General features: G+C 52.8%; 56 protein-coding genes (2 of these 56 cut by a window edge). 3 read left to right on the forward strand and 53 right to left on the reverse strand.

Features of this window, described 5'->3' with window-relative positions:
• The 25 genes from F6V25_RS03485 to prsT all read right to left on the reverse strand — a co-directional run.
• Positions 1–417 carry the start of a DUF4910 domain-containing protein gene (locus F6V25_RS03485; RefSeq protein ID WP_246166972.1) on the reverse strand. It extends 861 nt beyond the left edge of the window, so only the first 417 of its 1278 coding nucleotides appear in the window; it begins with the start codon at positions 415–417; the stop codon falls past the left edge of the window.
• Between the two features lie 50 nt (positions 418–467).
• Entirely contained in the window at positions 468–1451 is a 984-nt protein-coding gene (locus F6V25_RS03490) for a polysaccharide deacetylase family protein (RefSeq protein ID WP_151127256.1), read from the reverse strand.
• Positions 1452–1540: 89 nt separating this feature from the next.
• A complete protein-coding gene (locus tag F6V25_RS03495) occupies positions 1541–2365 on the reverse strand; it encodes an SDR family oxidoreductase (RefSeq protein ID WP_151127257.1) in 825 nt (274 codons plus the stop codon).
• Complete coding sequence (locus tag F6V25_RS03500; RefSeq protein ID WP_191966059.1) at positions 2349–3158, reverse strand: Gfo/Idh/MocA family oxidoreductase; 810 nt, start codon at positions 3156–3158, stop codon at positions 2349–2351. The genes F6V25_RS03495 and F6V25_RS03500 overlap by 17 nt, the downstream gene beginning before the upstream one ends.
• Before the next feature lie 110 nt (positions 3159–3268).
• Entirely contained in the window at positions 3269–4003 is a 735-nt protein-coding gene (locus tag F6V25_RS03505) for an SDR family NAD(P)-dependent oxidoreductase (protein WP_151127259.1), read from the reverse strand.
• Complete coding sequence (locus F6V25_RS03510; protein ID WP_151127260.1) at positions 4000–4704, reverse strand: acylneuraminate cytidylyltransferase family protein; 705 nt, start codon at positions 4702–4704, stop codon at positions 4000–4002. The genes F6V25_RS03505 and F6V25_RS03510 overlap by 4 nt, the downstream gene beginning before the upstream one ends.
• Before the next feature lie 36 nt (positions 4705–4740).
• Positions 4741–5805, reverse strand: a complete 1065-nt coding sequence (locus F6V25_RS03515) for a nucleotidyltransferase family protein (protein ID WP_151127261.1) — start codon at positions 5803–5805, stop codon at positions 4741–4743.
• Positions 5806–5816: 11 nt separating this feature from the next.
• Positions 5817–7004 (reverse strand): UDP-N-acetylglucosamine 2-epimerase, encoded by a 1188-nt coding sequence (gene neuC / locus F6V25_RS03520; RefSeq protein ID WP_151127262.1) that lies wholly within the window; start codon positions 7002–7004, stop codon positions 5817–5819.
• The gene (gene neuB / locus F6V25_RS03525; protein ID WP_246166946.1) at positions 6986–8005 is read right to left on the reverse strand and encodes an N-acetylneuraminate synthase; all 1020 of its coding nucleotides are present in this window, start codon (positions 8003–8005) and stop codon (positions 6986–6988) included. The genes neuC and neuB overlap by 19 nt, the downstream gene beginning before the upstream one ends.
• Positions 8002–8631: an acetyltransferase gene (locus F6V25_RS03530; protein WP_151127263.1), complete on the reverse strand. Its 630-nt coding sequence runs from the start codon at positions 8629–8631 to the stop codon at positions 8002–8004. The genes neuB and F6V25_RS03530 overlap by 4 nt, the downstream gene beginning before the upstream one ends.
• Positions 8624–9793, reverse strand: coding sequence for a LegC family aminotransferase (locus F6V25_RS03535; protein ID WP_246166947.1), 1170 nt, complete (start codon positions 9791–9793; stop codon positions 8624–8626). The genes F6V25_RS03530 and F6V25_RS03535 overlap by 8 nt, the downstream gene beginning before the upstream one ends.
• Positions 9794–9812: 19 nt before the next feature.
• Positions 9813–10823, reverse strand: coding sequence for an NAD-dependent 4,6-dehydratase LegB (locus F6V25_RS03540; RefSeq protein ID WP_151127264.1), 1011 nt, complete (start codon positions 10821–10823; stop codon positions 9813–9815).
• 52 nt (positions 10824–10875) lie between these two features.
• Positions 10876–12210, reverse strand: coding sequence for a polysaccharide pyruvyl transferase family protein (locus tag F6V25_RS03545; RefSeq protein ID WP_151127265.1), 1335 nt, complete (start codon positions 12208–12210; stop codon positions 10876–10878).
• A 32-nt stretch (positions 12211–12242) separates the two neighbouring features.
• A complete protein-coding gene (locus tag F6V25_RS03550; RefSeq protein ID WP_246166948.1) occupies positions 12243–13319 on the reverse strand; it encodes a glycosyltransferase in 1077 nt (358 codons plus the stop codon).
• Between the two features lie 52 nt (positions 13320–13371).
• Positions 13372–14514, reverse strand: coding sequence for a glycosyltransferase family 2 protein (locus F6V25_RS03555; protein ID WP_151127267.1), 1143 nt, complete (start codon positions 14512–14514; stop codon positions 13372–13374).
• Between the two features lie 14 nt (positions 14515–14528).
• Positions 14529–15185, reverse strand: coding sequence for an exosortase C-terminal domain/associated protein EpsI (locus F6V25_RS03560; RefSeq protein ID WP_151127268.1), 657 nt, complete (start codon positions 15183–15185; stop codon positions 14529–14531).
• The gene (gene xrt / locus F6V25_RS03565) at positions 15173–16030 is read right to left on the reverse strand and encodes an exosortase (RefSeq protein WP_151127269.1); all 858 of its coding nucleotides are present in this window, start codon (positions 16028–16030) and stop codon (positions 15173–15175) included. The genes F6V25_RS03560 and xrt overlap by 13 nt, the downstream gene beginning before the upstream one ends.
• Before the next feature lie 13 nt (positions 16031–16043).
• Positions 16044–16958 (reverse strand): XrtA system polysaccharide deacetylase, encoded by a 915-nt coding sequence (locus F6V25_RS03570; RefSeq protein ID WP_338045583.1) that lies wholly within the window; start codon positions 16956–16958, stop codon positions 16044–16046.
• On the reverse strand, positions 16955–18205 hold the full coding sequence (locus F6V25_RS03575; RefSeq protein ID WP_191966060.1) for a TIGR03016 family PEP-CTERM system-associated outer membrane protein: 1251 nt from the start codon (positions 18203–18205) through the stop codon (positions 16955–16957). Before F6V25_RS03575 ends, F6V25_RS03570 begins: the two co-directional genes overlap by 4 nt.
• Positions 18205–19392: an XrtA/PEP-CTERM system-associated ATPase gene (locus F6V25_RS03580; RefSeq protein WP_151127271.1), complete on the reverse strand. Its 1188-nt coding sequence runs from the start codon at positions 19390–19392 to the stop codon at positions 18205–18207. Before F6V25_RS03580 ends, F6V25_RS03575 begins: the two co-directional genes overlap by 1 nt.
• A 16-nt stretch (positions 19393–19408) precedes the next feature.
• Positions 19409–20251, reverse strand: a complete 843-nt coding sequence (locus F6V25_RS03585) for an XrtA-associated tyrosine autokinase (RefSeq protein WP_151127272.1) — start codon at positions 20249–20251, stop codon at positions 19409–19411.
• A 47-nt stretch (positions 20252–20298) separates the two neighbouring features.
• Positions 20299–21795 carry an XrtA system polysaccharide chain length determinant gene (locus tag F6V25_RS03590; protein WP_151127273.1) on the reverse strand — a complete coding sequence of 499 codons (1497 nt, stop codon included), beginning with the start codon at positions 21793–21795 and terminating at the stop codon, positions 20299–20301.
• Between the two features lie 41 nt (positions 21796–21836).
• A complete protein-coding gene (locus F6V25_RS03595; RefSeq protein WP_338045585.1) occupies positions 21837–22694 on the reverse strand; it encodes a polysaccharide biosynthesis/export family protein in 858 nt (285 codons plus the stop codon).
• Positions 22681–24078 (reverse strand): TIGR03013 family XrtA/PEP-CTERM system glycosyltransferase, encoded by a 1398-nt coding sequence (locus F6V25_RS03600; RefSeq protein WP_151127275.1) that lies wholly within the window; start codon positions 24076–24078, stop codon positions 22681–22683. Before F6V25_RS03600 ends, F6V25_RS03595 begins: the two co-directional genes overlap by 14 nt.
• A 7-nt stretch (positions 24079–24085) precedes the next feature.
• Positions 24086–26731, reverse strand: coding sequence for an XrtA/PEP-CTERM system TPR-repeat protein PrsT (gene prsT, locus F6V25_RS03605; RefSeq protein ID WP_151127276.1), 2646 nt, complete (start codon positions 26729–26731; stop codon positions 24086–24088).
• 726 nt (positions 26732–27457) lie between these two features.
• Between prsT and F6V25_RS03610 the strand changes: the two genes are divergently transcribed.
• On the forward strand, positions 27458–27811 hold the full coding sequence (locus F6V25_RS03610) for a PilZ domain-containing protein (protein ID WP_151127277.1): 354 nt from the start codon (positions 27458–27460) through the stop codon (positions 27809–27811).
• 450 nt (positions 27812–28261) lie between these two features.
• Entirely contained in the window at positions 28262–29131 is an 870-nt protein-coding gene (locus F6V25_RS03615; protein WP_151127278.1) for an ATP-grasp domain-containing protein, read from the forward strand.
• A gap of 109 nt (positions 29132–29240) precedes the next feature.
• Here F6V25_RS03615 and F6V25_RS03620 read toward each other — a convergent pair whose 3' ends face one another.
• The 25 genes from F6V25_RS03620 to F6V25_RS03735 form a co-directional block, all read right to left on the reverse strand.
• Entirely contained in the window at positions 29241–30242 is a 1002-nt protein-coding gene (locus F6V25_RS03620; protein WP_151127279.1) for a hypothetical protein, read from the reverse strand.
• 83 nt (positions 30243–30325) lie between these two features.
• Positions 30326–31258 carry a glycosyltransferase family 2 protein gene (locus F6V25_RS03625; RefSeq protein ID WP_191966061.1) on the reverse strand — a complete coding sequence of 311 codons (933 nt, stop codon included), beginning with the start codon at positions 31256–31258 and terminating at the stop codon, positions 30326–30328.
• Between the two features lie 251 nt (positions 31259–31509).
• Positions 31510–32298, reverse strand: coding sequence for a glycosyltransferase (locus F6V25_RS03630; protein ID WP_191966062.1), 789 nt, complete (start codon positions 32296–32298; stop codon positions 31510–31512).
• Positions 32280–33017 carry a class I SAM-dependent methyltransferase gene (locus tag F6V25_RS03635; protein WP_151127282.1) on the reverse strand — a complete coding sequence of 246 codons (738 nt, stop codon included), beginning with the start codon at positions 33015–33017 and terminating at the stop codon, positions 32280–32282. The genes F6V25_RS03630 and F6V25_RS03635 overlap by 19 nt, the downstream gene beginning before the upstream one ends.
• Positions 33018–33083: 66 nt before the next feature.
• On the reverse strand, positions 33084–33461 hold the full coding sequence (locus tag F6V25_RS03640; protein ID WP_151127283.1) for a PilZ domain-containing protein: 378 nt from the start codon (positions 33459–33461) through the stop codon (positions 33084–33086).
• 120 nt (positions 33462–33581) lie between these two features.
• Entirely contained in the window at positions 33582–33716 is a 135-nt protein-coding gene (locus F6V25_RS17360) for a hypothetical protein (protein WP_275095230.1), read from the reverse strand.
• 154 nt (positions 33717–33870) lie between these two features.
• Positions 33871–34821, reverse strand: coding sequence for an SDR family oxidoreductase (locus F6V25_RS03645; RefSeq protein ID WP_191966063.1), 951 nt, complete (start codon positions 34819–34821; stop codon positions 33871–33873).
• Positions 34818–35798: a glycosyltransferase gene (locus F6V25_RS03650; protein WP_151127285.1), complete on the reverse strand. Its 981-nt coding sequence runs from the start codon at positions 35796–35798 to the stop codon at positions 34818–34820. Before F6V25_RS03650 ends, F6V25_RS03645 begins: the two co-directional genes overlap by 4 nt.
• Positions 35799–36014: 216 nt before the next feature.
• Positions 36015–36860 carry a glycosyltransferase family 2 protein gene (locus F6V25_RS03655; protein WP_151127286.1) on the reverse strand — a complete coding sequence of 282 codons (846 nt, stop codon included), beginning with the start codon at positions 36858–36860 and terminating at the stop codon, positions 36015–36017.
• On the reverse strand, positions 36857–38503 hold the full coding sequence (locus F6V25_RS03660) for a DUF2079 domain-containing protein (RefSeq protein WP_151127287.1): 1647 nt from the start codon (positions 38501–38503) through the stop codon (positions 36857–36859). Before F6V25_RS03660 ends, F6V25_RS03655 begins: the two co-directional genes overlap by 4 nt.
• Before the next feature lie 119 nt (positions 38504–38622).
• Positions 38623–40302, reverse strand: a complete 1680-nt coding sequence (locus F6V25_RS03665; RefSeq protein WP_151127288.1) for a coiled-coil domain-containing protein — start codon at positions 40300–40302, stop codon at positions 38623–38625.
• 288 nt (positions 40303–40590) lie between these two features.
• Positions 40591–42168 carry a hypothetical protein gene (locus F6V25_RS03670; protein ID WP_151127289.1) on the reverse strand — a complete coding sequence of 526 codons (1578 nt, stop codon included), beginning with the start codon at positions 42166–42168 and terminating at the stop codon, positions 40591–40593.
• 179 nt (positions 42169–42347) lie between these two features.
• Positions 42348–42689, reverse strand: coding sequence for a DUF192 domain-containing protein (locus F6V25_RS03675; RefSeq protein WP_151127290.1), 342 nt, complete (start codon positions 42687–42689; stop codon positions 42348–42350).
• A complete protein-coding gene (locus F6V25_RS03680; protein ID WP_191966064.1) occupies positions 42690–43307 on the reverse strand; it encodes an outer membrane beta-barrel protein in 618 nt (205 codons plus the stop codon). It lies immediately after the preceding gene.
• A gap of 26 nt (positions 43308–43333) precedes the next feature.
• A complete protein-coding gene (locus F6V25_RS03685) occupies positions 43334–44212 on the reverse strand; it encodes a hypothetical protein (protein ID WP_151127292.1) in 879 nt (292 codons plus the stop codon).
• A gap of 252 nt (positions 44213–44464) precedes the next feature.
• Positions 44465–45379: a type II secretion system F family protein gene (locus tag F6V25_RS03690; RefSeq protein ID WP_151127293.1), complete on the reverse strand. Its 915-nt coding sequence runs from the start codon at positions 45377–45379 to the stop codon at positions 44465–44467.
• 9 nt (positions 45380–45388) lie between these two features.
• Positions 45389–46351, reverse strand: a complete 963-nt coding sequence (locus F6V25_RS03695) for a type II secretion system F family protein (RefSeq protein ID WP_151127294.1) — start codon at positions 46349–46351, stop codon at positions 45389–45391.
• Positions 46352–46363: 12 nt separating this feature from the next.
• Positions 46364–47677, reverse strand: coding sequence for a TadA family conjugal transfer-associated ATPase (locus F6V25_RS03700; protein ID WP_151127295.1), 1314 nt, complete (start codon positions 47675–47677; stop codon positions 46364–46366).
• Between the two features lie 19 nt (positions 47678–47696).
• Positions 47697–48827: a CpaE/TadZ family protein gene (locus F6V25_RS03705; RefSeq protein WP_151127296.1), complete on the reverse strand. Its 1131-nt coding sequence runs from the start codon at positions 48825–48827 to the stop codon at positions 47697–47699.
• A 28-nt stretch (positions 48828–48855) separates the two neighbouring features.
• Positions 48856–50040 carry a pilus assembly protein TadG-related protein gene (locus F6V25_RS03710; RefSeq protein WP_151127297.1) on the reverse strand — a complete coding sequence of 395 codons (1185 nt, stop codon included), beginning with the start codon at positions 50038–50040 and terminating at the stop codon, positions 48856–48858.
• Positions 50019–51440 (reverse strand): type II and III secretion system protein family protein, encoded by a 1422-nt coding sequence (locus F6V25_RS03715; protein WP_246166949.1) that lies wholly within the window; start codon positions 51438–51440, stop codon positions 50019–50021. The genes F6V25_RS03710 and F6V25_RS03715 overlap by 22 nt, the downstream gene beginning before the upstream one ends.
• Positions 51441–51507: 67 nt before the next feature.
• The gene (gene cpaB / locus F6V25_RS03720; RefSeq protein WP_151127299.1) at positions 51508–52428 is read right to left on the reverse strand and encodes a Flp pilus assembly protein CpaB; all 921 of its coding nucleotides are present in this window, start codon (positions 52426–52428) and stop codon (positions 51508–51510) included.
• 24 nt (positions 52429–52452) lie between these two features.
• Positions 52453–52884, reverse strand: coding sequence for a TadE family protein (locus tag F6V25_RS03725; protein ID WP_151127300.1), 432 nt, complete (start codon positions 52882–52884; stop codon positions 52453–52455).
• Between the two features lie 87 nt (positions 52885–52971).
• Positions 52972–53160, reverse strand: coding sequence for a Flp family type IVb pilin (locus F6V25_RS03730; protein WP_151127301.1), 189 nt, complete (start codon positions 53158–53160; stop codon positions 52972–52974).
• A gap of 160 nt (positions 53161–53320) precedes the next feature.
• Positions 53321–53509: a Flp family type IVb pilin gene (locus F6V25_RS03735; RefSeq protein WP_151127302.1), complete on the reverse strand. Its 189-nt coding sequence runs from the start codon at positions 53507–53509 to the stop codon at positions 53321–53323.
• Between the two features lie 434 nt (positions 53510–53943).
• Between F6V25_RS03735 and F6V25_RS03740 the strand changes: the two genes are divergently transcribed.
• On the forward strand, positions 53944–55344 hold the full coding sequence (locus F6V25_RS03740; RefSeq protein ID WP_246166950.1) for an ATPase: 1401 nt from the start codon (positions 53944–53946) through the stop codon (positions 55342–55344).
• Positions 55345–55438: 94 nt separating this feature from the next.
• Here the strand turns inward: F6V25_RS03740 and F6V25_RS03745 are convergent, their stop codons facing one another.
• The 3 genes in view from F6V25_RS03745 to F6V25_RS03755 are tightly spaced (at most 38 nt apart) and all read right to left on the reverse strand, a layout consistent with a single transcriptional unit that may run on beyond the window.
• On the reverse strand, positions 55439–56338 hold the full coding sequence (locus F6V25_RS03745; protein WP_151127303.1) for an ABC transporter permease: 900 nt from the start codon (positions 56336–56338) through the stop codon (positions 55439–55441).
• A gap of 38 nt (positions 56339–56376) precedes the next feature.
• Entirely contained in the window at positions 56377–57156 is a 780-nt protein-coding gene (locus F6V25_RS03750; RefSeq protein ID WP_151127304.1) for an ABC transporter ATP-binding protein, read from the reverse strand.
• A 2-nt stretch (positions 57157–57158) separates the two neighbouring features.
• Positions 57159–57671, reverse strand: the 3' portion of a protein-coding gene (locus tag F6V25_RS03755) for an ABC transporter substrate-binding protein (RefSeq protein WP_151127305.1). Its footprint extends 501 nt past the window's final position; only the last 513 of its 1014 coding nucleotides appear in the window; the start codon falls outside the window, past its right edge; the stop codon is at positions 57159–57161.

The raw sequence follows: 57671 nt of genomic DNA on the forward strand, positions 1-57671 counted from the left end.
GTATTCGCCTTCCTGAAGTCCATCATAGAAGGTTTTAGGGACACAGAATCCCCACTCCCTCTGCCAGCTCCTGAAGAGTTGCCTGAAGTGGAACGTAATCGAATCGTCATACCGGTGATCGTAGTGAAGATGCTGTTTCAGCTCCTGAAGGTCGACCTTCCCATGAAACCTTTGCGACAAGGAGATGACGGCCAGGGCATGCCACTTCCCGTCGTAGATGACCTTACCATCCTTGAGGATCTTTGCCTCCTTGACGTCCCATTTGGGAGGTATGACCCAACCGTTGTATTCTTCGGATGCTTGGTATTCAATAACCTTGAATGGAAGAATTTTCTGTAAATATTCGATTGTCTTGTCATAATCGCTTGAGCAGATGACCCTGTTCAGCGGGGTCAGGTCGTGCAATATTTCCATCATCAGACTCACGTTTCTTCTCCCGGCCTCGCGGCAATTACCATGACAACCTGTCAGACCATAATTTTTCTGGTCCACTCATTGGGCTCGGCATCGTTTCTCTTCGGCAGGTCATTGGTATCAAGCCGCGAAAGAGCCAAAGGATTCTCGCGCTCCATATCCGCAATCCCAACGCTTACCGATAAACCGATCCTGCACCCTCTCATGTCCAGAATTGAAAGCAGGGAATCATTGTAGCCACCATACGGATAGCACATTACCCAATTTTCGAGATCACACCCGATACCGCCCAGGAATTTCAGCGAGAAATCGATCTCCCGCTCCTGTTCCTCCTTTGAAAGCGAGTCCAGCCAGTAGTGGTCATAACCGTGGCTTCCGATGAACATGCCGTTTCTCCGCATGCACTCGAGTTGCTCCACGTCCATGTATACTTCCTTGGCAAAGGAAGCCTCGTCACCGGTAACAAACTCGGCGAACAGCTTGTCCACCATCCTTGCCCTGAGTTCTTCCGGCAGGCCCTTCTGCAGTATCCTCTTGATGAAAACGACATCCGCCGTATCGTAGCGCCCCGCCACCGCCAGTTTCTCATAGTAGGATTCAGGCCGGTCAAGAGCGTATCCGGCTTGGTTCTCTCTGATATCGGAGAAGATTGTTTGGATGATTCGTGCCTTGTCGTTTACCGATGCGAGAACAAAATGGATCTTGTTCACATCGAGCACGAGATGCTCGGTGATCGCCTTGGCCGGTGGGAAAAAACACCCCTGTATTCCGTATCTGTCGAGAACAGGGAATACATTGGTGAAATGATCGATATAGCCATCATCAAAGGTTAACAGAAGCGCCTTCGGCGGCAATTCGTACCCCTTTGTATGAGCCGCATGAATAAGCTCCTCCATCGTTATGGGGTTATAGTGCGCACGCACGTAGCCGACCTGGCCGACAAAATCCTGCAGATCCAACCCCTTGATCTCAGGGTATCGGGAATGCTTCAGATCCCGTACGAAGTGATACATGACAATGGTGATTTTTCTGGGCATACGTACCTGGCTCGATAAAATTCTTGTTTGCGTTGAATGCCTGCTTCAGACGACGTGGCACTACGCCGGTTGTTCATGGCACACTCACATCACCACACGCTCAGCCCTCCATCGACCACGATATTCTGCCCCGTCACATAGCTCGATGCATCCGAGGCCAGATAGATCAGGGCGCCGACCATTTCTTCACCCTGCGCCATGCGGCCGAGAGGGACACGTGCGGAGTAGCGTTCCTTGAAGGTTTCATTCTGTCCGCTCTCGACACCGGCGGGAACGAGGGTATTGACCCTGATCCCCTTATCGGCCCAATAGGCCGCCAGGTATTTCGTCAAGCCGACAACCGCGGCCTTGGAGGCGGCATAGACCCCCGGATTGCTGATCTGGCGCCCCAGGTAGAAGGAACCCTCGTAAATTCTCTTGTCAGAGGCAAGGATGCCATAGATGGAAGACGTCTGGATGATGCTTCCCCCTGTTCCCTGGAGTACCATCCGGCCTCCCACCGCCTGGGCGACCAGAAACATGCCGTCGATATTGACCGCCATGACCTTGCGCCACTCCTCAAGGGAATAATCCTCGAATGGCGCGAAAAAAGCCTCATGATCAGACGACTTGGAAGCAGCGTTATTGTGCAGGATATGCACGTTGCCGAACCGCTCCACCACCCTCTGCACCATGGCGCTTACGGATCGCGGATTCGACACATCGCAGGGGACGCCTTCCGCCTCGATCCCGAATTCTCCAGCCAGTTCCCGGGCGAATTCCGCCGTTTTATCGCCATCCAGGTCAACAACGGCAACATTGGCGTTGAACTCGGCCAGCCCCTGGCAAAAACGGCGGCCAAGAATGCCCAGCCCACCGGTCACGATCGCGGTCTTGCCCGTTAGATCAAACATGTTCCTATAGGTGGACTTCATGCAAAAAGACCTTCCTCCCCTGGGATTGGGACATCCTGCCCGCCATGAGAAGCCGCATGGCTCCGAGCGTTTCCTCCGGGTCAATGGCGGGCCTGCCATCCTTGATGGATTGGCAGAAGTGCCATAGCATCCTCCTGAACATGGAAAAATTATCGGTGATCTCATGTGAGGAGATCTTCCTGGTCCCGAAAAAATCGACGCGGAAGCATTTCGTCACATCCCCAAGGGCGTCAAGTTGCAGGAGCGACCCGTCATCCATCTGGACGGCAACCGAGGTATGGGGCGCATCGAGTGCGACCACCGAAACGGCCCGGGAACGGACGACATTGGAGATGGCGTCCACGAGATGAATCCCGTATTTCTCCCATGAATTAAGGATGGTCCCGCGAATCAGGCGGATATCCCCATACTCGTTCAGCGCGGCCCGAGGCTCGTCGAGCTCTTTGGCGTAGCGCATGCCCGCACAGGACATGAGCCTCCCGTTCCTCAGATATTCTCCCAAGGTCGCCAGTTCGGAGATGGAGAGACTCAGGGGTTTGTCGACGAAGACGTGCATTCCCGCCTTCAGAAAAGGGATTGCCATGTTGAAGTGATTTTCGTAGTCGTCGCGGGCGATGATTACCGCATCCACATTGCCGATCATATCCTCGGGGCGGGAGACCGCATGGGGAATCAGGCAGGCTTCGCACAGCCGGCTTGTTACGTGCGGGTCTTGGCTCCAACAATGGGTCACCCCAACCCCATCGATGCCGAATTCGGATGGATCACGGCGCCGTACGTAGTCGTAGATCACGGGCCATCCGGAAGCGGCCAGCCCAGCATCCGAATAACCGTTTATGATCGAGGAAAACGAAAACGGGTGACCATTGCCTTCACTAAAACCTATCATGCCGAGCCGGGTCATCACAAAACCCTCCTGTACCGTTCATCGGCCTTTCCCTCCAGCCATCTGATTCCCTCCAGTTCCGGGAAAAGGGGTATCTCGTATCCCAGCCAGAAAAAGCGGCCGGAGGGGCCATTTTCATCCAGTGACAACAGGTAGTCAACAGTCGGGTGGCAGACGGAGGGGGGCATGGGGGCGTCAGGCGCCATGTTGCTGCGAACCGGCCCAGGGCTCATCAGGTTGAGCTTGATATTGTAATCGCTGCACTCTTTTGCCGCCGTCACCGTGAAAGCGTTCAATGCCCCTTTTGACGAGCTATACGCACCGTATCCCGGAAAACAGTTCAAAGGCGCACCGGAGGTCACATTGATCACTCTGCCGAAGTTATTGGCCTTCATTGCCGGAATGGTCTTCTTCAGGATATATAAGGGGGCAAAAAAGTTCACCCGAAAGGAACGCATGACATCATCCATATCCAGGGAGTCGAACGTTCCGCCTATATTCACCCCAGCGTTATTGATAACATACGGTATGTACGGATAGCTCTCCAGGATATGCTCAAGGCCGCCTTCCAACTCCTCCGGCTTCGCCAGGTCCATGCAATAGGTCGTTACGTTCCTGTTGTGCCGGAAGGCGTCCTGAATAACCTTTTCCTGCCTGCCAACAGCCAGCACATGGTACTTCTGCGAAAGATGTTCCGTCAGTGACAAGCCGACACCACTGCTGACGCCGGTGATAAGGACCGTATCGTTCATCGCACGCTTCTCCTGGCAAGGATGGCTTCCGCAAGAAAGATATCATTCCAGCCGTCGATATCAACCGACCTCTCTGCCGGCATAATGACCGCCGCCGAGTTGCCGAAGAGGATGCTGGGGACATCCGCCGTCAGTCTGCCAGCCCGGAACGCATACACGGCACCGTTCAACTGGTAGGCCCTGGGGAGCTTTTGCCGGGGCAGCCACGGGTTGACGCCGGGGATGAACACCTCCGGTTGGCCGTTCTCGATCCTCCATGCCCGGCACGGGTTCAATTCGGCCTCCTTGAAGGTGGCAACGGAATCGATGGCGCTGTCTTGCAACAATGCGAGACACTGCCGTATATCGTCGGCGCTCCGCAAGGGTGAGGTGGGTTCCAGCAGCATGACTATGTCGGCGCTCTCGCCTTCGTTTCGCAAAGCTTCGATAAGATATCTCAAGGTATCGATAATCAGGGCATCGTCCGCGGCAAGCCGGGAGGGCCGGGAGTAGACTTCGGCCCCGCTCTCTCCGGCTACCCTGCCAATCTCGTCGTCGTCGGTGGACACGATGATCCGGTCGATTTCGCCCACCTGCTTCGCAACCTCAACGGTCCAGCACAGCAGAGGCTTTCCCGCCAGCGGCGTTATATTTTTCCGCGGTATCGACTTGCTGCCGCCACGGGCGGGTATGACCGCCAGCACCCTGTTTCCCAGTATCATCTCTTCACTGCCTCCATGGCTGCATTGTCCGCAGCATCAAAAATTCAGGTGCAAGGTATCCAACGCCTTTTTGTATTCGGCCCATTCCCCGACATCAATCCACGACTTTTCGCTGACGGGGTAGATGCCGACCTTGCCCCCGGCCTCCTTTACCTTCTCGATAAGATGGGTAAAATGGAAAAATTCATTTTCCGGGATGAAGCTCAATGTTTCCGGTTTAACCACATACAAACCGGTATTTACCAGGAAGTTGTATTCGGGTTTTTCACGTATCCTGCTCAGGATACCGCCGTTTTCCACCTCGCAGACACCGTACGGTATGTTGTAGTTCTTGAGGGAAGCCACCAGGGTGATGTCGTTGTCGTTGGCAAGGTGGTGCTCCACCACATCCGAGTAATCGGCCTTGATGATGACGTCGCAGTTCGTCACGATCAGGGGAGTGTCGATCTTGCCGTTCAGATACCGCAGGCTGCCGGCAGTCCCCAATGGCTTGTCCTCGTATATGTACTCGATGGTGTAGGCGGGGCCTAGTTCCTCGAAATAGGATTTGATTATCTTCGACTTGTAATTGACGGAGATGTAGAATTTGTCGACCCCGCAGACAACGAATGAATCGATTATGGTCTCAATGACGGTCTTGTCGCCGAGTGGGATCAGCGGTTTCGGCAGTATCTTGGTAAAAGGATCGAGCCGTGTCCCCTTCCCACCGGCCATGATGACCACCGGCAGGCGGATCGGCGTGAGTTGCCTGCCAGCCTGCACCTCTCCGAAGACATTCTCCCAGAGTAGGACCTCGATGATCTCCCTTTTCCCGTTGACGACCGGAATGCACCCTATCTTCTTCTCCAACATCGTGGTCTTGATCTGTTCCAGATCGTAACCGGCAGTTGCAAGGCACGGCATCGTGTTGCAGATGCTCTCCACCGTGCCGTCAAGGCTTCCTTCCGCCAGAATCCAGCGCCGGATGTCGCCGTCCGTCAGGGTGCCGATCAGACGCTCTTCGCCGTCAACGACAAACAGGGTTCTTCGTTCGGTTTCTTCAAGCTGCAGCAAGGCATCCTTGATCCGTGAACCGTTCTTGATCATGAGCGTGGTAATCATAAAAAGACCTTTCAGGCCAAATCCCGGAACTCTTTTCGGATGAGATCTTTCGAGAGTTTTATGGTCTTCAGCTTTTCCTTGATCCGCAGTGATGTCTTTCCATCCCGAAACCGGTCATAGGGATTGCCCATAGTCTCCAGGCCGGCCCTGAAATCCTGGGAGAGCGCCCGGCTAATACCTTCTCCGATCGATTCGGTCGAGGTATCGGCATCGATCACATTGGCCGCCCGCATCCGCCCCCTCTGGCGTTCGCCGATGTTGACGACCGGCAGTCCGAAGGAAGGTGCCTCAATCAAACCACTCGAAGAATTCCCCAGCATCAGGTCGAGGCTTTTCAGGCAACTCAAATACTTAAGCTGGCCAAGACTGTCAAAAAGCTTGAACCTGTGCGGGTTTGCCCTGCAGAACTCCTCAACCCTGGCGTTGATGATGCTGCCGCCCGTATCCGCGTTTGCCTTGGTGAAGACCGCCTTGATGCCCGAGGCTAAGATCGCTGCGAGCAGATTGTCGATCTGTTCCCGAGCCGTGCCCTGCTCGGTGGTAACCGGATGATAGGTGACAATGGCAACGATCCCTTCCAGCTTGAACTGGAGCGCAGTTTCCAGCTCATTGCGGTCCAACAGGGGCAGCCGGTACAGGGCGTCAAGCCCCGGCGCACCAAAATTGAAGGTAACGTCGGGGTTTTCCCCCATCTGCAGAATCCGTTTGCGGTAGGTTTCAGTAGCCGGAAAATGGATACTTGCCATCTTGGTCACGGAATGCCTGAACACCTCGTCAATGGCCCCCTGGCTGGTTTCACCGCCATGGATGTGGGCCAACGGGATGCGGAATACCACCGCCGCAAGGGCGATCGGGACGATCTCGAACCTGTCCCCCAGGAGCACAACGATATCCGGCCCGATCTCCTTCAAGGCATCGGCAAAGGAGATCATCGCCACTCCCATGGATTTGACGACCCCACTCTCGCTGTCGGAGGAGAGCAACATCTCGATCCGCTTGTCGATGCGAAATCCGTCCTTCTCGATGACATCGGCGGTCATGCCGAATGTTGCCGCAAGATGCATGCCCGTAGCAATTACACTCAACACCAGATCGGAATCACCCTCGATCTCCTTCATGAGCCAGTAGAGCAGCCCGTAATCGGCCCGTGTCGTGGTGACCACGCAGATTTTACGTTTTTTTACGCCAAGTAATGCCATTTCAGCACGTCATCCTTTGCAATCGTCTTGTTGACCCTCAACCCGACCAGTTTCTCCATGTCTTTCGGCTGCACACCGTACCCCGGCCGCTTGACCGTCAGCTTATCGATAGAGATAATCTCGCCCTCCGCAATCGTTTCCGCAGCAACAACGCTCTTTCGGGCAATATCGATGTTCTTCAACTCGCAGGGGGCCGGCCTCTTGATGCCGTCACCCATGGCCTGCTCAACGTTCCTGATCGCCTGGACCATGCGCATGAAATCCGCCGGATTGAGCGACGCCTTGTGGTCAGGCCCCTCCATGGCATTGTCCAGGGTAAAATGTTTCTCGATAACCCTGGCGCCGAGTGAAACCGCCGCCAGGGGGATCTCGATACCCGGAGTATGGTCCGAGTAGCCCACCGCCGCCCTGAAGGCCTCCCGCAGCGTGAGCATGGCGTTCAGGTTGATCTCCCCATAGGGTGCGGGGTACTCGGTGACGCAATGGAGCAGGGTGACGCAAGGATTTCCGCACGCATGGAATATCCCGAGGGCCTCTTCGACCTCGCCCAGGGTGGACATACCGGTGGACAGGATCACCGGCTTCCCCTTTCGTGCGATATGTTCCAGCAAAGGATGGTTGGTGATCTCGCCCGACGGGACCTTGAAGGTGGACATGCCGAGCGAATCCAAGAGGTCCGCGCTCTCCTCATCGAAGGGGCTCGACATGAACTCTATGCCGCACCGGTGGCAGTGAGCGAACAACTCCCTGAAATCCCCCTCTTTGAGTTCGAGCCTCTTCAGCATCTCGAACTGGGAATCCCCTCCCGTTGCGTCGCGTTTTTGATAATCCGCCTTTGCCGCGCTCCTGGTAACCAGTTTCTCGGCCTTGAAGGTCTGGAACTTGACGGCATCGGCCCCGCACAGCCTCGCGGCATCGACAAGCTCTTTGGCGATTTCCAGAGAGCCGTTGTGATTCACGCCGGCCTCGGCAATGATATAGGTCCTCTGTTCACGCATCATCTGATCCTCTTCGCGGGGTTGCCCACATATGTCCCCGGGATCGTTATATCCTTTACCACCGTGGAGCCGGCGCCGATCAGGCAATTGGGGCAGATGCCCACGCCCTGGATAACGTTTGCCCCGGTTCCGATCAGGCAGTTGTCCCCCACGGCTACCCCACCGCTGAGCGTGACACCGGGCGCGATATGGACGTTATCCCCTATCCGGCAGTCATGCTCGACCGTGCTGTTCGTGTTGAGGATGCAGGCACGCCCGATCTGTGAGCCGCTGTTGACCACCACCCCGTCCAGTACGGCTGTTCCCGCCCCGAGCCGGACCTCCTCGTTGACAACGGCATGGGGAGACACCACCGGAGGAAACCCGTAACCGAGCGCAAGGAGTTCGTTCTGAAGTCTGATCCTCCGGTCTGAAGCGTCGATCTTTCCTATGCCGATAATTGCCCGGCAACCGGCATCTTTCCGTATCATCTCCGCGAGGATACTGTCATTACCGAGATACGGGGCCCCGAGAATCAGCCCATTGTTCTGCCGGTCCGTATAACCGGCAATGTCATAGCCGGATTTTTTCAGGACGCAGATCAGGACCTTTGCATGTCCGCCTCCGCCGATGACGACCACCCTATCCATGGCGCAACCGCTCGGCCACAAACGCAACCTCGCCCTTCGTGATACCCACGCTGCAGGGAATATTCAACGTTATCTCCAGCATCCGGCACGCCTTTTCGATATGATACTGCTGACAATCGCGGTAGGGGACCTGGAGGTGATTCAGATGCCAGACGGGTCTCGTCTGGACCCCCACCCCCTTCAGGTATGCCATCACTTCCTCCCGGTCTTTCCCGTAGCGGTTGCTGTCGATCTGCAATGCATACATCCAGTGATTGTTCCGCGCATAGGGGGGGGCGTCCGCAAGGGTCAGGCCGTCGATGTGGTCTATCGTATCCTTGTATCTCAGGAAGTTTTCCCGTTTCAACTCCAGAAATCCGGGCAGGAGTTCCAGCTGTGCCACCCCGATCGCGGCCTGGACGTTGGTCAGACGGAAGTTGTAACCGACCTCGTTATGAACATATCTGACCTCATCGTCCTTTGCCTGGGTGGTCAGATATCGCGCCCTTTCGGCATATTTTGGAATGTTGGTAACGATCATCCCCCCGCCGCCCGTCGTGATGATCTTGTTGCCGTTGAAGGAAAAACAGCCCACATCCCCGATGGTTCCCGTATGCCTCCCCGCCAACTCCGGATTGAGATAACGGGTGCCCAGGCTCTCGGTCGCATCCTCGATGATGCTGATGTTGCGGTCGCGGCAGGCAGCGGCGAGTTCATGCATCCTGACCGCATTGCCGAATATGTGGACGGGGATTATGGCGGCAATCCTTCTTCCGGTTCGCTTGTTGAAGGTAACGCCACGCTGGATTTCAGTCTCGTCCCGTAGAAAATCAAGGGCTTTTTCCACGTCAATGTTGTAGAAATTGTCGCAATCCATGAAGACCGGGGCGGCACCCAGGTAGTTCACGGCATTCACCGGGGCAATGAACGTGAGGGTCGGGACGATAACCTCATCGCCGGGGAGCACGCCAACAACCCTGAGCGCCACCTGGAGCGCCGCGGTCCCATTGACGCAGGCAACGGCGTGGGAGGAGCCGACGAAAGAGCTGAACTCTTCCTCGAACCGTTCAACGTACTTGCCGGCCGTGGAAACCCACCCCGTATCCAGGCACTCCTTGACATAGTTCCATTCATTGCCCTTCAGGGACGGAACTGAGAGCGGTATCATTTTCGGAGTATCCATACGCCCCCTATAAGATCGTTCAGATGTTGTAGATATGAGGCTTGTACAACTTGAGGTTTTCCGGAAGGGTGAACCACTCGATTGTTCGGGCAAGCCCCCTTCGCAGCCCTTCGAGGCCGGCATAGTTCTGTTCGTGCTTGAGCAGCCGCTTCGCCTTGGCGGTATCGGCCCAGAGCCTCTCCACCTCGCTCTTTTCGGGCCTGAGCCGCTCCTGATCGGTGACAATCTCTATGTCAACCCCCATGATATCGGCAATCATCCGGGCCGTGTCTCCCATGGAAATCTCATAGTTGCTGCCGATATTGATCACCTCACCCACGGCTGCATCGCATTGGGCGACCGCCATGAATCCGGCAACCGTGTCGGCCACGTAGTTGAGGTCGCGCGTCGGATGGAGCGCACCAAGCCTGATAGTGCGAGCCCCGGACGCAATCTGGGTAATGACCGTCGGCACAAAGGCCCGCGCGGATTGTCTCGGTCCGTAGGTGTTGAAAGGACGGATTATGGCAACCGGCGTTTCAAAGGAATGATAAAAGGACAAGGCGAGTTGGTCGGCGCCAATCTTGGAAGCGGAGTACGGCGACTGACCCTGGAGAGGATGTTCTTCGGTTATGGGCACAAAGCGGGCCGTGCCGTAAACCTCGCTGGTCGATGTATGCACCACCTTTGCCACCCCCAACTCGCGAGCGGCCTGAAGGACATTCAGGGTCCCCTTGATATTGGTGTCGACATAGGTATCCGGCGAATGGTAGGAATAGGGGATCGCTATGAGCGCAGCCAGGTGAAGAACGATATCGCACCCCGTCATGGCCTGTTTCACCCCGTGGGGGTCACGGATATCGCCGCTAAAGACGTCCAGCGACGTCAACAATTCCGGGGCGAGGCTGTCCAGCCATCCCCAGGAATTGAACGAATTGTAACAGACAAAGGCGCGAACGTCGCAGCCGCACCGTACGAGTTCCTCGGTGAGGTGAGAGCCGATAAACCCGTCGGCACCGGTCACAAGAATTTTTTTGTTTCTCAGGTCCATTGATGCTCTCTTTTCCGTGTCAAGCGTGGCGGCGGACCTGCCCCGGCGTGCCTTACCGGGGCTCCGAGTCCTTAGCCTTAATATGCCCGGCTATGACATCGGGCAACCTCTTTGCCTCGCGGCATCGCTTCCCGGCAACAGCTCGTATGGTCGCCCGCAACGATTCTCCCTGTTTAAGGTACTCCCGCGCCAATTCAAGTATTTCATCGATCTCCCCGCTGGAGGGGAAAACAGGAAACTCGCGGACATATTCATACTCAAGAAGCTTCTGCAGACTGAGCATCTTGTGGGCGCTGGACCCGAGGAAGATGCACGGCGTTCCGCCCAGTGAAGCGAGGATAGTGGGATGATATCTGCCGGAGATGAAGAGGCGGGCATTTGCCAGAATTGCCCCTCCCATGAACACCGAGGTATTGACCGGGACAAACCCCACCCCGGCTTCGGCTGCAACCGTCCGGAGAAAGACATCCCCCCCGCAGTTTTCCGTGAGATATACCGGATACCCCAGTCCCTGAACCTTTTCCAGAAGGCGCGCAAAATGGGGTACTGCTGCTGTTTTGTCTTTCGCGGCCAGGGCGCTTCCGCCGATGCAGATATAGGGTTTGGAAAAATCCAGCCGTCCCAGATTGCGCCTGTTCTCCGGAAAGGGCATGATGAAGTCACCGTTTGCCGGGATTTCCGAGGCGCTTTTTTCGATGTACGGATACCAACTGAAAAGGGAATCGGGGACAAGGCTGCAATCGGCGTCCGGCATCTCGCTTTTCACATACTCCAAGGACTGGTAATCACGCACGATGACCCCGTGACAACGGGACAGCGTCCTCCGGGCAAATGCGAGGGTGGTATTATTTCGCCCGGTGGAAGGACAGTCGGAAACGAGTCCATTGGCAAAAACCACCTTCTTGCTCAGATGCAGACCCAACTCGGCCATACCCAGCAGAAACAGCACTTCCCTTCGCGGCGGGGTGGTAAACACAAAATCGCCTTCCCCATGGATAACGAGGAGGTCTGCGTTGTACGCCTTCTCATAGAGCTCGCCGATCTCCCTGTGGGTGTCCTTGTAACGGAGGATATTGGCAACGGTTTCAGCAGGATCATGGGCAATGAAATCCTTGGCCCCGAACAACTCTTCCAGCCGCATGTAGTAATCGTACACCCGTCTTTTATGCCGGCTCGCACGCAGCATATTAAAAAACCAGCCATACTCAGAGGGGAGGAATGTATTAACATATCCGAAACCGGCAGAGTCGAGCTGGAACGTGCTGCCGGGGATGGTATCGCTGATCCGGTATCGCTCCGACAATATCTGCAGCAGGGCAATGCTCCCGCCTCGCCCCCCCCAGTTTTGGTATGAACTGTTATCGCCTACCAGTAGAACGTTTGTCATGGGGTGCTTTCCGCGGGATACGCCGCCCGCCGTCAGTCAACAAGCCTCGTATAAATTTTAGCGTAGTTCTCCGCCATTGCACGCGCGGAATACGTACCGACGACTATTTTTTTACATCGGTCAGCCATTTCTGCCGCCAAAGCCTCATCCACCATGACTCTGCCAATGCCTTCCGACAGGTCAACGGCACGGGGAGCAGGCACCAATACCCCCGCCTTGCCATGCTGCAAGACCTCGGGGATCCCCCCGACACTGGTCGCGACAACCGGCACCCCCGCCTGCATCGCCTCAAGCAGGACGAGCGGCAGCCCTTCGGTGAGGGAGGACAATACAAAGACTCTGAAAAACGGCAGATAGTTTCTGGCGTTATCCCTGTAGCCGGGCATGAGTACCCGGTTTTGCAAACCGAGTTCCCGCACCTTCTGTTCCAGTTCCCTCCGTAGGTCGCCATCACCCAGGATCACCAAACGGAGGTCCTGACGCTTTGGGGCCAGGATTGCAACCGCCTCGATCAGCCGGTCAAACCCTTTTTCCCTTGAGAATCGCCCGATGGCGCCAAGGGTATATCCCCCCCGGCAGAAATCTCGAACCTCACGATCTAGTCCCTTGCCATCACCGAGGTCAACGGGGTCGCCCGCCAAAGGAATGCCGTTCATGACCACTTCCATGCGGAGGCGTGGGCGATTTCTTAATTTGGGATGGCTTTTCATGGCCTCGTTGACCAGCACGATACGGTCAATGAAATTCAGGGCAAGCGAATCAAACCATTCGTAGAGCATCATGCGGTTGATCTCGCCTGTTCCTGTCCAACCATGTATCGTCGCGATCATGGGTATTTTGCGGATTCTCCGCGGGATAAGCCCAAGGAGGATATTCCCCTTGTAACCATGGGAATGGAGGAGCGTTGCTTTTTCCCTGCGGGCAAAACGGAGAATTTCAAGAGCACCCAACACATTGGGCCCCGGCATCATGCGGAAAACCTGCACCTGCAAGCCACGCCGACGGGCCTCTTCTTCAAGCGGCTTGTCGGCAATAGCATGCTCCCCCATACTGGCCAGGACCGGTTCAAACCCCATCGCAACCTGTTCGCTCATCAGGTTGAGGAGCATAATCTCGGCTCCGTACAATCCGCCGCTATCAATGACATGCACTATCCTCATCTCATCCCTTGCGCGGCGTCCAGACCACCTGTTTTTTCCCGAGAAGGAATTTGCCGAAAGCGTGTGCAGATGCCAGATTAAGCAGGACAAAATATCTGCTGAACGTCAGGAGTCTTCCCCATACTCCAGCACTCTTTGTTCGGGGTGCTGCTAAAGCGCCCACATACCCTGCATGCTGCAGCACCAGCATCACCGTATACCCTTCTCCATTCCCCAATAACAGCCAGTTAGTGACATAGGCAACAAGCAGAAACCAAAAGCAGAGATAACGCAGTACCTTGTGGGACCAGAGTTGCCAGGCAAAAAGAGGGTTAATCCCCGGCCACAACAACTGCCGCATGTCGAATAGAGCCCAGAAAGCACGCAGGGATACCCGGACCCGCATCCGGTACTCGTCTTCCGTATCCTTCAGGGTATGTTCCCACAGGACGGCCTCGGGCTCATATACGACCCGACACCCCTGTTCGATGACCTTGAGCGGTTGGACGAAATCCGGCAGTTGATCGGCGTTCATCGGCCTGTAGAGCGTCGCGCGTATGGCATCTATCCCACCATCCACCCCGACCACCGAACCGAGGCGGGTCTCGATGGAACGAAGGGCATTCTCATACTTCATATAGGCGCTGCATCCCTCGCCGATAGGGGTGCCGTCCGGATTGGCGTAGATCATCTTACCGGTAACATACCCCACCTTTTCATCAGCAAAATTCGCCAGCAGTTTGCGTAACGTATCAGGAGCATAAAGGGAGTTGGCATCGGAAAAGATGATGATATCTCCCTTTGCCAGGGGGACGGCCATATTGAGAGCGCTGGTCTTGCCGGCACGGGGTTCCTGCCTCAGGAGGCGGACATCGTGGTCGGCGAAGCTTTGCACGATAACGTCGGTCCGGTCGGTTGACCCGTCCGAAATGACGATGATCTCCAGCTTATTCTGTGGGTATTCCAATCCAAGCTTATTTTCGATGGTGGTTGCGATTCCCTCCGCCTCGTTGTAGGCCGATATCAGAATCGTGACGGTCGGTTCGAACGTTTTTTTCCTGACCGTTTGGTGAAGGCAAGCCGCCAGACCGGCAGCAAGCAAGGGGTAGCCAGCATAGACATAAAAAACAAGTACCACTGACAAGAAAAAAAAGGTTTCAATCATCGGCGGCTTCGCGTTTATGATCGAGTAATATAGCTGTAAAAAACGGGGTAAAAATCCTCAATAAAATCGAACACACGCTTCCGTACTGTCTCAATATTTTCTTCCCCCAATGGTGAATTGATCCGTACGAAGGCATTATCTTCACTCCGGCCTGAGAATTTATCCAAAACCATGGCAACTTTTTGCGACTGAGTGCTGTGAACAGCCTTTCCGTTTGCCTGAAACCAATAAACGACGAGTTCCCGGTCCCCCTGATGCTCAGCTATCATATAAGAGTATTGGATCGTTAGCTTCTGCTTGTTTTTCAGAACATACTCTCCGTTTCCGCGATTGCCGATCTGCCACCCCTGCCCCTGAAAGCAGACCAAAGGATCATGGGCCGCTCCGACTTTCTTTACCGTGCGATAATACCCGATGTATAGGTTGACGAGCCCTTTGTCGCGACGGTAGGAGTGATAGAGATAGTCGTCAAGTCTGAGTGCCTCGACGATAGGTGGGTCCATCGAAAAATTACTGATCAGTTGCCAGGTGCCGACCGGGGAAATACCCTGTTGCAGCGGTTCCTTCGTGATATTGGCTGCCCCCGCCTTGAAATGATCCTTGATAACGAACGTGGTACCAGCCAATAATATGATAAGAATTGCCAGCCGTACCGGTCTCACCGCTCGCATAGTGCCAGCCCCTTTCCCGCCGACAGAAACAGGCCCAAGGCAATCCCGAACACAGCAAGTCCCAAACACGTATGGAGCGGCCCTTCTGACAGGTCGATGGAGAGGAAATAGAGCGTTGAGATCAAGACGAAAATACGAAGGATATTGACTGCGAGCGCAATAGGAATAGCCAGAAGTAACAGCGTTCCCCGCAGAATATTGGATCGCAAGGTAAAATATGCCAACACCGTTCCAAGGGTCAGCATGGTCATAATCGATCGAAGGCCACTGCATGCCTGCACGACCTGGAACGTCCCTTGGGGAATTTGTATTATGTTTCCATCATGAAAAATCGGAATACCGATGAATGATGCGAGTCCGACGCTTGCCTTGGTGACGAGCAATTGGAGCGGAATGGTCAGTCTCGCTATAATCTGGGCCGGGACAGGTATCATGAAGGCGAGGAACAATAGAGGGAGAAAACAGGCTCTGAAGACACCGTAGCCAAACAGAAAAATGACGGCACCCCAGAGAAATAGGATCATGGAAACCGACGCGATGGTTTGCATTTCTCCTATTTTTGAAACGGCATAGAGAAACAAGGCGCCTATTGCCAGCAGCAATCCCGACCATGAACCGATAGCCTGTTTTTCAAGAAAAACCTCTCGCTTTTGCCAGAGCATATAAGCAGCCAACGGCGCTATTATAAAGCCATGCGAATAGTCGTCGGAATAGGACCAGGCATGAACCAGGTTGGTGATGACGGGAAAGTAGGCGCAGACGAAAGCCATGCCGAAAACAGCCCAGAAGATGTACTGTAGTTGAACGCTACGCTCCGTAGATAATAATTGCTTTACAAACGGCATCAAATACTCCCCTTTAAGAGCGCATAGAACAATCGGCAAAATACATCTGCTTCAGTGATGTGAATCTGAAGTCCGTCAGCAGGTGGTGAAAGCGTTGTGCCGTCTTGTGAAGATTAAGGTAGTGACGAAACGTGCTTTTGACGCCGGCGCCTCTCATTCGGGGTTGTTCCGGATCGAGCTCCCAGGGGTGCAGATAAAAAACGAACGATTTATTTTCGTTGGAATTAATACGCTGCAACCCCCACTTTGTGAATACATAGGGGAAAAAGCGGAAATATCCTCCCCCGGCAATTGGAATGTTTTTTCCGCAAATGTTTAAGGTTGTAATAGGAATTTCGAATATTCGCGGTGCAGCCCCGATTTCAGCACCTCCGATTTCGGGTGATTCCGTCTCCGGGTCCCAATCCCCATCGGTTTTACGAAGCACATTACAAGCGTAGCGGGGCCAGTCAGGAATCCCATAAAAATCATGGCTAATGGGGAATACACTTGAATCGTAAAGATACCCCGCCTCAACCAGCTCGTCGAAGGCCCAGAAAGAATTGCGTGCGATTGAATAACTGGGAGCGCGATACCCTATGACCGCTGTTCCAAGCAAGTCTTCAAGCACCGCCTTACTTTTGCGGATGTCGTCGCGAAATTCCTGTCTGGTTTGCTGGGTAACCCGTTGGTGGCCATACCCATGACAGGCGATCTCATGTCTTCTTGCCTGAATTTCCTTAATTAATCGAGGTGTGCGTTCCGCAATCCACCCCAACACAAAAAACGTGGCGGTAACGCCGAATTCGTCGAGCATATCCAGTATGCGGCGAGTATTATCCTCAACCCGCAATGGGTAGGCGGCCCACTCATTGCGTTTCACGCAGCGCTCAAATGCCGACACTTGAAAATAATCTTCCACATCGATGGTCAGGGCATTAAGAATCAAAAAGTCTTCCTCACTTCGACAATTCCACGGTTAATTTCTTTGGCGTCGGCCGCTCTGTCCACAGCATTACGATAGGTTTCAAAGGAATACGTCACACCAAGGCTGATGTCATAATTGAAAGCATAGGTCAAGCCGCTTGTGGCGATGAAATGGTAGGGGAAATCGCCGGAATTGCTCTGATAGAAATGTTCCGCTGTTGCGTTAAGGCTGACCGTTAGGCTCTGTATGATTTCGTGACGTCCATAGCCGGAGAAGGAAAGTTTACGCTGGCTACGAATATCCGTTTGCGTATTGACATACTCGGAATAGGTGCTTGACAGCCCAAAAGCCCCGCGGGGCAATACTTTGTCGATCTTCCCGATATAGTCGGTTTCTTTGGTCGAAACAGACTGCGGATCTTCGGTAGTTTGAGCCTTTGTTTCCACTGTTACCGTGGCGACCTCGAAGTCATGCGTAATGCCGGCATCCCAAAAATAATACGCAACATCATTGGCCTTGTCGAAGATCTGCCAGCTTCTGCCCAGTTTGCCGAAAACAAAAGACTTGTCGGCATATTGATATTTGAAACCACCATAAACGTCATGCTTGTCGAAACGGCTAAGTGACGTTTTAGTGCGCGTAAATGCATACCCGGAAGTAAGACTCAGTTTGGGCGTCAATTCATAACTAAAATCGGCAAGGGCGCCATGTTCGAACTTGTCGATGCTGGTTGCATCCCAATAACGGGTATCGGAATAGCGATAACCGGTTTTGAGCGTACTCTTTTCTCCCATTTTCCAAAGCAGATACGGCGAAACGATAGCGATATTCTGGTCTGTCTGATTGAGAAAGAGGCTGCTTTGGGTGGTCACGTCACGGGTAACGTTAACGGATACCCGGCGATAGGTTTCATTGAGATCGAGATAGAAAAAATTATCTACAAGCGCGATGTTCCCCTTCACCATGGCGTCGTGATTAAACTCGGCATCACGGCTGTGCCGCGCATAGTTGCGGTAGTCGAGCGTATAGGCCGTATCCCAATTCCAGAAGGGGGTCAGGTAATGAAGCGACGCTCCCGGCTGGACACGGGTAATATAGTCGGTTCTCTTGCTGGCCGCGACCTCGTAGATGTTATCGTTGATCTCTTCACTTACCGCAAGCGATGGCTTAAACGCCATCTCAGCGGCGCAGGCCTGCCGAGCAATCCCCGTTACAAGGCCTGCTACGATCAGTGAGCATATCATCCAAGCCTGCCGGGAACAGTTCATCATTTTCTCCTGCCGAAGGTATCGCCGCCAAAAACCCGGCGGACAAACCCCACATTCGTGGGTTCATGTGACATTTCCAGGGCATTATCGTCTTTATGGGGCGGGACGATTTCATCCAGTTTTCTGATAAGGCTGAATATCTGTGAATCGGCCTTTGCCATATGCGAGGTGACGCTATTCTGAAGTTGCGTGAAGCGATCCTGAAACTCAGTGATGACTGTTTGCACCGGGCTGCCGTTTGTCACCTCAAGCGCATCGATCCGCCGGGCAATATCGTTCAACTGAGCGCGCATATCATTATTTTCCAACAGGTGCGATGCAGCGCCGGCATCGGCCGACACCCCTTCCGGGGGGGGGACGGCCCCGCTTGACCAAAAATGGTTGTCGAAATCAAGATCCCCGATAACTTCGCGCACCATCTCGACGGGAATCACCTTCATTTCTTCGGCAAATGCCGAAAGCATCAGAAAATCGCAGATAATGTTTATTAAGCGGGGAATTCCCCTGCTATAGCGGAAGATAATGTCCAACGACTCAAATGGGAACTCCACAGCAAGGGCATTGCCGGCAACTTCCAGGCGATGCATTATGTACCGCTCGGTTTCCTGACGGTTTAGCGATTGTAAATGACAATTTATGCTGATTCGCTGCCGCAATTGGCGTAGCTCGGGGGTAGATAGAATCGCCCGCAGTTCGGGTTGTCCGACTAAAATAATCTGCAGGAGCTTACTGTCGGATGTCTCCAGATTGGAGAGCATCCTGACCTCTTCCAGAAGCTCCGGAGCGAGGTTTTGGGCTTCATCTATGATCAGGATCGGCTGATTGCCGCGCGCATACTGGTCAACCAGGAAATCATTCAAATCCCGGATCAGGGTAACCTTATCCTTCCCTTGGGTCTGAAGGCCGAAATCGTCATTGATCATTGCCAGCAGTTGCTCAGAGGTGACGCGGGTGTTAAAAACCTTGGCCAGGATCAACTGTTCATAGCGTTTATTGAGCAGGTTTCTAATTATTGTGGTTTTGCCTGAACCGACCTCTCCGGTAAGAAGAATGAAACCTGCTCGCTCTCTGATTCCGTAGTCCAGAAACGTCAACGCCTTTTTGTGCGACTTGCTCAGGTAGATAAAACTTGGGTCGGGAACCAAGTCAAATGGTTTCATGCGTAAATTGAAAAATGTTTCGTACATACGTGCTCCGCTTTTGTTATGTAGCTTTGTGGGGATAGTCGCGATAATATGAGTAGCGTTCGTCATGCCGGTCAAGTATGGCGTCGTTATACACCATTCCCAGTAGTTCGCACCCCTTGAGGGCTTCAACAGCTTCTTTGATGTTTTCATGGGAAGCAAGCCGCTCTTTTACGACAAACAGTACCCCATCCATCTGGTGGGCTAAGGAGCGTGTTTCCGCAAAGAGGAGGATGGGCGGTGTGTCGAATATGAGATACCGGTCGGGATAGCGGTATTTCATCTCTTCGATCAGCTCTTTCATTTTCTGCGACGTGAATAGCTCAACCGGGTTGCTGACAATATGGCCAGCCGGTATTATGGAGAGCTTGCCAATACCAGTGGCAATGATCGTATCTCCGATATCCGTTCCATCGAGGAGGACGTCCGAGAGTCCTTTTCCGTTGTCAATATTGAGGTAGCGCTGGACAGAAGGACTGCGCAGATCTGCATCCACCAGCAGGACGGTGTGATCGAACTCCTGGGCCAGACTGATGGCAAGGTTGAGGGCGGTGAGCGTCTTCCCTTCGTGTGGTACCGCGCTGGTCACCATAATAGTGTTCTTGAAAAAATCCTCGCCTTTGGTCATTTTCACCAGTACGGATTTTAGTTTTCGGTACTCTTCCGCCGTAGGTGAATGCGGATCGTTCAGATTGACGAGATACGGGTTGTCAGGTCTTATTTTGTGTGCTACGGACGGGATTGGAGGAGGCTGAGACGGAATGGCCTTGAAAACGCGTTTTTGTGGATGTCCCTCGGAAGACGGGGCAACTTCATCCCTAAGCTGTGCCGCCTTTTCCATGGCCTTTTCAATTCTGCTCATATGTTAACCCTTTCGTGATACATCAGGTGTATCGACAGATGTCCTTCTTACCGCAAATACCCCTTGACGTCCTGAACAAGATTAGCCGGAGAAACGTAGGTAATCATTTTATCGACGTAGTTAAGTCCCAGCAGTTCCATTGCCGGAAAACAGAGCAGAAAAAGAAAATATACGCCGGCAATGGTAAACAGCCGCGTCGCGCGCTTGTGCTGTATGGCCGCCTCGCGCGGATTCAGTATATGAGGAATAACCGCCAAAATTGGCACACCGAATTCCTTGACAAAACTGGCATCTTTGACTGATGCGTCCATTTGTTCAAGAAGCAGCAGAATGCCAAAACTGCCGGCCAAACCACCGACGATTCCAAACAACATAATGGCAAGGCGATTCGGGCTTATGGGGGTCGCGGGGAGGACGGCAGGGTCGACAATACGAAACGTTGTTGATTTGTCCTGCACCTCCATCTGCTTTGAGACCTCTGACTGCCCGTGACGCGCGAACAGCTGGTCGTAGATATTTTTCTGGTTATTCCTTTCCAGTTCCAACTTATCGAGTTCAGCCTTTGCCGAAGGAATGTTTCTGAGCAGTGCTTGATTCGAAGCGATATTGCGACGCAGTCCATCTTCCGATATCTTGATGGCCGCGATCTCAGAATCGACTTTTGCCAGCTCGTTGGAGTCAAACGCTTGCCCGCCACCCGAAGCCTTCATCTGCTCCTTGATTGACTCGATTTCCGCTTTTACCGTGAGTACCCCGGGATAGCTATCGGTATATTGAGCCTGCAGCTCATGCAACTGTTTCTGCAGCGCAGACAGCTTCGAGCGCAAAGGGTCGCTGGTCGTTTTCGTTACCTGGCGCATTCCCTCCAACTGCCGACGCCTCATTTCCAGATCAATGAGTTTCTGCTGCGAAGCATTAATATCCTGGAAAAGTTTTCCCTCATCAATCGAGATGGCCGTTCCCTTCGCCCGCTTATAAGCGTTTACTTCATCTTGCGCCTTGTCCAATTTGGTTTTAAAAGCGGATATTTGTTCAGAAAGAAACTTGGTAGCGTCATAAGATTCACCGCGTTTTGATGAAGTATTCTCTTCAATATAAAGGCGAACCAATGTATTGACGACATCCTGGGCCAATCGTGGGTTACGGTCTTTATATGAAATTATGAACAAATCCTTGTCTTTTACTTGTACTACGATATTTTTCTGGAGCTTTTTTACGAGTTCTTCAGTTCCGGTATTACTATTTGGTGTCAGGTTCATATCAACACTGTCAGCGGTCTTGGCAAGCAGCGTGCGGCTGGTGATTGCATAGGTAAGCACTCTTATTGTGTCTTCCATGGATGGTGAAACAGTAAGACCTTTGACAAGCTCACTAATCACATTTTTTTCAATAAAAACAGTACTTTTGGCTTCATATATTTTGGGAAGCGCAAAACTTACGATAGTAACTACCGTCATAATCAGCAAAGCCAGCGTCACAAACAATTCTTTACGTCTGATTAAAAGCTGTCGATATTTTTTGAAATCAAGTTCCGAAGACTGCATATGCACCTCACAAGCAATATTTTACGTGAACCGGCCGCCACTTAAAAAAGGCTTTCCTTGACAAGGACGTAATCACCCGCCTCCAACACCAAATTCTGGGACAGGTCGCCTTGTTTAAAGAGTTTTTTAGCCTTAACTTCCAGGGATTGTTCCTTTTGCCCGACCTTTCTCCTGATTATGATATCATCCTGGTCCGCGAACTTGGTGAAACCTCCCGCTTCGAGTATCGCCTCCATGACCCTCATGCCCTCCCGATACTCAACGGCCTTTGGGGTGAGGACGGCGCCGAGGATATAGACATTTTTATCCAGCAGGAGCGGAATGAACAGTGAATCGCCGGACTCAAGCAGTATATCATTCTCCGACTCTCCCTTGATAAACAGCTTATAGAAATCTTCTTTCACTCTTTTCCCGTTTCTCAACAAATATGCTCTCCGGAGATCGGCTGTCTTGACCTCGCCAAGCGTGCATAACAATTGCAGGAGCGTTGTCCGCCGTTGGAGGTCATAGACCCCCGACTTGATCCCACCGCCATAAATATACACTTTGCTGTTGGTGATATCTCTAACGGTAACCGTAACAATAGGATTCTTCACCAGTTCCCTGAGTCGTGTCCCCAAGGACACCTGCAACTCCTTGGGGGTCACGCCGCTGGCAGCCACATCCCCCAGGCCCGGAACGGTAATCTTGCCGTCCGGGCGTACTTTCACGGAGAAGGTCAGTTCTTTTACCCCCCATACGGAAATATCCAGGCCATCACCTTCGCCGATCACATAGTCCGCCGCGCCGGATGCCAAGGGGACCATCAAGAAAAGCATACCTATACATGCCGCCATCAGATTTATTCTCATAAATTCCTCACGAAACAGGGATATTGGCAGAGCGTTATTGCCCGCCACGGCCAAAAAGCACAACCTTGATGGTTTCGAAAAAGATCAACGTGTCCAGGAACGGGCTAATATTCTTGATATAGAACAGGTCATAGCGTAATTTTTCAATGGCATCTTCTATTGTCGAACCGTAAGGGTATCGCACCTGTGCCCATCCCGTCAGTCCGGGCTTTATGAAGTGACGCTTAGAATAGTACGGGATCACCTGTTTCAATTTTTCAACAAATTCAGGTCGTTCCGGACGCGGCCCCACAAAACTCATATCCCCTTTCAAAACGTTGTACAGTTGGGGAATTTCATCAATCCGCGATTTCCTGAACAAGCTCCCGAGTTTGGTCACACGCGGGTCATTCTTGGTAGCCCATATGGCGCCGGACTTGTCCTCCGCATCCTGGCGCATGGTTCTGAACTTGAACAAATTAAACATTTTTTCCTTGTTACCGACGCGCATCTGCCTGAAAAACACCGGGCCCGGGGAATCAAGCTTAATGGCAAGTGCGATAATGGGGAAAAGAGGGAGCGCCAGAAACAAACCCGTTAAGGACAGGACGACATCGATATAACGTTTGCAGATACTGAAATAGATTGGCCTGCGGAAGCCACTGGAAAAAATGATCCAACTGGGAGTGATTTGTTCCAGCATGAGTTTGCCATGAATAAGCTCATAGAACGAGGGAGCATCCATGACTTCAATGCCGTTCAATTTGCAACGCAAAACATCCCTGAGTGGAAAAACGCCCCTTCTCTCGGACAGTGCAACAACAATGATATCGGCCTGTGCAACAAGTGTAGCCGCCATCAGGTCGTCGGCGTTTCCAACAATCAGGTCATGGGGAACGACAACGCTCTCGCCTTGTTTCTCATTGTTGCTGGCACCATTACAATTGCATAATGCGTATCCCGCCAGGGTATAATTACGGTTGTGGGCCGAACAGAACTCCCCGACCTGGCTTGCCAGCGAACCGGTACCCAATACCAAAACCCGCCGGGAAAATCGTGGGTTGTGGCGGCCAACCAGGTAAAAAATCACATGCCAGACATATTGCAGGAGAGAAAAAATAGCAATCGAGATTACCAGTATGCCACGCCCGAGCATAATGTTCGGGTCAACGTAATAGGTGATGGAGAGCAGGAAAAATGAAGTTGCCGCACCGAGCAGGGTATTAATGATGATCTCACGTTTCCTGGTGTTTCTGTCGAAATCATAGGTGTCCATCAGGTGCGAAGCGAACAGGATCGCCAGGACAAAAATGAATGCAGTATAAAATGTCGAAGCTTCGGACAACTTGCTGGTGACTTCCGGGTAGCCGAGACGTACCACGGCTGCGGAGTAGAGGGACAGCAGAACCAGTAGGACATCGACTATTATGAGGATAAACCAGCGCAAACTCATTTGGGTCTCATTTTCTCAGTTCAGAGAGCATCGATTTAGCGGCATTTGCATCGGCAAAGTCACCGAGCGCAAGGGCCTTTTGTAAGGTTCGCACTGCATTTATCTTATCACCGGACTTCCTGTATGCAAGTGCCAGGTGGTAAGCGATCGTCGGATTATTCGGGAGGAGAGTGGCGGCCTTTCCCAAAACCTTCTTCGCATCGTCTACTCGGCGGTTTTTCAGCAAGGCATATCCCAGTGTGTCCATGACTCCGGCATTCCCTGGTTCCAGCTTAAAGGCAACGATTGCCAGCCGCAGGGCTTCTTCCTTTTTGCCGTAGCCTTCCGCGCAGAGGTAGGCCAGATTGTTCAGAGCAGGCACATAGGTATTTGATTTTTCAAGACAGAGCCGGTATTTCTCGACTGCTTCCCTCTGTTTCCCTTTCAGGTCAAATATTGCCCCCTGGGCATAAATGGCCGGCGCATAATCAGTTTTTTTGCGCTCGGCGTTGACATACGCAACCATCGCCTGGTCATAATCCTTTTGGGTTTCAAAGAGCTTTCCCAAAAAGAGCAGTGCGTTCACGTTATCGGGATCGACACGCAAACCATTCTTCACCTCCCTGATCGCGCCGGTATAATTTTTTTGGTTTTCGTAAACGGAACCGAGCACCACATATCCACGTGCCGAGCCCGGATATTTGGCGATAACCTTGCGCGCCTGTTCTACCGCCCTAGCAGTGTCCTTCATGGCGACATAGGTATTTACTTTCAGGACAATGCCCGCTTCCGGGTTGAGGGCTTCCACGTCGTCAAAAATCTTAACAGCTTCTTTATACCTCTTATCGGCAACCAGGATACGCCCTTTCATCTCAAGGGCTGAAACATCGCGCGGGTTAACCTTTATTGCTTCATCCAGCACCTTGATCGCCTTGGCGGTTTCCTTCTTTTTCAGGTGATGACTTGCCTGCGCCAAAAATGCCGCGGGGATATTGGCATCTTTTGCCTTCTGGTAATAGACAAGGGCTGACCGGTCGTCGCCCTTTATTTCATATAAAGCCGCCAGCCCAAGCATTGCCTGGGCATTATGCGGATCATTGCGATAAAGGGTGCCGTACTCGTCAATGGCTTTGTCATAATTGCCAGCAACGGCATAATACGTAGCCAGGCTCTGGTAGGACGCGGGCAGCAGCGGGTCAATCTCTTTCGCCTTCTGCAGGTTTTTGATACCTTCGGCCTGCTTGCTTTCGGAGAAATTGAGAGCCGCCACGGCATTATATAGCGGGGCATCACTCTTTTTTCCCGTCAAACCGGACTTGAGGACAGACAGCGCCTTGGGGTTGTTTCCCTTCCGCATATAGTAAGAGGCGAGTAGCAGGCGACTATTCAGGGAATCGGGAGCCATCTTGACAGCCGCTGCAAGCTCCATTTCTCCCTCGGTATTTTTCCCACGACTCAAATAGTAATAACCCTTTTTCTGATAGGCATCGACCATCTTGGGATCAGCTTTTGTCGCTCGATTCAGCTCCTGCATCCCCTCTTCGAACATCCCCTTTGCCATATAGGCATTGCCAAGCATGTTGTGAGCAACCGCATCCCTGCCATCCTGCTGCAGTACCTTATTGATCTCGGCAATCGCATCATCAGTCCGCCTTTGTGTCAGGAGAATTGCGCCCGTCATGAGCCGGGCCTGCCGGGAAGTGGGCACAACGTCAAGGATCTTGCGAAATTGGCTCAAGGCGGTTTCCAGTTCACCCAGATTATAGTAACAGAGCCCGAGAAAGTAATACCCTTCCGATGTGGGCATAATCTTTATGGAATTCTGAAGTTGAGTGGCGGCCTCTGCATATTTTTTTCGCTGATAGCTGACCAACCCTTTCAAACGATAGCCATCGGATCTTTTGGGAAACGTTTTGATCATCTCGTCAGAGATTTTCTCAGCCTTATCCAGTTCACCCTTTTCAATACGGATCAGCCCTGACTTGTAACTGGCAAGTGCCTCCGAGCGGTTGATTGCAAGGATTTTCTGATAAATCTCCAATGCCTTGTCAGTATTTCCCGCATTTTTTTCCATGGCGGCGAGCATATAATAAGCGCGGGGGTTTTTCGGGTCCTCGGCGACGATTTCATCCAGAAGAGCTTTTGCCTTTGGCTCTTTTCCTGCGGCCACGTAGAGTGCTGCCAGTTCGAGTTTGGTCCTCGAACGCCGGGGGTCCGCTTTGAGGGCCTGCAACAAATAACTCGCCGCTTCGTCATACCTCTTACTCGAGGCACACGCTATCCCCAGCGTCTCCAAACACTCGGCGCTGCCGGGATGTTTGGCGAGGTACCGCCCCGCCAATTTGAAGGCCTCGTCAGTTTTCTTTGCAGAAACCATAAGTTTTGCCAGTTCCAGCAAAACTTCATCACGGGAAGGATTTTGCTTCAGAACCTTGGTAAACTCTTTTTCCGCCTGCTCCCGCTTTCCCAAGGCGGCGTATGCCCTTGCCAACTGAAAACGCGCATCGCTATAATTTTCATCTTTTTCCAAAGCACTTCTGAAAAGGACCACGGCAGCGTTCGAATTGGAACCATTCAGTTGCTTAAGTCCTTCTCTGAACAACTCCTCCTTCGACTTGCTCCCACAAGCAGAACAAACAAACAAGACCAGGGCAACCAAAAAAATTCTAAGCACTTTAACTCCCTCCTGGCTGAGACCAAGAACTTTTTCAAGACATGCTTCATGCACTGTTTCAGAGAAAGCAGTCGCTCTCTTTCATCCTTGACGCAAGTTCAAATTCAGAAGCTTCGGCACCCATTCCGTTGGTAAGTTTTGCAGATCTCCCCCTTTTCGCATCAGCTCGCATTAACACGCTATTGCCCCGTGAATTTACGAACAAAGACCACCTTCCAGGGCACCCAATCTGCTCTCTTAATAATCCAAACGCCGCTGTCGAAAAAATTAACAACCAAGTAGTCATCAAGGCGGACCACAGAAAATAAACCCACAAAAACAAATGCTTATACCAACGGCATATAAATTGCTTCAAAATCATCTAAGTTTACGTGACTTTTCAGGGGCTATTTTGAGCTGCAAAAAGAGAGGCGGCATGCACGCTTTAATGGCCGACCGTTGCAATGCCAGCCATGCGAAAACCTAACGCCAACACCCAATGCAAACGTCGGGCCAAAACATAACAATATAGACATACCAGCATATAACATCGTTTAATATTATAGGGGCTATCAAAGCATACTACCGTATCATATTATTGAATCAATACTGTAACAACACGTTAAAATCTATATTATTTTGAGATTATTATTTAGAAGTTTTTATAAACAGTATTATAAATTGCAGTTGTAATCAACACATTTTAATGCTGCTTTCTCGTAATATGAGTATTGAGGAGACATCAAAATGGAGAAGAGAAATTTTACTCGGGTTGCTTTTTCTGGCGGAGCCTCAATTAAGTATAAAGAGCAAATTTTCTGGGGAAATATAGGGAATGTAAGCTTACAAGGCTTCTTTATCAAAACAAAGCATGACCTGCCGCTCGATAATCCCCTGGAAGTAACCATCTATCAATCGCCCGACTCTTCCATCTATTTGAATGCCTGCGTAGTTCGTAGCGAAGAGGACGGAGTGGGCATGAAAATCAGCGGGCTGGATGTGAACTCCTTTGTCCGTCTCAGGGAGGTGATCTCACAACAATGCAACGATCAAACGCTTATAATGCATGAAACCTATAAAATGGCGAACTGCATTCACTGACTAGTGCCACAGCTTAACGCTTAACCACTCAAATCTATTGCCCGAGCGGCCAGCACGTACCGCCGCCCCTCCTTTCTCCCACTGATGATACATTGAGCATCCTCTTCACGTTGCACAACGTCCCTGCACTCACAATAATTTGCTGTTTCCTGTGTTCATGACGACGTCGATGAGCCGCATGGGTAACAGTTACGACAATGCTCCGATGGGAAATTTCTGGGGTGATGACTGAATTGATTCATCATAAACGATTGGATCAGGCAAAATCAGGAGATCAAGACGGACAGCAGTGGGTAGATACTTATTGCGTTCCCCGGAGAGACCTAGATAAAACCACATTGACGGCTGTTTTTTTTGAGATATACAGTACTCACAGGGAAAAGCAAATTCCTATCACCTTCCCCCTGACCAAAACAGCGGGAAACCTCGCGTGCAGTGCAGGGGCCCTCCATGAACCTTACCAAGAAGCGAATCGTCGTTTTGTTCCACAGCGGTAATAGCGTTACCGGGGTCACAAGATACAGCGTTGATCACCTTGCTAGCTACTGGCGCGAGGATGGGCACGAAGTCGTTTATTTGTTTGGGACAAAAACCTATGTGCCGGCGGACATCGTACTCTTACACGTGGACCTGTCAGTCGTCCCCGATCAATACCTCGCCTTCGCCTCGCGCTATCCGATTGTCCTCAATGGGCAAATCCGGGACATCCGCAAGTCAGTTGTCAGCACCCAACTCGTCGGTCCGCACGAATCATGGACCGGACCCGTCATAGTGAAGTCTAATTTCAACTACGGAGGTGTGCCTGAGCAATTGTTGACGCCGGGGTGGCTCACCAGACACTCTGGCGCTTGGCGCACGGCATGCCAAGTCATGGATCGGCTCACCGGCCGGGAGGCGATTACAGACTGGACGAAGTACCGGGTTTACGACAGCGTTAAAGCCGTTCCATCGTTATTTTTCAAGCGGAGCGACGTTGTGGTCGAGCGATTTCTCCCGGAGCGCGAGAACAACTTGTATCATCTGCGCATGTTCCAAGTGCTCGGCGACCGCTGGACCTGCATAAGAATCGCGTCCCCCCACCCTGTGTTCAAGGCCTCAATGAGCGTCTCGTCGGAAGTGGTCGAACCACACTCCGAAGTCTACACGTGGCGCAAGCAATTTAACCTCGATTACGGAAAGTTGGACTATCTCGTCCACGAGGGGCGTCCAGTGCTGATTGATGTCAACAAGACGACAGGGGCGTCGAGCCAAGTGGCAGGAGCCCCTTTGCAGGCGATGCGCCGTCGGATCGCTGAGGGGCTGTACAGCTATTTCGCCTAGTGTCCCGCGCTGTTTGCGGTGAGTACAGCAGAGGCTACATCAAGGGACCGCAACGACGACAGCGTACAAAAGAGGAGGAATTACGGGGACGAACTAACCGCACGGGACACTAACTGGGCGGGCTGCTTGGCGGGCAAGACGAAGCGAACGTGACATGTGCCACTGGTGCCGGCAGCACGTCGGAAAATTCCAACCGCACGCAGTCGTAGTAGTCAACATTTCTGCTCGTGAGGAGCAGCGGACAAAGCCGTCCCTTGGAATTGCGACAGAGCACTAACTCACCGGCCTGCGTGCGCTGATCGCCGCCCGGGAATGGGCGGAATCCGAGCGTCGCACCGGTTGCTCGCTGGGTCATGTGGACGTCTTTGATCAGTCTGTCGAAGAGGTAGTTGGTGACGTAACCGGTCCGGCTGTACCGATGCATACGCTCGGCGGCCTCGGCCGCGGTGATGGGGCGCCCGAGGAAACGCGCCACGTTGTCGATAGCCTGTGGCGACGGGTCGGAATCAAGAGGCGGCTCAACCTTGGCATCTCTCAGGAGCCGGTCATACTCCTCGAGATCGAACTCCTCTGACTCGACAATCAGGCCAAGCCGGTTCGAAATGTGCATCTCGTCGATCAGTTGACGAAACTTGCGCACGTATCCCTCCGTGAGATCGAGAGCAATGTCGTTCGTGCGCAAGCCGCAGAGGTTATCGACGACAAGAAAGAAGTGTGCACCGGGCGGATATAACTCGACTATGCGGCGGCAGAGCGTGTTAATCTGAGAAAGGATGAGAAGCTCGGAGAGACCGACATCGTAGGTTAGCGGCAAAATCCCTGGCCGGGTCGTGGCGTGGTAGCCCGGTCCGATATCGTAGAAGAACTTCAGGGCCCCGCCTGTCGACATCCGTTTGCGTAGCATGGTCACGACATCATTGCGATAGCACTCGGTTTTGTTCCGCCCCAGATAGCAGAACGTGCGGCTTGTGAGCACCGTAAAGAGTTCATTGGCGAGCGCAGCATCGTCGATCGGCCCCGCGTCCAGGGGGCTTGACAAGGGCACGATACCCCCAAGCACATCGCTGAGGTAGGCGACCACCTCGTGATTAATCGTTTGGCTGACTGCCATCACATTTCAGCCTCACTCTCATGTTTATCGTTAACCGTGCAACTTGTTTGTACTATTCATCGTTTTTTACGCCTCAAACCTATTCATTTGCTGACATCCAAACATTCTTGTTTAGTTCTTTTCCTGTATTGGTATATATTCCCTCTCAAAATCCAATAATTAATTCCCAAGTCAATCCATTTATCATAATTATAACAATATATTATTCTTCTAATAGCCGTTTCAAAGAGCTTTCTAAAAAGATATCGAGGTGCATTGAACCAATAAGTGGCATTCGGCAGTTCGTATAGCTGCGCCATGGAACGCCCATATCTGAATGCTCTTCCATATAACCAAGCAACTTCTAACTGCTCACGTCGAATTTGGTGATAAACTAAAGCGTTAGGCAAAAATACCGCGTTCATCCCGGACTCTTCCAGTTTCATGAGCAGTTCTGTCTCGCTACCCATTATGTAATTATCCCCACTGGGACCTATATCTGGATTAAATTGCCAGCCCTCAAGAAAAACATTGGAACGGATGGCCATATTGGGTCCCCAAACCTTATGCGGTGGACAGTGCCCTTCTCCAGTATCCCAGTTTACAACGACATAGGCTCCTTTGAAAAATTTGTGAGCTTCTGATATCGGACTTTTCGTCTCAGGAGGATATTGGGGCAATATCTTTCCTCCAAATACGGAAACGTCAGGCCATCTCGCTGAACCGTCCCGCATCTCCATCAACCAATTATGATCTGCTATAACATCATCGTCAGTAAATACGAAAAGATCTCCCGTTGCCAGCTTAACTGCTTTATTCAGCGCATTATTCTTTCCACGTTTTTTTTCTACAAGATACCTGATGGGTAATTTATTGTTAAAGCCAAGAACCATTTGCTCGGTCTTTGGATCACCATAATTATCAACTACTAAAATTTCCCAACTCAATCCATCAGTTATGATGTTGCAAAAACTGTCGAGAGTTCGGGACAATATTTCATTACGTTTATATGTTGCAAGCATCACCGTTATGTTCACGCAACTGTCCTCATAACGCATGCGGATATTCCGGGGTAATTGTCCCCTCCCCCTAAGGCGGGCAAGGGCGTTGTCATGTTATTGTATTATACCGTAAATTTCCCTCTTAGCAGGTCGTCAAATTTTAACCTCATTTTTTCCATAGTTGATCGGCCAATCGTTTGACCTTCAAATAAAACCCTTTGCGGTTTTACTCATAAAGACCCGATTACAACTTCCGCCGTAAAATTCCCCTCGACATACTTACTCACTCAGGCTCTTTCAGGGACACCGAGATACTTTTCATAAGTCTTGCAGGCAGGGGTGCGCAGATAATAAAAGAGGGTGCAGAACTCAAGGGCACCCGTGAAGAAGTCTCTCCATTTAAGCTTTGAGCCCTTTACATCCACCCATTGCAAAAGAGGAAACTCAACCCATCTGGAACTTGCCTCCGGTGGGGATACGTTCATGACAATGGGAAAGCGGGCGAGCATTTCAACATCAAACGTCCAAGCGACCTTGAAGGGCTTACCAAAGACGTGCCGTAAGGCCTCGTTGTTCCTGAATATCTTGGCTCCGCACTGGGTGTCGTAAATATTGATATTGAGCAAGATCGATGCGCATGTCGCGAAGACCCTGCCAAAGTAGTGCCGTAAGACATTACGCTCAATCCTTCGGCCAAGCAGGCGTACACGTGAGCCAATAACTATTTCTGCGCCTGAAGCTTCGAGTAACCGGCTAAAATCCCCTATGACGTCAAGGGGAGTCGCCAGATCGGCGTCCCAGTACCCTATATAATCGAAAGCGCCCAGAAGTGACGTGAGCATGCCCTGGCGTACTGCCTCGGCCTTGCCTGAGTTTTTCTCCAGATTTACAATTTCTACCTGGGCGGGATTTTTATCTTTCAGAGAGGTAAGAATCTGCCGTGTGCTATCCGTACTCCCATCATTGACAAAGAGGAACGACAGGTCGCTGTTGTTATCCAGAGCGTCCAGAAAAGCCTTTGGGTTCAGCCGCATTGCTTCGTTATAGCATGGAACGATTATCCTCGTTTTTCGCATAAAACCCATCCCGTGAGTCCAGGTATCGTTATGCCCAAACGGCTGGCTGAGATCAAAAGGCTATTATCACTATCAAAAACCGTCCCGATGACCCTGGTGATGACCTCGCCCCCATCCCAATTCCCAACGCCATCCGACTCCTTGCCGATATTCAGGAGTTTATAGAGGACAAGTTTCGGCAGCAGAAGGGTGGAAAAAAGATAGCCGGAGGAAAGGACCTTGAGTCCGCACATTGTTGCCAATGCAACAAGTTCTTTCAGGTTGTAACGCCGGTAATGTCCGAGGAAGACATCGTGCCTGCCGAAGATGGATTGGAAAGCGGGAACTGTTATCATGACCTTGCCATCTCCGGGGGCATACCTGTCAACGATATCCGTCAGGAATTTCCGGTCAGCTTCCACATGCTCTATCACGTCAAGGAGGAGTATGAGATCATACGGCCCTTTTTCAGGCATTTCCCGGCAATACTTCACGCCGCTGGCACGGTTGTTAAGCTCGCATATCAATTCATCGGTCAAGTTTATATCTACGGCCGTTACCTCTTTGCTTGTCAGGCGATTGAAAATATTTTCGGAGATGAAACCGTCGCCACACCCCACATCAAGAGCGGTGATCCCCTCAAACATGACAGGGTCCAGAATCTTGTGCAGAGCCTTGAGTCGTGCAACCTCCCACGGGTGTTTTTTCGCATGGGTTATGGTAAATTCCTTTAAATCCATTCGCTCCTGCTCAACCGAGTGATCGGGGATTAAACCTTGCAACAGCAGATATCATCAGGATGGCGCTCAGTCATTTACGATTTTGACATAGTTGGCCATTTTATACGTCTCGCTCATTATCATGGCAGGGGCATTACTTTTTAAGGAAACGGCGTCAACCAGCCTGACAAAGGAATCCGCATCGAGTTCATCAATCTTCATGCCCATGCCCACTTCTTCACAGTGGATGGTACTCGCACGCACATTGATGGAAGAATGAGGCGGGTGATAGATGGTAACGTCTAACGGCAAATCCAATGGCATGTCTGGTTTTACAGTGCTTGATGTTCTGATATAGAATCCCTGTAAGCTCAAATTTTCAACGGTGCCCCATACGAGGTGATTGTTGTAAGAAATTGACGCGCCATCAGAGAAATCAACTCTGGTAAAGTTTCTGTTTTCCATTTTGCATTACCCCGAGGATTACTCAAAGATAGTTGTTCCCCGCCAGACTGTACCCGGTGAAAAGGTTCTAAAACATATACAGGTAAATAGTAAGCGCATAATGCCTTCTTGTCAAAAAACCTATTCAGAATACTCCTTCCAGACAAGACCGGATGCCGATTCGAATTTCGTTATACTGTCGCCATCGTCGATGCTGCCGGTAAATGCTGCATCGTCATCCCAGAGTATCCCTTCCGGCATGAGTATTCTGGCCACGACCTCCTTTCCGCCAACGGCACGTGGACGCACGCTCTTTTAAACCCGCTTTGCCGTTGCTTCATAATGGACGCATGAATAAAAATTGCCGCAATTACGGTAACTTCCTATTTAATAAGTGTATGCATGCCTAACAAGTATTCGAGAAAAAGTCTCACAACTGACCCCGCGTGAATGCAGTACGTTCTGCCATCACGAGTTGAGCAATACCCACGAGGAGGTGCATTTTTGGTATCTCAGCACATTCAGGCAAAACTATCGATTTAAATTGCATGCGGCGAGGATAGAGGTCGGATAAACGACTGGTACTCGTTACAATACGCGGCCCGCGTCCCCGTAGAATTTTCTTGAAAATAGATATGATCCCGGCAATCGTTGTTGGGTCTTCAGATGCAATTATTTTTGTGAGAATCCGGTTATCCACACCTATCATACGTAAGGCGATGATCATCGAAGCTGCGGCATCGTCGGAGGCTATGTAATCGCGAACAGTATCGTATGGGACGTATATCTGAATGGGCTGATTACGAAGAGTGCTCCGGGCAATGTGCGTTAGGAGTCCTTGTTGCTTGCAGTGTGCTTGTCCATAGCCGTATAGCGTTGAAATCCTGGCAATTAGCACTGTTATTCGACTAGTTCCAACCGCTAAGGAGCGGACCATATCTTCTTGCTTAAGTTTCTCGTGGGCATAGGCGGTAGTTGGCTTTGGGGGGGTGTTCTCTGTGATGATATCATCCCCTGACCCGGCATAGATTGCACCTGCGGAACTGGCGAAAGCAAACGCACCGGAGGTGGTCATCAGGTGCATATTGGATTTGAGAAGCTCAAGCACCAAAGACATATCTCGTGTTTCAGACGCAAGGACGTCTTCCGCACTGCCCATGGTGCCCACGCCGGCAGCCCAGTAAATCTCCCATCGGCCTGACGCACCAACGTGAGCAGCAAACTCAGGGATGATGGCTTCAAGCTGTGAGGCGAGTTCTGAATAACTGCCCCAACGAAGACGGTCGCTTGGCAAAAAAAGCTCGGTGCCGTCACGGCGCAACGCACTGCACAAAGCCGCTCCGAGCAGCCCCCCACTTCCTATGACCCATGCAATAGTCATTTGCGAACAGCCGGTCGCGTCGGCTTGGAGCTGACGACATACAGGGGTCTTCCCATGACGATACCCATCGTGACCGCAAGGTACTCGGCGATCACGCCGAGCGCGGTCAGGATACATCCCGCGAAAAAGACAACAGCTATCAGGATCGACGCCCAGCCTTGAACCGGCACCAAGCCATAATATTTGCCATACAACACATGGGCGGCAATGACGCAAGCCACAAACATCGAGCAAAAGCCCATCACTGTGATTAATCTCAATGGGCGCGTGCCGGTTGTAAGGATAAGGTTCCAGAAATGCCCAAATAGCTTGAGATATGAGTACCCCGAGACATGCCTCATCTCATTTCTCAACGAAACAGGACAGTGTCCGATACGCTCGGTGATCCAGAAAAGCCCCACGTCGAGATAGACGCCATTACCACAGTAGGCCGCCAATGTTCTTGCGATCTCTCCATCAATGAGCCGAAAACTGTTGAAGCTTCCGATTTTGCTGTTACCCAGTAATCTCGTGCTAATCGCCTTGGCGGTCCGGCTCAACATATTCCGAAGCCATCCGTGCGGCGGCAGATTCGTAGCGCATGCATAAACCAGTTGCAGTGAGGAGTCCAGAGCATTGTCCAACATGCACCCAATGTCCCCTGGATTTTGCTGCCCATCCTCGTCAATTGTCACAACCCAGTCGCCTGTAGCGCTAGCCATGCCGGCAAGCGTAGCTGCATGCTGGCCGTAATTTCGAGATAGCCACACCGTCCGCACAAAGGGATATTGAGTGCTGAGGAATTCAAGTGTCTCGTCAGACCGATCCGGACCGCAATCATGAACCAGCAAGACTTCACGGACCATGAAGCAGTTGCCGTTTGGTGTTGTTTGTCTGTAAATCAGTGGCGCGATTTCTTCAACCAGAACCGGAAGGGTATGCTCTCCTCGGTAAACCGGGATTACGATGGAGACACTGAGCGCGGCAAGATTGTCCATAATATAGCACCTTTTAAAAGCATGATTGGGCCAGACAGCGTACAAACTGCGGTTCAGTTGAAGGGGACACCGCAGACAAAGTCAATGCTCGGACCAATGACATCCTTCAGAATGTTCCGGATTTAGCCCCCCTTGATCAGCATCCGTAATGGGTGCCGACAACGTCGAAGTTGCTCCGCCGTATAGTCTCTGGAGAGCTCCAATGTCATGGCAATATTATTTTGTCTTCAAAATGTATTGATAAACACACATGCGAAGCAGGTTATTTGTCCACCCCATTACTTTTCCTGCAATAATATCGATGCGACCGATACCAAACGCAGGGTTCGTAGCCGCCCTGGCAACAAAGTGCTGAAAATCCTTACCCTGCCCGTTTCCAATGGCAACGCTCCAAGACCCACTGGAAACACGGAAAGACACAAGTTTTTCAGTCAGGTAGTACGCATTGCCTCGCAACAGAAGACGAAACCAGTAATCGAGATCAATTATATAGCCGATACTGGCATCAAATCCCCCTACCTCATTCGCCAGACTTTTTCGGAACAGCACACCTCCCGGTTCACCAATGATGTTGGCGCCACGGCGAAGGCAAGTCCGTATTGCAGATTGGCTACCGACTGTCCCGTCACGACGTTTGGGATAACCTCGTGACATGATGGTTCTGCCGTGAGAATCAAAGATTGTCCTGGCACAGAACACAAGTGCAATGCGCTCGTCCGTATCAGCTTCAAGCACGGCAACTTGCCGGGCAAGGCAATGCGGGGCAAGAAGATCATCCTGCGGAAGCAGCTTTATGTATCGTCCGCGTGCTTCAGCAATGCAACGGTTCCAGTTGCCCTCGGGGCCAAGATTACGATCATTACGCAAAAATTTGATTCGTGGATCATTATAATTGCTTACGATTCTGTCAGTGCCATCTGTCGAACTGTCGTCAATGATAATAAGCTCGAAGTTATGGAAAGATTGTGCCAGAACCGATTCGATTGCAGCGCCAATAAATTCTGCTCCCTCATAGCTTGGAATGCAGACGGAAACAACGGGTTCTGTCAGCTGTTTGCTCATTGCAATTTATTCCTGCATTCTTGGAGTGCGGCCCCGTATTCTCCAGAAGTAATTTGCCAGGAGTTGCGCAGATGGGCTAATCTATTCCTGATTAGCCCATCTGCTCCCGCAATTTTTGGTCCACGCAAGACGACTAGCCAGGGATCATTCCATAAAATTACACCATAGACAGGGTCTTGCAATAAACAATCAACCGACGCCAGGTACTCAGCCGGATTCATTTGCAAGTGATGGGCAAGCGTGCCGATTCCTTGCCTGTTGTGGGGAATAATATTAAGCGTGGGACTGTCGAGCCTCAGCACGATGGCGTCTGCCTCGCCAACCTTGAACGGATAGCGAAATATCTGCTGGCGCTGAGAAAAATGTGCGCCAACATTCGCCTGTACGGACAGCGACGCACGATCTGCTACCAACGCACGCACCTGTTTCAAAGCCGGGTCCGGAACCTGAACCCATTGGACAGGCCGCCAGAAATTAATGGCCCCAGGGAGTGGCAATGGAGCAAGTTCATATCCAAGTACTGCGGTGGCCAGCAGTATCCAATTTGTAATGGGAACAGAGAATGATTTAGCAAATAGCGTAGCTATGCGCTTAGCGCCGTAAACCGCCGAAACGGTTAGTATTGGAACGAGCGTGACACTATGGTAGGAAGTGATTGCCCTTGGCATCGGATTCGCAGAGAGCGTATTCGCCAAGAAATCTGCAATCGCTGGCAGCAGCCAAAAGGGGGCAGCTAAAAACAGACCTAACAACGGCAGACTAAGGAAAACAATATACCTGATTGTCCCATGCACCGTAATCATCGTGTGAAGCATCCGGATTGGGTGAAATGCAATATTGCCAACAATCTCCGACAAGGACCCCCCAAGCCAGCCATAGCGGCTATCCTTCGCGCCAGGATCAACAATCATTGAATGAATGCCCGAGGGTGAAAGTGTCGGCATGATGAATCCCAGAACAAGTATGGTGTGCAGCAGGCCGATGCTCACAAGGAGGAAACTACCTTTCCAATCCCCCTGCCTAAACCACCATAGGGCACCAAAGCACGCTACCGTAATACCAAATTGCTCTTGGAGCAGCAATAGCCAGAAACAGCAAAACATAAGCAGCCGAAAATTTTTCTTCTCAACAGCCAATAATGCCGTCGCGATAAAGGGCACGGCAATCGTTACCGGGTGGAAGTCCCACGCCGCAGCACCCAGCAGAAAAGGATTGAATAGATAGATCAATGCCCAGAGTAGTCCAGTGCGCTCGGACCCATGTACTCTGCTCGCAAGAAGAAAAATCGGTAAAGCCGCAACCGATAATGCAAAGGCTTGAGCGACGATGAACCATTCAGCTACGGGCCAAATTGAGTAGAGCGGAACAAACAGCAAAAGGAATGGATTGAAGTGGCAGCTCAACCAGTTTATCGGCTGTCCAAAGACATTGTTTGTGTCGAGAAACCATTGGCCGTGGAGCGTTCCCCAGACTGCTTGATCAAAGAAACCCAGGTCATTCAGGGAGGTCATATACCCCCAATGTCGAAAAAGTCCGATGGTGAGCAATAAAGCAAAGTGTGCGCAAACAACTATAAACAATACTCGGCGCGCTTGGTTGATCCCAAATGTGCCATTTGCACTCGATGCTTTTGATGCGGTCAACTTGTACCTCACTTATTTCCCTTTAATGTTTTGAGGAGTCAAATATACAATTCCCCATGGTTTTTCCATACCATCCCGGTTTCAAAATTGATAAATTAATCTATGTAGCAACACAAAATTTAATCTGAGTATTCCTTCCAGACCAGACCGGATGCCGACTCGAATTTCGTTATACTGTCGGTATCCTCTATGCTGCCGGTAAATGCTGCATCGTCATCCCAGAGTATCCCTTCCGGCATGAGTATTCTGGCCACAACCTCCTTTCCGCCAACGGCACGCGGACGCACGGTCTTTTTAACCCGCTTTGCCGTTGCTTCATAGAGAATCAGTGAAAAGGAATTGTCGCAATTGCTGCAATGTTCCTGTGAAAACGTATAGACCCCTTCTTTGGTCTTCTCGATTACAGCCTCCCGAATGTCCGCGCTGGCTGTCACTATGACCGGAAAGACCGGTATCCCCTTACGGGACTCGGTACGTGTGAAGGGCCTGTCCCGCCTCGATTTCTCGAATTTTTTGAAGGTGACCGTCAAAGGGGGATATTTTTTGCCGGAGATGACCAGCTTAAGGTCGCCCGTAACAATCGGGACAGGAATGCCTTTTGCCTCGCGACTGGTCTGCATCTTGGCCAGTTGCCCCAACCAACTCTTCTCTGCCGCCAATCTGTTATTTTCCTGAAGTATCCGGTCCTTTTTCTGCTGTTCGATCTTGCGAAGCGCATCTTCGCGGCTTTTGCTGTCATGCACCGCCTGTTCGCGGGCAAGTTGTTCCTGACGGGCCTTCTCCCGGGCAAGCCGTTCGTTCTCTGCCCTGAGGAGTTCCGCCTCGCGTGTTTTTTGTTCCTGTTCTGCCGCCAGCCGAGTCCGCCGTTCCTGGGAGGCCCGCTTCTGCTCGGCAAGTTCACGTGCCTTGCGCTCCTGTTCTGCTTTGCGAAATGCTTCTTCACGGCTCGTGCGGTCGCGTTCCACTTGTTCACGGACTAGCTGTTGCTGGCGGGCCTTCTCCTGGGCAAACCGCTTCTGCTCGACGCGTTCACGGGCCTTGCGTTCCAGCTCTGCTGTGCGGAGTGTTTCTGCACGGCTCATGCGGTCGCGTTCTGCCTGCTCGCGGGCCAGCTGTTGCTGGCGTGCCTTCTCCTGGGCAAGCCGCTCCTGCTCCGCCGCCAGTCGGGTTCTCTGCTCCCAGGCAATTTTCTCCCGTTCCCGGCGTTCCTGCTCTTGGCGCTCTACTGCCAAGCGCACTGACTCTGCTTGCCGAACAGCTTCCGCCTCTGCCCTGCGCAACTCCTCTTCGTGCAGAACGGCAAGGCGGTCCTTTTCCCGCTCGGCGTCGGGGGATTCGCCGACAGCGGCCTTGACCGGTTCTTGCTTCGGAGGTGCTTGATCGGTGACCGGTGTTTTGCGTGGCGAAGCCTGGGGCGGTGTCGGGAGGGCTGCTGCCATGCTTGTTGCCGCAGGAAGCGGGCTTTTGGCGACGAGATGTCCGACAGAAGGTGGAATGACCATCTCGGGGGGGGCGCTATCGTCGGCGGACGGGGAGAGGACAGCATCATCTTCTGCCGTCGTTTGTTCCAGGGGTGAGGCTGCCTCTTCAGGGGTACTTGGTGCAGGTGCCATGGTATCGGTGCCAGCCGGTGGATTCGAGGCGCTCTGTTGCAATGGCCGTGAATCATCAGAGGGCACATCTCCGCCGCCAGGGAAGAAAAACGAGGAGAGCCGGAAAAAATCGACCTTTTCCGTGGTTGCAACTACCGGCAGTTGCATTACCGGCGCGATCATGGCAGCAAACATCAGGCTGTGCATGAACAAGGAACCGAGAGCAGACCAGAACAGGAGCCTGCCGCATGCCTTTCTGCGCGCGAGTATTAAAGCTCTATTTTCGTATGGAGCGTGCAAAGACCACCCTCCAGCACACATCGGGATGACAGCGAGAACGACAATGACGCAACGTAGCCGCCAAGCCTATTGAGCCTGGCCAGCCCAATCCCCAGGTTCGAGTACGAAACGTTTTGAACTCAATAAGTGGGCAAGTCCATCCACTTCAAGTCTACAACAAAGCATTCACTCTTGGAGAACCCCCACCAGGGAAAATCACTTTTTCACGTCATCGATCACCGCAAGCTGCACGTGGGGGTACTTTTCAATCAGGTACTGATATTCCGGGCTGTTTCTTACAAAGATGCTGGCGACCTTGTCGGAATAAATCAGCTTCCACCCGGGCATTGCCTGGAGAAAGCGGGTGAGAACAGAGTTGGTATCGAAAAAGAACCACCCAATGGCATGTTTATTGAGGATGTCTTCCCAACCGGGCTGTAACGTCGTGACCTTGAAATATTCCTTCAAAATACCGGCGGAGTGGTACATGTCAAGCCGTCCGTCGATGAAAACCTTGTACCGATCGGCAAGCATATAGATCGTCACATCGCCGAACTCATCATTGTTGAAGACGTTGCCGGTGACGTGCTCCCTCTTCAAAAACTCCAGGGCGGCAACCGGCTTGATCGCGGGGTCGAAACTGTAGGATATTTTGCCGGAAACGATAAAGAAAGTTACCACCAGCGTTACCAGAACCGGCCACAGCCCCCCCCGCGCCACCGCATCAACCGAGGCAACGGTAGCCTCACGCCTGCGGAGAAAACGGGTAATGCGGGGGAAATAGCTCTCCATATCATCAGTATCGAGGTGGCGGGTAATGATTGGCAGAAAAACCATCGCAAAAATCGGGGTATATCGTACGGAATAAAGGGCCATATTCAGAAAAAACAAGATCAGAATCAGGTGTACCGGCGGCATTCGACGCCGGCTGGCAACAAGAGCGGCCACCATGATAAAGAGGAGGTATTTGAGCATCTGCGGTTCGTGAAAATTTGGCGACAGAAACTCCTGGACACCGTCCATGAGCGTCTTGTCCATGGCCAATTGGAAGGGGAACAGGAAAATTTTGTAACCAAGGGGGTTGAGAAGTGCCGCGATGAGCGACCAGCCCAGAATCTTCAATAATATGACGACCCGTTGCCTGGCCATGGCATCCCATTCCGAATGATCGATAAAATAGAGGGACAGGTTCCCGGCAAGATAGAGACAAATCAAAAAAATGCCGACAATATACCCGCCATGCAGATTGACCCAGAGGACCATACTCGCGGGGAGCAGCCATGCCCGTATCTCCTCTCCATCCTGCAGCTTCTCCAGAGCGATATACCAGGAGATCATGAACAGCAGAGAAAAAATATGCGGCCGGGCGAGCCAGTGCACCTTGGCAGCGGTAATGAACAGGAGAAGGACGGCTGACGAGAGGAGTATGCCCGCACCGCGGTCGCGGAGCATCCGGAAAAAAAACAGGTTGGTGACGGCAATCACCAGTGAGAAGAGAAGCACGACCCCGGGCAACCCCGCCACGTGATGGCAGAGGGCCATAATGATCTCGGCAAGCCATTCGTGGGCGGTCCACGGGAGTTGCGGCCGAATATACGAGAACGGGTCGAAGTGCAGAATGGTGCCGCTCTTCAACATCAGTTCGCCTGCCCTGACATGGTAGCCGGTATCCCCGTCACCGAGCATCCGCATGCCGGCAAAGACGGCGGTGTACAGCAGTACGGCGCCAAACAGGACATCGGATATGCGGGGGATCAGGTAATGGCGCAGCTTGAGGACAGATTTCATCGTCATGGCGCGCTACTTCCAGAGGTAATGGGGAATTTCGGATACAGGCGAATTACAAGTAGAATGACACTTGGAGTATCATAACTTTTCGGAAACAGAATTGAGCGGATTAAATTTATATTCATTGAAACTCTTTTTACCCAAAAATGAACTGACTTAATTTCCGCGCCTCTGCAAACAGGGCATCACAGGATTTCAATCGTCTCACCGATGGCAAGGCCGATGCCGGCCAGCGTACCGGCCGGCAGTTCGATGACCGATGCCGCACGGCGATAGATCGGGGAGATCCGGTTTGGCAACAGCGAGGGGATCAGGGCAACCACCCGGTTGGCCCCATCCAGGAAAACGGCATCAATTGCGAACCTCATGCCGATGGTGTGGATGCCTCTGCACGGTTTTATCCAGAGCGCCTCCCCGAAATCGAGCGATTTTCTCCCCAAGAGCCCTTTCATCCGCGCAAAAAGCGAATGGGCCACATGAACGGTTTCGGCCAGTTCCCGTGCCGGCCCTGCGATGATCGCACGCATCTAACGCCAGAAGGTTTCGGGGAGAAACATGCGGAGGCCAAAAGTCCCCTGGACCCAGTACGGATCGTATTCACCCACCTTGGTCGATCCGCTCAAAATGTCGCCGGAAATCGTCCGCACCGCGCGGGCCTCGACGGTCAGGGCGATCCCTTTGGTCAGAAACCAGTCAACCCCGGCACTGACGTGCCCCCCGTAGGTCCAATCCAGATCATAATCGTTGCCGCTCACATGCTTCAGGCTCCCCTTGATGAAATCAGCACCGGCGCTGATGTAGGGTACCACCTTGCCATTGGGGATGAACCGGCATTGAAGACCAAGGCCGATGTCGGTGAGCGTCGCTTCATACGCCTTGATCCCACCATTTTTCACATCAAGTTTGGGCAAATGGGTGACATCCAGCTCGGCCGCCACATAGTCGCCGAAACCGTAGAGAAGCCCGCCACCACCGGCAAACCCGGTCTTTGTCTCGGATGTGCCGTTGATGAAATCGTCCTTTATAGGGGTGGCGAATCCGACCTTGCCGGTAAATCCCAGCCGGTTGGCGATGGTGTCAGCCATGGCAATTGAAACGGTGAGAGTAAAGAATATTACAAGTGCCGAGATGAGCGCCTTATGCATGATTTCCCTCCGAGAACATGTCATGTTTATTGCCGGGTTATTGTCGACGAAGCCGATAATCCTGAGCTGTCTGTCACTGAAACCGTCACCGTATTGGACCAAGAATCTGCGTCGACGAGCGTTGCCGTTAGGGTTGTTGCGTCGGTACGGGTTGCCGTAACAAGTCCGGTGTTGCTGGAACTCACAGTATATGGTGCGACCCCTCCTGATATGGCGAAGGTTAGCATTGCATTCACGCCATCGCTGGCGGCAAAGTGTTGGCTTGAGGGGGTCAGCGTCAGGGCGTTAGCTGTAGAATCCAGATGGTAAAGTTGGCCCACATAAGCTGTCACCGGCACCGAGTCGTTTGTTACGGCCTTATATACAACCGTAACCGTAGTGAAAGCGTCAACTGGAGGAGAGACGATATCAACTACAACATTGAATATTCCCATACCGGCTGAGTCGGTTGTGATAGTCTGCTGATTAGTTTCCGGATTCGGTGCGGTGACCGTCCCACTAATTGTTGTCGGCACTAAAAAGCCAACTGTCACATCATTGGGGTTACGGGTCGTGATGCTGTAAACGTACATGGTAACCGGGGTCCCCACTCGTGGATTGCCTTTGGAATCAGTCAGCTTGAACGGAATCGGTTGGTAGACACCTATGATCGGTGTAACAGCGGGATTTACAGTTTTCGTAAATTCAGTAAGCATATTTGTTTGTGATCCGGGTTGTGAACTTGCCGTATCAGTAAACATAATGACACCTGCGGCGCTGGTCCCTGTGCCGCTTCCCGAACTCGACCCGGTAGAAAACTGATCGCTTGCCGAACTGTTCGTGCCGGCATTTGAACCGCCGCAACCCGCCAAAGCCAGTGAAGACATCAGCAGAATGCATGGGAGTAGCCGTATCAGGTATCTCATATGAAATCCCCTCCTGAGGTTCGAGTATAGATTCAAAAGAAATCGCTTTATGAACAGTGCAACGGACAACGGTCCGGAAAATTCCTCGACACCCCCTGGGCGGTTCGTCGGATACCGGTAGGGACGAACCGTCCAGGGTATGGAAACTATTTCTTGCCCATCTTTACGTACAGCAACGCCAGTTCCACAGCAATAACCAACAGTAGAATGCTATTGATATCCGGTTTCATGTGCATGCCCCCTTTCTGCGGATTATTTGAAAATCTGGCCGATCTTGATGATAGCCGGCCCCAACATCACAATAAGCAGTGCGGGGAAGATGAAAAAAACGAGCGGGAAGAGCATTTTGACGGCGGTTTTTGCCGCAGCCTCCTCCGCGATCTGACGCCGCCTGACCCGGAGTGAGTCGGAATGAATCCGCAACGCCTGGCTGAGACTAGTGCCGAATCGTTCCGTCTGGATCAACATGGTCACGAATGCCCTCAGATCATCCTCGTCCGTCCGTTCAGCCATGTCGCGCAGGGATTCCGGCCGGGACTTACCTGCCCTGGTTTCCATGGCGGATATATTCATTTCCTCGGCCAGCGGGTTTCCCTTGAACTGCGGGTTCTCGCAGGCGCGCAGCATTGCTGCGTCAATGCTCATACCCGCTTCGACACAGATGGTCAGGAGATCGAGGATATCCGGCAGCGTCTGAAAAATGAGCAGTTTGCGTATCCGAGCCCTTCTCTGCACATAGAAACTCGGCAGGAGAAAGCCGATTATGGCCAGGGCCACCGTGACCAGCAACATCTCCGGGTCGGCAACCTTGCCGGTCGGCGCCGTCACAAGTGTCATGAACAGGATAGGGAAAAGCAGGGTGAAGAGGACCTTGCAGCCAAAAAAGACAACCAGGCCCGATTTGCGATAACCTGCCGACACGAGCAACTTTTCGTATTTGGAACGATCCATCCCCTCTTGCGGGAGAACCGCCCCGAGGCGGGAAAGAAACCGACTCAAAGGCGTTGGTTTGGCAATGAGTGTGGGGGCTTCAAACGACAGGGGCGTGACGACCAGTTTCGAAAGCCGCTCCTTGACGATCATGCGCCGAGAAACGTACCAATACAGAACGGTAGCGGTAATGAGGGCTATGGAGACAAAAACTGATCCGACGATCAACTTTAACATGGCGCCATCCTAGACCTTGATCGAGATAATTTTTTTGATCCACAGAAACCCGGAAAGTTGGGCGCAGATGGCGCCGATCAACAACTGGCTCCCGAGTTTTTCTTTGAACAGCACATCTTCATAACCGGGCATCATGATATTGAACATGAAAAAGGTGGCGATGGGGAGAGCGGCCAGGATGTATCCCGACAGCCGGCCCTGGGCGGTGATGACCTGCACCTGCCGCTTGATCTTCAGGCGTTCCCGGATCGTCCCGGCCAGTTTGTCGAGGATTTCCGACAGATTCCCGCCGATATCGTTGTTGAGTTCAATGGAGGCCACAAAAAACCGTAAATCGATACTTTCCATGCGATCGGTCATACCGGCCAGGGAATCGGTAATCCTGAGGCCGAGTTTTTGCTGTTCATAGGCGGTTTTGAAGAGGTCGCGCAGCGGCTCATCCGACTCCTGGGCAACCAGTTCTATGGCACTGGTCAGGGAATGGCCGGCCCGCAGGGAACGGGAGATCATGCTCAGGGCATCGGGCAGCTGTTCGGTGAATTTGTCCTGCCGCCGCACTTTTTTGAAATAGAGGAACATGAACGGGACCACTGCGGCCGCGAGTGCCGCGCATACGGCAAAGATCAACCGGTGGGTAAATAGAAAGATTCCACAGAAAGAAACAGCCGGGAGAAGAATCACCAGCAGTATGAACATGGTCAGGTCGATGGCCACTCCGGCATGGTCCAGGAGCCGTCCGATGGCGCGACCGAAACGGAACATGGTCACCAAGCGCTCGAATTGGGGTGTTTCTTTAATAATTTCCGAGCGCAGGTCCTCCGACATGGCATCGTCTACGCCCGTTTTGGCCATCCTGCGGAGCCGCCGTTTCAAGACCGCTTTCGGGGATTCCTGCGAACGCAGGTAAGCGAGCACGAGCGCCGATACCAGCAGGAAAACCGCTACAAATGTGAAAAAAACGGCTAAGAACATAGATTCTCCGTCTTATTCGAATATTTCGTTCGGCAGGTTTATTCCCGAAAGCTTGAACCGCTGCATGAAGTGCGGTCGGATTCCCGTCGCTTTGAAGGTGCCGATAACCTTGCCGTCAGCATCGACACCCTGCTGGTCAAAGACAAAGATATCCTGCATGACGACCGTGTTCCCTTCCATACCCGTAATCTCGGCGATCTTGATGACCTTGCGCGACCCGTCCGGAAAACGCACCAACTGAATGAGGAGATTTATTGCCGACGATATTTGTTCGCGAATCGCCTTGTCGGGGAGATCCATCCCGGCCATCATGACCATGGTCCCTAACCGGGACAGGGCGTCCCGGGGCGAGTTGGCGTGAATGGTGGAGATGGAGCCGTCATGGCCGGTATTCATGGCCTGTAACATATCCAGAGCCTCGCTGCTGCGCACCTCGCCGAGAACGATCCGGTCCGGCCGCATACGCAGAGCGTTCCGTACCAGGTCGCGCTGCGTGACCTCACCTTTCCCCTCGATGTTGGGAGGGCGGGTTTCCAGCCTGACCACGTGATCCTGTTTCATCTGCAATTCCGCGGAATCCTCTATGGTGACGATCCGCTCGACTTCGGGAATGTATTCGGAAAGCACGTTCAACATCGTGGTCTTGCCGGTGCCGGTACCTCCAGAGATGAGGATGTTCAAACGTGTCTTGACGCAATTTTGCAGGATAACGGCCATCCGTTCATCGACCGTGCCAAGGGCCATGAGGTCGCTCATCTTCAAGGGATCGACCCCGAAGCGGCGGATGGAAAGAACCGGCCCGTCGATCGCCAGGGGGGGGATGATGGCGTTGACCCTGGAACCGTCGGAAAGGCGGGCATCCACATAGGGCGAAGATTCGTCGATGCGCCTGCCGACGCGAGAAACGATGCGCTCGATTATTTGCATCAAATGGTTGTTATCGCGAAAAATAATGTCTGTTTTCTGCAGCTTGCCCTTACGTTCGATGTACACATTGCTGCAGTTGTTGACCAGGATGTCGGAGATTGAGGGGTCGGAGAGCAGCGGCTCCAAGGGGCCGAGCCCGAATGTCTCGTGTTGAATATCGACGAGCAGTTTCTCTTTTTCCGTTTGATTGAGCGGCACCCCTTCATTGGCAATCAGGCCCTCGATGATCGAACCTATTTCCCGTGTCAGGTCGCCGCTTCCCAGGTAATCGAGTTTGCTGATGTCGATGCGCTCAATGAGGCGGTGGTGGATCCGCTGCTTCAATTCCTGGAAAAAGACCAAATTCTTTTCAACAGGAAGTTTCTGATTTTTGGGCCCGAAATGGTCGTTGAAAATCATGAACAGGTCTCCTGCGGCATCAGCTGTTCAGCTGGGTGATAAGTTTGGCAATAGCAGCAGTGATCGGCGAACGCGGGTAAAGATTCACAACCGGCACCCCTTTGTTGATCGAGTCGATGACCGCCCCATATTCGTTGGGAATGGTTGCGAACACCTTGGTTCCAAGAACGTTTTCAGCGTCGCCGATCTTGATGTCTGCCTTGGGCAGATAGCGGTTTACCACTATCTTTACCGCGCTCCGCGCGATGCCCTTGTTTTCCAGTGCTGCAAGATAGCGGCGGACGTTTTTGAGCGCCGGCAGGGTCAGGACCGTATTGAAGAGCAGGTGGTCGGAATCCCTGAACGTAATGAGATTCGCTCCGAAAAGCGGCCCTCCGGTATCGATGACCACGTAGGAAAAAGCGCTTTTGAGGAAGGTGAGCACCTGGGTGATCTGCTCGGCGGTGATACTCAAGGTTTCTTCCACTTCAAGCGGCTCACTCAGCAGATAGATTCCCGACGCATGGCGCGTCATGCTGGCACGGAGAAAGTCCGCGTCAAGGCGGTTCACGTTGTTGGTGACGCTGCTCAGGGTATACTTCGGGTCGATATCCAGAAAGGAGGCCACATCGCCGCAGAAGAGGTTGAAATCCACCAAAGCCACATTATCGTTGCTGGCGGCAAGAGTCGCGGCAAGGTTCACGGCAATGGTCGTCGTCCCCACCCCACCCACCGGGTTATATACCGATATGATCTTCCCCTGCCGCTGCGTAACCTGGCCGTTTGTCAATGGCGACAGGTTTTTCGCTACCTTCCGGAGCGCTTCGAACAGCTCTGTTTTCGCGACCGGCTTCAGGAAATATTCGGAAGCGCCAGACCGCATGAGCCTGAGTATCCAGTCCGGGTTTTTCTCGGTGGTGGCGACAAAGATGGCGGTGGCGGGAAAATGTGCCAAGATGTGCTGAACCTGTTCAACCCCCACCTCCAGTTGTGCAACCCCCAGAATGACAACCGACGGATTGTTCGTCTGGATCAACCGATACCCCTCACTGAAGTCCCCGGTCGCCCCCGTAAGTTTAACCTTGTCGCCATAGGGCAGGATCAGGCTTTCAATGGCTTCCCGCGTTTCACGGTCTGAATCAATAATGGCTATGGAGAGGTTTTGGGACATGAATGAGCTTTCCGTATTGAGTTTATATTTATTTTACTAGATTCACTTTGGTGCCATACAGCAAGCTGGCATCGGCACAGCCGACACACATGATCCGGTCATACACGATATTGCCGTCCCAGGCATGACTGCATTCACCAGATCCGTCCTTATAGCCGGTGTAGCCGGCAACACCATTGACGCAGATGGCCTGTATCCTGATCTTGGCATATCGGGTAACTATTTTTGGGTCAAAACCTCCTTGACTGCCGGGAGGACAACTCTCCGTAACCGGAACAATAACCCACCATTCGGTGACATTGCCTGACACTATCGTTTTGTTGGTGTTGTCGATATATGGGTCATACATGTTGGAAGCCATATCACGCATAACATTTGTGTCCTGCCCCATGGTGGTATAGATATCCTTGCCGCAGACATCTTGATTGGGCGCGCCGGTTCGTACCAGGTCAGAGAGCGCACTGGAAGAAGATGGATTGTCCAGAAGCGTTGTCCAGGCGAACTTGTCGGCAGAGTTCAAACCACTGGGATCGGGTGCCGGCTGCGAGATTACGGTCTGTTGACACGCAGTCGGCCAAGTTGATGCATCGTTTAAGTCGAAGGTTGAAGTGCTCGGATCATAGTTGCAAACTCCGCATGCCTGGGAGCAAAACGACGTGAAATTTCCGGCCCTGGCAGGGATGGTGGCAATCGCCTGGGAGGCAGCCTCCATGCTATGCAATTCCGGCCGGATTTTCGCAAGGAAGGTGTTGACCGGTCCGGCAGGCGAAAGGGCGGTGCGGCGGGTCCGTACCTGTATTGCATTGAAAATGTTGGTGCCAGCTGCCCCAGGGGTATAGGTGCGCGTCAGGCTGTCCCAATGGCCGACTGTAATGTCATTGCCGTTGCTCAAGGTGTTGGAGCCGTCAGAAGCAAGTTGAACACTCGCGTTGGCTGCATTGTTTTTCTGGGCAAACGTCTGCGCCTCTGTCCTGGAAAGAGCCTGGCTTGCATCGTGTGAGAGACCAACCTGTTTCATTTTTTGAGCTCCGGCGAGTGCCCCGGCATCGGCGGCATTCTGCAACTGCGCCTTGGTAAGGTACATATAGCCGAGGTCGATGGCCAAGCCGGCGATCAGGATTAAAACCACGAGAGCAACGGCAATGTAGACGACCGCAACCCCACGCTCGTTGTGCAATGGGCTAAATTGTCCTACTCTCCGAGCGGCATCCATTTGAGCTCCCTCTCTTGTTCAGGGGTCAGCTTCCGGTCCGTGGGGAGTTCCGGCCGTACTCCCGGAGCCAGGGGTTTGACGATCTTTGGCGTGATAAAGAACACCAGCTCTTTTTCCGTGGTGCTGTCCTGGGTGGAGCGGAAGAGCGCCCCCAGGATCGGGATATCACCCAAGAGCGGAATCTTGGACATGGTCTTGATCGCCTCTTCCTGAAGCAGACCGGCCAGGACCAGGCTCTCGCCGTCCTTCAACTCCACGCTCGTCTGCAAGGTTCTGGTATCAATGATGGGGTAGCCGTTCACCGCCAGGGTGCCGGAAAGGCTGCTCACCTCCGCCGGGTCCAGCTTTAGGCTTATCAGGCCGTTCTCCAGGACCTCCGGCTTGAACTTGAGCTTGACCCCCACATCCTGAAAGACGATGGTTGTGGTTGTGGTCCCCCCGGATGAGAGAAGGACGCTGTAGGGAATCTTGCTTCCCGCCAGGAAGTTACCCTCCTGCCCGCTCTTTACCAGCATGTTGGGCTCGGCCAGGATCTTGGCGTATCCCTTGGTCGCCAGTGCCTGCAACACCGCACCGACACCACCTGGGAAATAGGCGGCGCCGATCTGATAGGCGTCGAGAGGGTTAAAGCTTCCCAGGCCGGACGCGGTTCCAGAAATACCGCCGGAACTGGAAGAGGAGGATGACCCCGACGAGGCGCTGCCGGAGGGGGCGCCGATCAGATTGGAGAACCCCTCGCCTTTGCTCCCCTTGATCATGAAACTGACCCCCATATTTTTCAGAGCGGTTTTATCCATCTGGGCGACCTTCACCTGGAGCAACACCTGCTGGGGGTTGTCGATGACAATATGATTGAGCACCTTGGTGGCGAACGCCTTGGCGGTGTTTTCGGCCTTGAGGCGGGTCTGGTCGTTGGCCACGCTGCCGGTCAGAATAACGGTATCGTTGGCAAACTGGACATTGATCGCATCATTGGGCGCCATTTCCTTCAATTGGGCCTCAATGGCCGAACGGTCGCCCGTGACCTTCACGTCATAAAATGTGGCTACGGGCTTTTCATCCTTATCGTCCTTAGTCCAGATAATCATGCTGGTGTTGCCGATCATGATGCCGTCCAGTTTCAGATCATAGGGGGAGAGAACATCCAGGGTGACAAACTTGTTCGTGTTCGACGGCCCCGAATCCTGGGAACGGCGCCGTTCCAGGTCGATCTTGTCCGACTTGGCGACGATGTCGGCATCCTTTTCCTGGTCGGACTTCCTTGTGTTGGCCAGGGTGACCAGCACCATCTTTTTGTTCAATTTTAACAGAGTGCTTTTGAAAAGCCCCACCTCCAAGGGAATGCCGGCCATGGCTGGGGAAACCAGCGCCACTGCCAGAAGAAGGCTCAAAACGGGCAAGAAATATCTCTGTTTGCGGAGTTTGATCATTGAAGCACCTCGTCCAGGAGTTGTCCACCATGGCGGATTATTGCAGCAGGAATTCCTTGGTCGTACGAGCCCCCCCGTCGATCACCGTCACCTTGTGGCCCATGGGGGCGGCGGGCAGTGGGCGAATTGCGGCTCTGGCCCCTTCCGGCGCTGCGCGCCGCACCGGACGACGGACTTGGGCAAGCTTGGCCTGAGCAGGCTTTGCTTGGGCAACCGCAATCACGGGTCGTTCAACTCCACCGAGTACCGTGCTTATGGTCGCCCCACCCTTGACATCCACCTGAGCCGTATCGATGATGTTTCTCAGGAGTAGCTGGAGAGACCCCTTGCGGGAGGCGTGCACCAGCTTTTCCGAATCTTCCGGGGTAAGGTCCATGGTTACGGTGGGAACGAGAACCGGCTTGCCGTCTTTTTGGTCGGTGATCTGGCCGGTTGCCAGAACCGGTACATTCTGCAAAATAATCTTCGTAACCATCTCGTTGGAATTGTTGGGAATCTGGGTGGTCAGCACCACGTCGACCCGGTTATTAGGGGCAATGAAGCCCGCCACGCCAGCCACTTCGTTCACGCCGACCGTAACAGCTCGATGCCCCTGAGGAATGATGTACGTCATGACGCCGGTGGCCGCCGCACTCCCCTCCTTCGGCATCAGCTTCTGTTCGGTAATCGCATCGCCGGCACTCAGATTGCGAATCGCAACCCTGTTGACGAGAGACTTGGCGTCGGTAAAGCTCCCGGCCGGGACACTATCCTTTGGCCAACCTGCCGGTTTGAGATGGGTTTCGTTCAGTTTCGTGCCGATCGGTATATCACCTGCCGCGACCATGATGACAAAGCTGGAGGCCTGTTTGGTCTTCAGGCTCTCCTGCTTCAAATAGGAGTAAACGCCCCAGGAAGCTACCCCTGCAAACACCAGGGCAATGAGCGTTACCATGGTTACTGCCTGTGATCTGTTCATGGTTCCTCCGGGGAGTGCGGAAATTTATTGTTCATAACGCATCGTCGCCTGAGCCGAGATGGTCGTGTAGTTTTTAAAGGGAAAAGAGAAATGTGGGACGATGGTATTGAATTTCAATTTTGCCGTAACGGTAATGTCGGCACCGCTGCCACTGGAAGGCGGCGAAGCCGGGCTCGATTGGGCCAGGGTAATCACGGAAGTGTTTCCCCAACTCGCGGGGACGGCGCTGTACGTCCAGAAACGTATTGAGTTCTGATTCCAACTGGTGTTGACGGCAGCTTTTCGTGCAGCATGACGCACCGCATTGGTCAGGGTGTTCTTCATGTAGAAGGCCCTGCCGAATTCGATGACCCCGAGGATCAACAGCAACAGAATGGGGAGGATCAGAGCGAGTTCAACGAGGGCCTGTCCTTTTGAACCACGGATTCTATGCAGGCACGGGGGGAGACAGGTCATTGCAGCCCTCTTAGTAACAGGGATTTCAGGGAGGGGGGCATGCCCCCCTCCAAAGAAAAACTTACATGAATACAACCAATTCCCTGATTACGGTTTTGCCAGCGTGCTGGCGGCGTTGCTGTACGTATTGTTCACGGTGCCGCCCAGGTATTTCATGGCAACGATTGCCGCCAAGGCGATCAGAACAATTATCAGCGCGTATTCAACCAATGTTTGACCTTTTTCACTCTTGACGCGGCACAGCAGGTTGATAACAAACAATTTGATCGTGTCCATAGAAACTTCCCCCCTCTTTTTAGTGATGTTGCAGTCAAGACTCACAAATCTTTGCCGCTCATCGTAACGGTCCCAGTATAATTGAAAGTTGCCGGTCTCTTCGCGTGCAACGCTCTCTCCAAGAGCCATTCCGCTGAATACCTGGTGAGGTGGCGGTTTATCAGGGACTTGCCAGCGTGCTGGCGGCGTTGCTGTACGTATTGTTCACGGTGCCGCCCAGGTATTTCATGGCAACGATTGCCGCCAGGGCGATCAAGACAATGATCAGCGCATATTCAACCAACGTCTGGCCTTTTTCGCCCTTTGCCCGGGCCAACAGATTAAAGACGAGCAGTTTGATAGTATCCATAGCGACTCCCCTCTGTTTTGTTTACAAAGTAAGTTATAATTAGTTTCTATTTACCACCCTTTTAAGGTGTGTCAACCAGATTCAAATAATTTTATAAAAATATTGAAATGAAAATTTAATTACATATAATTGTATTTAATGAATTCAATTGTTTTTATCTGCAATATTAAAAATTATCTATTTTGCAAAACAAGTGCCACCTTATAACATACTAATTTTATTGAAACATAATTAAAGTACATTAAAAACAAATACGGTTTTGTAAACTTTACCGACAATAATGTCGGTATCGTATACATCATGAAACAACCTGTAAGAGACTGAGGGAGGATGGTAAAGCTGGGACGCGCGAGGGACATCGACGTAGCAACAAGAGGATTATGGCGATTGTAATGGGGGGTATTTAGTCAGTACTCAGGGAAAGGAGCACCGGTATGCCTGAACGGGATATGAAGCGCTGGATTGAATCTTTGGGGATTCCCGCCGCCGAGATGAAAAAGGCTCATGTACGCCAACTCCTGCATGGCGGCAAGCTGACCGAAAGCCTGCTGACGCTCGGCCTTATTTCCAGCAAGCAGTTGATCGAATTCGAGCTGCAGATTCCCAAGCCACCAACGACCATTGAGCGGACCGGCTTGCAGCTCACCTTTATTACCGATTTGGCAACGAAGCACATCCTGTTCATGGGAGAATTCGACCAGCAGGAGCTGGCGGAACGGATTTGCCTGCCGGTCAATCTTGTCGATAAGGTGATGGAACAACTGCGCCGGGCAAAGCTTGTGGAGGTTCTTGGCGCTGGTGGATACTCTTCGGGGACCTACAGATACCTGATTACCGATGCCGGGAAAAAACGTGCCCAGGAGTTGCTGGATATCTGCCGCTATGTCGGTCCGACACCCGTTTCCCTTGATGACTACGTCAGGATGGTGGATGGCCAGACCATCCGTCTGGTCGCGATAGATCAGCAGCAGATTAATGAGGCGTTTGCCCACCTGGTTGTCAGCCCGCAACTGCTTAAAACAATCGGGCCGGCAATCAGTTCCGGCAGGTCGATATTTCTCTATGGCCCATCAGGAAACGGCAAGACGGCCATTGCCGAAGCGATCGGCAGGGTCTTTCAGGACCCCATTTTTGTCCCGCACGCGCTCTATGTGGCCGGACAGATAATTACGGTCTACGATCCGGTCACCCACTTCCCGGTCAGCGACGAAGACCAGGAACCGCGTGCCGACCGGCGCTGGATACGGGTAAAACGCCCTGTCGTCATGGCTGGCGGTGAGTTGACGTTGAGTATGCTCGACCTCACCTTCAATCAGGTGACAAAGTATTATGAAGCGCCGCTACAGATGAAAGCCAATAACGGTATTTTCCTCATCGATGACTTCGGCAGGCAGCAGGTCGAGCCCAAAATCCTCCTCAACCGCTGGATAGTCCCGCTTGAAAGGCGAGTTGACTTCATGGGCCTGCACACAGGTATGAAATTCACTATTCCCTTCGATCTGCTGGTCCTATTCGCCACGAATATCGAGCCGGGCGAGTTAGTCGATGAGGCATTCTTGCGGCGCATACGTTACAAGGTCCGCATCGACCATCCTAGCATTGCGGAATATGAGGATATCTTCAAAAGGGTCTGTGAGGTCAACGGGGTTGAGTTCCAGCCGCCAGTCTTCAACTATCTGACCAATGAGTTGTACGGCAAATCGCCGAACCCGATGGCGGCCTGTCATCCGCGCGATATTATTGATCATCTCGTCGATCAGGCCCGATTCCACAAAACCAAGCCCGTATTGACAAAAGAGGCCATCGATCAGGCATGGAAAACCTATTTTGTATAACATCCATTATTAAGGAAAATTTTTACCATTTCCACCACTCGTTGCCAACGGGTGAAGCTTGGAAGGGCCCCTCGGTTTCCTGTAGAAGAGGACTTCAGGCCGCGCTGCGAATTTTTACGTTCCTGCCGCCGCTGCTCTTCATCCCCCATTTGACGACCGTGGCCCGCTCAATCCGGTCGAAGATCAGATTCTCGACCGCGATGCCGATCAGGATAACGGTTATCAAACCGGCAAAAACCGAGGGAATCTCCAACTGCTGTTTGTTCTCGTAGATAAACCAGCCGATGCCGCCGCTCCCGGAACTGACGCCGAAGACCAGTTCCGCCGCGATAAGCGTCCGCCAGGCAAAGGCCCAGCCGTTGCGCAGCCCGGTCAGAAGTGAGGGGAACGCCGCCGGTATCAGGATGACGGCGGCATAGCGGATGCCGCTGAGGCCGTAGTTGCGCCCCACCATGCGGATCGTCCCGTTGACCGCCGAGAATCCCCCGTGGGCGCTCAGCGCCACCGGCCAGAGAACCGCATGAATCAGAACAAAGATGATGCTCCCGTTGCCCAGGCCGAACCAGAGCAGGGCCAACGGCAGGAGTGCGATGGCGGGCAACGGGTTGAACATGGAGGTGCAGAGTTCCAGGAGATCGGAGCCGAGTCGCGTCATTGTGGCGGCCATGGCCAGAATCAGCGCCAGGAGCACCCCGATGCCGTATCCGGTCAAGAGGATTTTGAATGAGGTGACGATGCGGGCCGGCAGTCCGCCGCTTCTGACGGCATCGACCAGCGCCTGCAACGTGGCGCTGAAGGTCGGCACCATGAGCGGGTTCGCCAGCCGTGTCGCATACCATTCCCAGAGCGCGCAGAGCAGGATCAGAAGCCCCGCCCTCCGAACCCACCCTTTGTCCCACAACTGTGCCAGTATGCCGGGACCGGTGGAGGGACTCCCCTCGTGCATCACTGTTCCCCGCACGGTCATTCCTACCGCGGTACTATCTGTTTTCATGGTGCGCTCCTCGTGATGTGCTGCGGCAACCAGGGACATTAGATCACGTAATCAGGAGCGTCCCGAAACAAGACCTGCCTGATCCGCTCCGCAATTTCCGGGTGGGCCCCGGCGGCCGCCTGCAACTGCTCCGCCTCGATGATCTCCTCCACCCGCCCGGGGTGAGGGGACATCACCACGATCCTGCTGCCGAGCAGCAGCGCCTCTTCGATGGAGTGGGTCACGAACAACATGGTGAACTGGTATTCGCTCCAGAGCTCCAACAGCTCATCCTGCATCCGTCTGCGCGACAGGGCGTCCAGGGCGGCAAAGGGCTCGTCCATCAGGATGATCTCCGGCTTCATGGCCAGACAGCGGGCGATGGCCACCCGCTGTTTCATCCCCCCCGACAGGGTATGGGGGTAGGCATCGGCGAATTGCTCCAGATGGACCGTCCGGATCGCCTCCAGGGCGCGTTCATGCGCCTCCCCCTTGGGCAGGCTGCGGCTGGCGAGCAGCCCGAAGGCCACGTTCTCCCGCACCGTCTTCCAGGGAAGCAGTTGATCAAATTCCTGGAACACCATCACCCGGTCCGGTCCGGGACCCGCCACCTGCCTGCCGTTCAGGGTGATATTCCCCTCGCTGGGGGCAAGAAACCCGCCCACGGCCTTGAGAAGCGTCGATTTTCCGCACCCGGAGGGGCCCAGCAGCACGACCCGGTCGCCCCGGCTCACCTGGAATTCCACCTTGTCGGTGGCGGTGACGATGCCGTTCTGGTCGCGGTAGCGCAGCGTGACCCCCTTGACGGACAGCAAAGGCGTATCCGCAACGGCAGCCATGGTCAGCTCCCCTTGGTGGCGTGGACGTTGGGGAAGAACAGATCCTTCCACCCCTTTGGCCTGCTCTTGATCGTCCCGGTCTGGTACATGAAATCAGAAAACCTGGTGATATTGTGCGGTGTGACCGTATAGCTCACGGTCGGCTGGTTGATCTCTCTGAGCAGGTCATCCAGGCTTTCCTTGGTCTTGCTGGCCTCGCGGTAGATCTCCGCCGCGGCCCGCCTGTTCTTGTTGATGTAGGTGGTCGCCTCTTCCTGCGCCGCAAAGACCGCGGCATAGATCTTCGGGTTTTTGTCGTGGAAGGCTTTGGTGGTGGCGAAGACATTGAAGGTGTGCGGCCCGCCGAGGACCGTGTATGAGTTGAGCACCGTCCTGACCCGCTTGTCGTCCAGCTCCTGGAACATGAACGGCGGGCTGGTGAGATGGCCGGTGACCTCCGACTTGCCGGACAGGAGCGCCGCCATGGCGTCAGGATGCTTCATGGTCACCGTCAGTTTGTCCAGTTTGGAAAAATT

Source organism: Oryzomonas japonica, assembly GCF_008802365.1.
GTDB classification, from domain to species: domain Bacteria; phylum Desulfobacterota; class Desulfuromonadia; order Geobacterales; family Pseudopelobacteraceae; genus Oryzomonas; species Oryzomonas japonica.

What these genes read in the sequence shown, in the direction of transcription:
- F6V25_RS03490 (WP_151127256.1), bottom strand. Translation starts at nt 1,451, where the DNA reads ATGCCCAGAAAAATCACCATTGTCATGTATCACTTCGTACGGGATCTG.
- F6V25_RS03495 (WP_151127257.1), bottom strand. Translation starts at nt 2,365, where the DNA reads ATGAAGTCCACCTATAGGAACATGTTTGATCTAACGGGCAAGACCGCG.
- F6V25_RS03505 (WP_151127259.1), bottom strand. Translation starts at nt 4,003, where the DNA reads ATGAACGATACGGTCCTTATCACCGGCGTCAGCAGTGGTGTCGGCTTG.
- F6V25_RS03510 (WP_151127260.1), bottom strand. Translation starts at nt 4,704, where the DNA reads ATGATACTGGGAAACAGGGTGCTGGCGGTCATACCCGCCCGTGGCGGC.
- F6V25_RS03515 (WP_151127261.1), bottom strand. Translation starts at nt 5,805, where the DNA reads ATGATTACCACGCTCATGATCAAGAACGGTTCACGGATCAAGGATGCC.
- neuC (WP_151127262.1), bottom strand. Translation starts at nt 7,004, where the DNA reads ATGGCATTACTTGGCGTAAAAAAACGTAAAATCTGCGTGGTCACCACG.
- neuB (WP_246166946.1), bottom strand. Translation starts at nt 8,005, where the DNA reads ATGATGCGTGAACAGAGGACCTATATCATTGCCGAGGCCGGCGTGAAT.
- F6V25_RS03530 (WP_151127263.1), bottom strand. Translation starts at nt 8,631, where the DNA reads ATGGATAGGGTGGTCGTCATCGGCGGAGGCGGACATGCAAAGGTCCTG.
- F6V25_RS03535 (WP_246166947.1), bottom strand. Translation starts at nt 9,793, where the DNA reads ATGGATACTCCGAAAATGATACCGCTCTCAGTTCCGTCCCTGAAGGGC.
- F6V25_RS03540 (WP_151127264.1), bottom strand. Translation starts at nt 10,823, where the DNA reads ATGGACCTGAGAAACAAAAAAATTCTTGTGACCGGTGCCGACGGGTTT.
- F6V25_RS03545 (WP_151127265.1), bottom strand. Translation starts at nt 12,210, where the DNA reads ATGACAAACGTTCTACTGGTAGGCGATAACAGTTCATACCAAAACTGG.
- F6V25_RS03550 (WP_246166948.1), bottom strand. Translation starts at nt 13,319, where the DNA reads ATGCTCCTCAACCTGATGAGCGAACAGGTTGCGATGGGGTTTGAACCG.
- F6V25_RS03555 (WP_151127267.1), bottom strand. Translation starts at nt 14,514, where the DNA reads ATGATTGAAACCTTTTTTTTCTTGTCAGTGGTACTTGTTTTTTATGTC.
- F6V25_RS03560 (WP_151127268.1), bottom strand. Translation starts at nt 15,185, where the DNA reads ATGCGAGCGGTGAGACCGGTACGGCTGGCAATTCTTATCATATTATTG.
- xrt (WP_151127269.1), bottom strand. Translation starts at nt 16,030, where the DNA reads ATGCCGTTTGTAAAGCAATTATTATCTACGGAGCGTAGCGTTCAACTA.
- F6V25_RS03575 (WP_191966060.1), bottom strand. Translation starts at nt 18,205, where the DNA reads ATGAACTGTTCCCGGCAGGCTTGGATGATATGCTCACTGATCGTAGCA.
- F6V25_RS03580 (WP_151127271.1), bottom strand. Translation starts at nt 19,392, where the DNA reads ATGTACGAAACATTTTTCAATTTACGCATGAAACCATTTGACTTGGTT.
- F6V25_RS03585 (WP_151127272.1), bottom strand. Translation starts at nt 20,251, where the DNA reads ATGAGCAGAATTGAAAAGGCCATGGAAAAGGCGGCACAGCTTAGGGAT.
- F6V25_RS03590 (WP_151127273.1), bottom strand. Translation starts at nt 21,795, where the DNA reads ATGCAGTCTTCGGAACTTGATTTCAAAAAATATCGACAGCTTTTAATC.
- F6V25_RS03600 (WP_151127275.1), bottom strand. Translation starts at nt 24,078, where the DNA reads ATGAGTTTGCGCTGGTTTATCCTCATAATAGTCGATGTCCTACTGGTT.
- F6V25_RS03610 (WP_151127277.1), top strand. Translation starts at nt 27,458, where the DNA reads ATGGAGAAGAGAAATTTTACTCGGGTTGCTTTTTCTGGCGGAGCCTCA.
- F6V25_RS03615 (WP_151127278.1), top strand. Translation starts at nt 28,262, where the DNA reads ATGAACCTTACCAAGAAGCGAATCGTCGTTTTGTTCCACAGCGGTAAT.
- F6V25_RS03620 (WP_151127279.1), bottom strand. Translation starts at nt 30,242, where the DNA reads ATGGCAGTCAGCCAAACGATTAATCACGAGGTGGTCGCCTACCTCAGC.
- F6V25_RS03630 (WP_191966062.1), bottom strand. Translation starts at nt 32,298, where the DNA reads ATGCGAAAAACGAGGATAATCGTTCCATGCTATAACGAAGCAATGCGG.
- F6V25_RS03635 (WP_151127282.1), bottom strand. Translation starts at nt 33,017, where the DNA reads ATGGATTTAAAGGAATTTACCATAACCCATGCGAAAAAACACCCGTGG.
- F6V25_RS03640 (WP_151127283.1), bottom strand. Translation starts at nt 33,461, where the DNA reads ATGGAAAACAGAAACTTTACCAGAGTTGATTTCTCTGATGGCGCGTCA.
- F6V25_RS03645 (WP_191966063.1), bottom strand. Translation starts at nt 34,821, where the DNA reads ATGACTATTGCATGGGTCATAGGAAGTGGGGGGCTGCTCGGAGCGGCT.
- F6V25_RS03650 (WP_151127285.1), bottom strand. Translation starts at nt 35,798, where the DNA reads ATGGACAATCTTGCCGCGCTCAGTGTCTCCATCGTAATCCCGGTTTAC.
- F6V25_RS03655 (WP_151127286.1), bottom strand. Translation starts at nt 36,860, where the DNA reads ATGAGCAAACAGCTGACAGAACCCGTTGTTTCCGTCTGCATTCCAAGC.
- F6V25_RS03665 (WP_151127288.1), bottom strand. Translation starts at nt 40,302, where the DNA reads ATGCACAGCCTGATGTTTGCTGCCATGATCGCGCCGGTAATGCAACTG.
- F6V25_RS03670 (WP_151127289.1), bottom strand. Translation starts at nt 42,168, where the DNA reads ATGACGATGAAATCTGTCCTCAAGCTGCGCCATTACCTGATCCCCCGC.
- F6V25_RS03675 (WP_151127290.1), bottom strand. Translation starts at nt 42,689, where the DNA reads ATGCGTGCGATCATCGCAGGGCCGGCACGGGAACTGGCCGAAACCGTT.
- F6V25_RS03680 (WP_191966064.1), bottom strand. Translation starts at nt 43,307, where the DNA reads ATGCATAAGGCGCTCATCTCGGCACTTGTAATATTCTTTACTCTCACC.
- F6V25_RS03685 (WP_151127292.1), bottom strand. Translation starts at nt 44,212, where the DNA reads ATGAGATACCTGATACGGCTACTCCCATGCATTCTGCTGATGTCTTCA.
- F6V25_RS03690 (WP_151127293.1), bottom strand. Translation starts at nt 45,379, where the DNA reads ATGTTAAAGTTGATCGTCGGATCAGTTTTTGTCTCCATAGCCCTCATT.
- F6V25_RS03695 (WP_151127294.1), bottom strand. Translation starts at nt 46,351, where the DNA reads ATGTTCTTAGCCGTTTTTTTCACATTTGTAGCGGTTTTCCTGCTGGTA.
- F6V25_RS03700 (WP_151127295.1), bottom strand. Translation starts at nt 47,677, where the DNA reads ATGATTTTCAACGACCATTTCGGGCCCAAAAATCAGAAACTTCCTGTT.
- F6V25_RS03705 (WP_151127296.1), bottom strand. Translation starts at nt 48,827, where the DNA reads ATGTCCCAAAACCTCTCCATAGCCATTATTGATTCAGACCGTGAAACG.
- F6V25_RS03710 (WP_151127297.1), bottom strand. Translation starts at nt 50,040, where the DNA reads ATGGATGCCGCTCGGAGAGTAGGACAATTTAGCCCATTGCACAACGAG.
- cpaB (WP_151127299.1), bottom strand. Translation starts at nt 52,428, where the DNA reads ATGAACAGATCACAGGCAGTAACCATGGTAACGCTCATTGCCCTGGTG.
- F6V25_RS03725 (WP_151127300.1), bottom strand. Translation starts at nt 52,884, where the DNA reads ATGACCTGTCTCCCCCCGTGCCTGCATAGAATCCGTGGTTCAAAAGGA.
- F6V25_RS03730 (WP_151127301.1), bottom strand. Translation starts at nt 53,160, where the DNA reads ATGGACACGATCAAATTGTTTGTTATCAACCTGCTGTGCCGCGTCAAG.
- F6V25_RS03735 (WP_151127302.1), bottom strand. Translation starts at nt 53,509, where the DNA reads ATGGATACTATCAAACTGCTCGTCTTTAATCTGTTGGCCCGGGCAAAG.
- F6V25_RS03740 (WP_246166950.1), top strand. Translation starts at nt 53,944, where the DNA reads ATGCCTGAACGGGATATGAAGCGCTGGATTGAATCTTTGGGGATTCCC.
- F6V25_RS03745 (WP_151127303.1), bottom strand. Translation starts at nt 56,338, where the DNA reads ATGAAAACAGATAGTACCGCGGTAGGAATGACCGTGCGGGGAACAGTG.
- F6V25_RS03750 (WP_151127304.1), bottom strand. Translation starts at nt 57,156, where the DNA reads ATGGCTGCCGTTGCGGATACGCCTTTGCTGTCCGTCAAGGGGGTCACG.